At 49.4% G+C, this 57,671-nt stretch carries 46 protein-coding genes (1 of these 46 running past the window's edge); 21 read left to right on the top strand and 25 right to left on the bottom strand.

Annotated elements, in window-relative coordinates; genetic code table 11:
- The 5 genes from metK to ABEB26_RS19870 all read left to right on the top strand — a co-directional run.
- A protein-coding gene (gene metK / locus ABEB26_RS19890) for a methionine adenosyltransferase (RefSeq protein WP_345723807.1) crosses the window boundary here: on the top strand, positions 1 to 719 show its 3' portion. 499 nt of this gene lie to the left of the window's left edge; only the last 719 of its 1,218 coding nucleotides appear in the window; its start codon lies beyond the left edge, outside the window; the stop codon is at positions 717 to 719.
- A 61-nt stretch (positions 720 to 780) separates the two neighbouring features.
- Complete coding sequence (locus tag ABEB26_RS19885) at positions 781 to 1,290, top strand: GNAT family N-acetyltransferase (protein WP_345723806.1); 510 nt, start codon at positions 781 to 783, stop codon at positions 1,288 to 1,290.
- Positions 1,291 to 1,347: 57 nt separating this feature from the next.
- Positions 1,348 to 1,719, top strand: a complete 372-nt coding sequence (locus ABEB26_RS19880; RefSeq protein ID WP_345723805.1) for a hypothetical protein — start codon at positions 1,348 to 1,350, stop codon at positions 1,717 to 1,719.
- A 133-nt stretch (positions 1,720 to 1,852) separates the two neighbouring features.
- Positions 1,853 to 4,057 (top strand): reprolysin-like metallopeptidase, encoded by a 2,205-nt coding sequence (locus ABEB26_RS19875; protein WP_345723804.1) that lies wholly within the window; start codon positions 1,853 to 1,855, stop codon positions 4,055 to 4,057.
- Positions 4,058 to 4,113: 56 nt separating this feature from the next.
- On the top strand, positions 4,114 to 5,574 hold the full coding sequence (locus tag ABEB26_RS19870; RefSeq protein ID WP_345723803.1) for a cryptochrome/photolyase family protein: 1,461 nt from the start codon (positions 4,114 to 4,116) through the stop codon (positions 5,572 to 5,574).
- A 2-nt stretch (positions 5,575 to 5,576) separates the two neighbouring features.
- On the opposite strand, the gene ABEB26_RS19865 is transcribed toward ABEB26_RS19870, so the two are convergent.
- Complete coding sequence (locus ABEB26_RS19865; RefSeq protein WP_345723802.1) at positions 5,577 to 7,058, bottom strand: flavin-containing monooxygenase; 1,482 nt, start codon at positions 7,056 to 7,058, stop codon at positions 5,577 to 5,579.
- Between the two features lie 487 nt (positions 7,059 to 7,545).
- On the opposite strand from ABEB26_RS19865, the gene ABEB26_RS19860 reads away from it, so the two are divergent.
- Together ABEB26_RS19860 and ABEB26_RS19855 are read left to right on the top strand one after the other, a co-directional pair.
- Positions 7,546 to 8,343: an alpha/beta fold hydrolase gene (locus ABEB26_RS19860; protein WP_345723800.1), complete on the top strand. Its 798-nt coding sequence runs from the start codon at positions 7,546 to 7,548 to the stop codon at positions 8,341 to 8,343.
- A gap of 150 nt (positions 8,344 to 8,493) precedes the next feature.
- Positions 8,494 to 8,748, top strand: a complete 255-nt coding sequence (locus ABEB26_RS19855; protein WP_345723799.1) for a hypothetical protein — start codon at positions 8,494 to 8,496, stop codon at positions 8,746 to 8,748.
- Between the two features lie 25 nt (positions 8,749 to 8,773).
- Here ABEB26_RS19855 and ABEB26_RS19850 read toward each other — a convergent pair whose 3' ends face one another.
- The 3 genes from ABEB26_RS19850 to ABEB26_RS19840 all read right to left on the bottom strand — a co-directional run bounded on the left by ABEB26_RS19850 (position 8,774) and on the right by ABEB26_RS19840 (position 11,357).
- Entirely contained in the window at positions 8,774 to 10,009 is a 1,236-nt protein-coding gene (locus ABEB26_RS19850; protein WP_345723798.1) for a cytochrome P450 family protein, read from the bottom strand.
- A complete protein-coding gene (locus ABEB26_RS19845; protein ID WP_345723797.1) occupies positions 10,002 to 10,622 on the bottom strand; it encodes a TetR/AcrR family transcriptional regulator in 621 nt (206 codons plus the stop codon). The genes ABEB26_RS19850 and ABEB26_RS19845 overlap by 8 nt, the downstream gene beginning before the upstream one ends.
- A gap of 276 nt (positions 10,623 to 10,898) precedes the next feature.
- The gene (locus ABEB26_RS19840) at positions 10,899 to 11,357 is read right to left on the bottom strand and encodes a MarR family winged helix-turn-helix transcriptional regulator (RefSeq protein WP_345723796.1); all 459 of its coding nucleotides are present in this window, start codon (positions 11,355 to 11,357) and stop codon (positions 10,899 to 10,901) included.
- Between the two features lie 259 nt (positions 11,358 to 11,616).
- Between ABEB26_RS19840 and ABEB26_RS19835 the strand changes: the two genes are divergently transcribed.
- Positions 11,617 to 13,713: a monovalent cation:proton antiporter family protein gene (locus ABEB26_RS19835; RefSeq protein ID WP_345723795.1), complete on the top strand. Its 2,097-nt coding sequence runs from the start codon at positions 11,617 to 11,619 to the stop codon at positions 13,711 to 13,713.
- Positions 13,714 to 13,755: 42 nt separating this feature from the next.
- Here the strand turns inward: ABEB26_RS19835 and ABEB26_RS19830 are convergent, their stop codons facing one another.
- Together ABEB26_RS19830 and ABEB26_RS19825 are read right to left on the bottom strand one after the other, a co-directional pair.
- Complete coding sequence (locus tag ABEB26_RS19830) at positions 13,756 to 15,960, bottom strand: coagulation factor 5/8 type domain-containing protein (protein WP_345723793.1); 2,205 nt, start codon at positions 15,958 to 15,960, stop codon at positions 13,756 to 13,758.
- A gap of 208 nt (positions 15,961 to 16,168) precedes the next feature.
- On the bottom strand, positions 16,169 to 16,825 hold the full coding sequence (locus ABEB26_RS19825) for a winged helix-turn-helix transcriptional regulator (RefSeq protein WP_345723792.1): 657 nt from the start codon (positions 16,823 to 16,825) through the stop codon (positions 16,169 to 16,171).
- 128 nt (positions 16,826 to 16,953) lie between these two features.
- Between ABEB26_RS19825 and ABEB26_RS19820 the strand changes: the two genes are divergently transcribed.
- Positions 16,954 to 17,490, top strand: coding sequence for a dihydrofolate reductase family protein (locus ABEB26_RS19820; RefSeq protein WP_345723791.1), 537 nt, complete (start codon positions 16,954 to 16,956; stop codon positions 17,488 to 17,490).
- Between the two features lie 6 nt (positions 17,491 to 17,496).
- The gene (locus ABEB26_RS19815) at positions 17,497 to 17,766 is read left to right on the top strand and encodes a DUF2277 domain-containing protein (RefSeq protein WP_345723789.1); all 270 of its coding nucleotides are present in this window, start codon (positions 17,497 to 17,499) and stop codon (positions 17,764 to 17,766) included.
- A gap of 48 nt (positions 17,767 to 17,814) precedes the next feature.
- Here the strand turns inward: ABEB26_RS19815 and ABEB26_RS19810 are convergent, their stop codons facing one another.
- Positions 17,815 to 18,375 carry an SH3 domain-containing protein gene (locus ABEB26_RS19810; RefSeq protein ID WP_345723788.1) on the bottom strand — a complete coding sequence of 187 codons (561 nt, stop codon included), beginning with the start codon at positions 18,373 to 18,375 and terminating at the stop codon, positions 17,815 to 17,817.
- 237 nt (positions 18,376 to 18,612) lie between these two features.
- Here ABEB26_RS19810 and ABEB26_RS19805 point away from each other — a divergent pair, with 237 nt between their 5' ends.
- The 3 genes from ABEB26_RS19805 (at position 18,613) to ruvA (ending at position 21,942) form a co-directional block, all read left to right on the top strand.
- Positions 18,613 to 19,674 carry an LLM class flavin-dependent oxidoreductase gene (locus tag ABEB26_RS19805; protein ID WP_345723786.1) on the top strand — a complete coding sequence of 354 codons (1,062 nt, stop codon included), beginning with the start codon at positions 18,613 to 18,615 and terminating at the stop codon, positions 19,672 to 19,674.
- A gap of 239 nt (positions 19,675 to 19,913) precedes the next feature.
- Positions 19,914 to 21,248 carry a hypothetical protein gene (locus tag ABEB26_RS19800; protein ID WP_345723785.1) on the top strand — a complete coding sequence of 445 codons (1,335 nt, stop codon included), beginning with the start codon at positions 19,914 to 19,916 and terminating at the stop codon, positions 21,246 to 21,248.
- Positions 21,249 to 21,348: 100 nt separating this feature from the next.
- A complete protein-coding gene (ruvA, locus tag ABEB26_RS19795; RefSeq protein ID WP_345723784.1) occupies positions 21,349 to 21,942 on the top strand; it encodes a Holliday junction branch migration protein RuvA in 594 nt (197 codons plus the stop codon).
- 44 nt (positions 21,943 to 21,986) lie between these two features.
- Here ruvA and ABEB26_RS19790 read toward each other — a convergent pair whose 3' ends face one another.
- From ABEB26_RS19790 to ABEB26_RS19765, 6 genes are read right to left on the bottom strand one after another with little or no spacing between them, the layout of a single operon-like run.
- Positions 21,987 to 24,293 (bottom strand): TIGR03986 family type III CRISPR-associated RAMP protein, encoded by a 2,307-nt coding sequence (locus tag ABEB26_RS19790; RefSeq protein ID WP_345723783.1) that lies wholly within the window; start codon positions 24,291 to 24,293, stop codon positions 21,987 to 21,989.
- Complete coding sequence (gene csx19, locus ABEB26_RS19785) at positions 24,277 to 24,912, bottom strand: type III-D CRISPR-associated protein Csx19 (RefSeq protein ID WP_345723782.1); 636 nt, start codon at positions 24,910 to 24,912, stop codon at positions 24,277 to 24,279. Before csx19 ends, ABEB26_RS19790 begins: the two co-directional genes overlap by 17 nt.
- The gene (locus tag ABEB26_RS19780; protein ID WP_345723781.1) at positions 24,905 to 26,449 is read right to left on the bottom strand and encodes an RAMP superfamily CRISPR-associated protein; all 1,545 of its coding nucleotides are present in this window, start codon (positions 26,447 to 26,449) and stop codon (positions 24,905 to 24,907) included. Before ABEB26_RS19780 ends, csx19 begins: the two co-directional genes overlap by 8 nt.
- Before the next feature lies 1 nt (position 26,450).
- Positions 26,451 to 28,022 carry an RAMP superfamily CRISPR-associated protein gene (locus tag ABEB26_RS19775; protein ID WP_345723780.1) on the bottom strand — a complete coding sequence of 524 codons (1,572 nt, stop codon included), beginning with the start codon at positions 28,020 to 28,022 and terminating at the stop codon, positions 26,451 to 26,453.
- A complete protein-coding gene (locus ABEB26_RS19770) occupies positions 28,019 to 28,654 on the bottom strand; it encodes an RAMP superfamily CRISPR-associated protein (RefSeq protein WP_345723779.1) in 636 nt (211 codons plus the stop codon). The genes ABEB26_RS19775 and ABEB26_RS19770 overlap by 4 nt, the downstream gene beginning before the upstream one ends.
- The gene (locus ABEB26_RS19765; RefSeq protein WP_345723778.1) at positions 28,651 to 30,330 is read right to left on the bottom strand and encodes a Cas10/Cmr2 second palm domain-containing protein; all 1,680 of its coding nucleotides are present in this window, start codon (positions 30,328 to 30,330) and stop codon (positions 28,651 to 28,653) included. Before ABEB26_RS19765 ends, ABEB26_RS19770 begins: the two co-directional genes overlap by 4 nt.
- 448 nt (positions 30,331 to 30,778) lie before the next feature.
- Here ABEB26_RS19765 and ABEB26_RS19760 point away from each other — a divergent pair, with 448 nt between their 5' ends.
- The gene (locus tag ABEB26_RS19760; protein WP_345723777.1) at positions 30,779 to 32,086 is read left to right on the top strand and encodes an SAVED domain-containing protein; all 1,308 of its coding nucleotides are present in this window, start codon (positions 30,779 to 30,781) and stop codon (positions 32,084 to 32,086) included.
- A gap of 184 nt (positions 32,087 to 32,270) precedes the next feature.
- Here ABEB26_RS19760 and ABEB26_RS19755 read toward each other — a convergent pair whose 3' ends face one another.
- Both ABEB26_RS19755 and ABEB26_RS19750 read right to left on the bottom strand, forming a co-directional pair.
- Positions 32,271 to 33,200: a TrmH family RNA methyltransferase gene (locus tag ABEB26_RS19755; RefSeq protein WP_345723776.1), complete on the bottom strand. Its 930-nt coding sequence runs from the start codon at positions 33,198 to 33,200 to the stop codon at positions 32,271 to 32,273.
- Between the two features lie 102 nt (positions 33,201 to 33,302).
- A complete protein-coding gene (locus ABEB26_RS19750) occupies positions 33,303 to 34,853 on the bottom strand; it encodes a glycoside hydrolase family 43 protein (RefSeq protein WP_345723775.1) in 1,551 nt (516 codons plus the stop codon).
- A 96-nt stretch (positions 34,854 to 34,949) separates the two neighbouring features.
- On the opposite strand from ABEB26_RS19750, the gene ABEB26_RS19745 reads away from it, so the two are divergent.
- Entirely contained in the window at positions 34,950 to 35,597 is a 648-nt protein-coding gene (locus ABEB26_RS19745) for a class I SAM-dependent methyltransferase (protein WP_345723774.1), read from the top strand.
- 566 nt (positions 35,598 to 36,163) lie between these two features.
- Positions 36,164 to 38,941 (top strand): beta-galactosidase GalA, encoded by a 2,778-nt coding sequence (galA, locus tag ABEB26_RS19740; protein ID WP_345723773.1) that lies wholly within the window; start codon positions 36,164 to 36,166, stop codon positions 38,939 to 38,941.
- Here the strand turns inward: galA and ABEB26_RS19735 are convergent.
- Positions 38,938 to 39,540, bottom strand: coding sequence for a TetR/AcrR family transcriptional regulator (locus ABEB26_RS19735; protein WP_345723772.1), 603 nt, complete (start codon positions 39,538 to 39,540; stop codon positions 38,938 to 38,940). The two genes, galA and ABEB26_RS19735, sit on opposite strands and share 4 nt — an antisense overlap.
- A gap of 176 nt (positions 39,541 to 39,716) precedes the next feature.
- Here ABEB26_RS19735 and ABEB26_RS19730 point away from each other — a divergent pair, with 176 nt between their 5' ends.
- Complete coding sequence (locus tag ABEB26_RS19730; protein ID WP_345723771.1) at positions 39,717 to 42,878, top strand: bifunctional cytochrome P450/NADPH--P450 reductase; 3,162 nt, start codon at positions 39,717 to 39,719, stop codon at positions 42,876 to 42,878.
- A gap of 87 nt (positions 42,879 to 42,965) precedes the next feature.
- Here ABEB26_RS19730 and ABEB26_RS19725 read toward each other — a convergent pair whose 3' ends face one another.
- The 6 genes from ABEB26_RS19725 to ABEB26_RS19700 form a co-directional block, all read right to left on the bottom strand.
- Entirely contained in the window at positions 42,966 to 44,045 is a 1,080-nt protein-coding gene (locus tag ABEB26_RS19725; protein ID WP_345723769.1) for a glycoside hydrolase family 5 protein, read from the bottom strand.
- Between the two features lie 62 nt (positions 44,046 to 44,107).
- Positions 44,108 to 44,962 carry an ATP-binding cassette domain-containing protein gene (locus ABEB26_RS19720; protein ID WP_345723768.1) on the bottom strand — a complete coding sequence of 285 codons (855 nt, stop codon included), beginning with the start codon at positions 44,960 to 44,962 and terminating at the stop codon, positions 44,108 to 44,110.
- Entirely contained in the window at positions 44,937 to 45,980 is a 1,044-nt protein-coding gene (locus ABEB26_RS19715) for an ABC transporter ATP-binding protein (RefSeq protein WP_345723766.1), read from the bottom strand. The genes ABEB26_RS19720 and ABEB26_RS19715 overlap by 26 nt, the downstream gene beginning before the upstream one ends.
- Positions 45,980 to 46,873: an ABC transporter permease gene (locus tag ABEB26_RS19710; protein ID WP_345723765.1), complete on the bottom strand. Its 894-nt coding sequence runs from the start codon at positions 46,871 to 46,873 to the stop codon at positions 45,980 to 45,982. Before ABEB26_RS19710 ends, ABEB26_RS19715 begins: the two co-directional genes overlap by 1 nt.
- Positions 46,874 to 46,913: 40 nt before the next feature.
- Complete coding sequence (locus tag ABEB26_RS19705) at positions 46,914 to 47,900, bottom strand: ABC transporter permease (RefSeq protein ID WP_345723764.1); 987 nt, start codon at positions 47,898 to 47,900, stop codon at positions 46,914 to 46,916.
- Positions 47,901 to 48,050: 150 nt separating this feature from the next.
- Positions 48,051 to 50,126 (bottom strand): peptide ABC transporter substrate-binding protein, encoded by a 2,076-nt coding sequence (locus ABEB26_RS19700; protein WP_345723763.1) that lies wholly within the window; start codon positions 50,124 to 50,126, stop codon positions 48,051 to 48,053.
- Positions 50,127 to 50,901: 775 nt separating this feature from the next.
- Between ABEB26_RS19700 and ABEB26_RS19695 the strand changes: the two genes are divergently transcribed.
- On the top strand, positions 50,902 to 51,177 hold the full coding sequence (locus tag ABEB26_RS19695; RefSeq protein WP_345723762.1) for an Imm32 family immunity protein: 276 nt from the start codon (positions 50,902 to 50,904) through the stop codon (positions 51,175 to 51,177).
- A gap of 395 nt (positions 51,178 to 51,572) precedes the next feature.
- Here the strand turns inward: ABEB26_RS19695 and ABEB26_RS19690 are convergent, their stop codons facing one another.
- From ABEB26_RS19690 to xylA, 3 genes are all read right to left on the bottom strand, one after another.
- Complete coding sequence (locus tag ABEB26_RS19690; protein WP_345723761.1) at positions 51,573 to 52,208, bottom strand: NADPH-dependent F420 reductase; 636 nt, start codon at positions 52,206 to 52,208, stop codon at positions 51,573 to 51,575.
- A 418-nt stretch (positions 52,209 to 52,626) separates the two neighbouring features.
- A complete protein-coding gene (gene xylB / locus ABEB26_RS19685) occupies positions 52,627 to 54,126 on the bottom strand; it encodes a xylulokinase (protein ID WP_345723760.1) in 1,500 nt (499 codons plus the stop codon).
- Between the two features lie 80 nt (positions 54,127 to 54,206).
- Positions 54,207 to 55,367, bottom strand: coding sequence for a xylose isomerase (gene xylA / locus ABEB26_RS19680; protein ID WP_345723759.1), 1,161 nt, complete (start codon positions 55,365 to 55,367; stop codon positions 54,207 to 54,209).
- A 346-nt stretch (positions 55,368 to 55,713) separates the two neighbouring features.
- On the opposite strand from xylA, the gene ABEB26_RS19675 reads away from it, so the two are divergent.
- From ABEB26_RS19675 to ABEB26_RS19665, 3 genes are read left to right on the top strand one after another with little or no spacing between them, the layout of a single operon-like run.
- The gene (locus ABEB26_RS19675) at positions 55,714 to 56,226 is read left to right on the top strand and encodes an RNA polymerase sigma factor (protein WP_345723758.1); all 513 of its coding nucleotides are present in this window, start codon (positions 55,714 to 55,716) and stop codon (positions 56,224 to 56,226) included.
- Positions 56,223 to 57,218 (top strand): anti-sigma factor family protein, encoded by a 996-nt coding sequence (locus ABEB26_RS19670; protein WP_345723757.1) that lies wholly within the window; start codon positions 56,223 to 56,225, stop codon positions 57,216 to 57,218. The genes ABEB26_RS19675 and ABEB26_RS19670 overlap by 4 nt, the downstream gene beginning before the upstream one ends.
- An 18-nt stretch (positions 57,219 to 57,236) precedes the next feature.
- Positions 57,237 to 57,566, top strand: coding sequence for a hypothetical protein (locus ABEB26_RS19665; RefSeq protein ID WP_345723756.1), 330 nt, complete (start codon positions 57,237 to 57,239; stop codon positions 57,564 to 57,566).
- The last annotated feature ends 105 nt before the right edge of the window (positions 57,567 to 57,671 follow it).

The following is a 57,671-nucleotide window of genomic DNA, read 5'->3' as shown; positions in this document are numbered from 1 at the left end:
GTCGCTTGGCCAAAGTGCGCAAAACTGGCGAAGTCGGCTACTTGCGCCCCGACGGCAAGAGCCAAGTAACCGTCGAATATAGCCACGGCAAGCCTGTGCGCGTCGATACCGTGTTGATCTCAACCCAACATGATCCCAACGTCGATAACGAGCGGATTCACAAGGATGTGATCGAATTAGTGATCAAGCCTGTGATTCCTGAAGGCATGCTTGACGAAAACACCAAGATTTTCATCAACCCAACTGGGCGCTTCGTTACTGGCGGCCCAATGGGCGATTCAGGCTTGACTGGCCGCAAGATCATCGTTGATACCTACGGCGGGGTTGCTCGCCACGGTGGCGGCGCATTCTCAGGCAAAGATTCAACCAAGGTTGACCGCTCAGCTGCCTATGCTGCTCGCTATGTTGCCAAAAACATTGTGGCTGCTGGCTTAGCCGAACGCTTTGAATTGCAAGTCAGTTATGCAATCGGCGTTTCAAAGCCACTTTCAATCTCGTTTGAAACCTTTGGCACCGCCAAAGTCAGCGACGAAAAATTGTTGGAATTGATCAACAAGCACTTTGATCTGCGCCCAGGTGCGATCATCCGTGATCTCGATCTGCGCCGCCCAATCTATCGCCAAACCGCTGCCTACGGTCACTTTGGCCGCAGCGATGTCGATTTGCCATGGGAACGCACCGACAAAGCCGAATTGCTTCGCGCTGAAGCTGGCCTGTAAGTTCAATCAATACAATACCGAGAGCTACCTGCAAGATGGTAGCTCTTGGCATTTTAGGAGCATGATGATTCAGATTCGACCTGAAACCAACGCCGATTTGGCCGCCATTACCAGCATCAATCAAGCAGCGTTTGGGCGGATTGATGAAGCAGATTCAGTCAATACATTACGTCAAGCAAGCACCACAATTTCGTTAGTTGCAGAATTAGATGCTCAGATTGTTGGGCATATTCTGTTCAGCCCGGTGCAGTATGATCAAGCGCCAAGCCGCATCAAGATTTGGGGCTTGGGGCCATTGGCGGTGTTACCAAGCCACCAACGTACAGGTATCGGTGCGGCCTTGGTCAAGGCTGGGCTTGAAGCTTGTCGTCAGGCGGCAATTCAGGCCTTAGTTGTCTTGGGTGATCCAGCGTATTACCAACGATTTGGCTTTCGGCCTGCCGCTAGCTGGCATTTGCGCTGCCACTACCCGGTGCCTGCCGAGGTTTTTATGGCAATGGAATTAGTTGTTGGGACATTAGTAGATTTAGATGGTACAATTTCATATCATCCAGCCTTTGATGGGGTATAACTTATAACGTTGAGCCAACAATATCATACCAAATCTAAATCATACGGGAGAATGTTTATGGAGACAGCTTTTTTGGGCATCATGCTGGCAATTATTGGCCTGATCATCGCAAGCCAATTAGCCTATCTATCAAAAAAGGAAGAAGCCAAACAAGCGGCCAAACAACGCTACCAACAAGTTTTACATCAGGCGCGTAAAAATCCTCAAGATCCAAGTTCAGCAAACGCAGCCAGCTTGTATCGAAAGCGTTATATTGAACTGCTTGAAGCCGAACAACGCCAACGATTGCGTAATGAGCAGCCAATTTCTAGCGATATTGAAACTGAAATCGCTCAGGTTAAACAACTCGCGGTGATCGCGAGCCGCAAACCTAAACAAAACCCAACTTCATATGCTGAATGGCAAGAGCAAAATCAGCAACAGCAATAACTGAATCTAACACGCTGAACCATCCGTCGTGGATGGTTTTATCATTTAACCTATAGCACCGCGCCGCAGCTTGCGTTAATACCTATTAATTAATTGTATAATGGGCCATGCTGTTTTGTGGAAAGGAATACCTATGCGTCTTGGTCGTTCATGGATGATCATCGTTGCAGTTATGATCATTGCGCTGCTTAGTGTGATCACTGCAACTGCTATGGTCAGCCCCAGTGTCAGCTCATCGGATGGGCTTTGGCAGAATGTTGATCAACAGGACATTCAACAAAAAGGCTCACGCGAAATCATTCCAGTAGTGTACCTCACGGTCGCCTTAGATCTCGATTTATTGCAACAACACTTACGTCAAGTACCTCAAGAAGCGCAAACCAAAGTGCAACAATCTGGCTTCATTTTGGATTTGCCGCTGCCAGATGGTCAATTTGGCAAATTTCGCGTCGTCGAATCGCCAATTATGGCTCCTGAATTGGCCGCCAAGTTTCCCGAAATTCGCACCTTCTTGGCCCAATCAGTTGATCAACCTTCAACCAGCGCTCGGCTTGATATTACGCCACGTGGCTTTCATGGCATGATCTTGAGCGAATCAGGCCGGATTTTTATCGATCCCTACAGCCGCAACGACACTACCAACTATATTGTCTACGATGCTCGCAATTTTGTGGCCGACCCCAGCAAGTTGGCTGAACGCACAGGCAACGATTATGAGCTAAATCCATTGGGGAATCTATCATCGGTCATCCCTGAACGCTACTCAATTGGCGAAACTTTGCGCACCTATCGCTTGGCTATGGCCGCTACTGGCGAATACACCACCTTCCATGGTGGCACGGTCAGCAGCGCAATGGCAGCCATCGTCACCAGCATGAATCGGGTCAATGGCATCTACGAACGCGATCTCTCAGTGCGCATGCAATTGATCGCCAACAACGATCTAATCGTCTACACCAATGGCAGCACCGACCCCTACACCAACAATAGTGGCGGCACCATGCTTGGCCAAAACCAAACCAACTTGACCAACGTGATTGGCGGGGCCAACTACGATATTGGCCACGTATTTAGCACTGGCGGTGGTGGGGTCGCTACCTTACAATCAGTCTGTTCATCAGGCAGCAAAGCGCGTGGGGTAACCGGCTCAAGCTCACCAGTCGGCGATGCCTTCGATGTCGATTATGTGGCTCACGAAATTGGTCACCAATTTGGTGGCCTTCACACCTTCAACGGCACAACTGGCAGTTGTGGCGGCAGTAATCGCTCCAGTAGCGCTGCCTACGAGCCAGGCAGTGGCTCAACAATTATGGCTTACGCCGGGATTTGTGGCTCGGAAAACTTGCAACCAAACAGCGACTTCGACTTCCACGTCAAGAGTTTAGAAGAAATTTCAGCCTTCATCACAACTGGCGGCGGCGCAACCTGTGGTACAACCCAAGCCACCGGCAATACCCCACCAGTCGCCAATGCCGGCAGCGATTACACCATCCCAGCCAATACGCCATTCGAATTGACTGCTAGCGCCAACGATGCTGAAGACAATAGTTTGACCTACGATTGGGAACAATACGATTTGGGCGCAGCTTCACCACCCAATACCGATAATGGTACACGTCCCATCTTCCGCAGCTTCAATTCAACTGCTAGCAATGTGCGTACCTTGCCCAAGTTGAGCGATATTTTGAACAACACCAGCACAATTGGCGAATCGTTGCCAACCACCAACCGTACCCTGACCTTCCGCTTGACCGTGCGCGATAACCACGCTGGGGCTGGTGGTTATGGCTTGGATACGGCTGTGTTGACTGTCAACAACACTGCTGGACCATTCTTGGTAACTGCACCCAATACGGAGATCGCTTGGACAGGCGGTGCAAACGAGTCGGTCACGTGGAATGTGGCCAACACCACCGCCGCCCCAATTAGCTGTGCCAATGTTGATATTTTGCTCTCAAAAGATGGCGGCAATAGCTTTGAAGCCTTGGTCAGCAATACCCCCAACGATGGCGATGAAACTGTTGTTGCGCCAAATGTTAATGCTGCGGCGGCGCGGATCAAAGTGCGTTGTGCCAACAATATCTTCTTTGATATTTCCAATGCCAACTTTACAATCAACGGGGTTAACATCACGCCAACCCCAGTTACGCCAACCAATACCCCAACCAATACCCCAACTCGCACGCCAACATCAACGCCAACTCAAACATCAACGCCAACCCAAACCGCAACGGCGACACCAACGGCAAGCCCAACCGTCAGTGTGACACCGACGGCAAGCACTACCCCAACCCCTGAGAACTACAGTGTTTATCTGCCTGTAGCTACCAAAAATTAAACCATCCATCTCCCCAGATGTACGTAGTATGCTGCGTACATCTGGGGAGTTTTTTTATGCCTGTGATTTGTTGGTTCCGTCGCGATTTACGCTTAACCGATCATCGCGCCTTGTATGCCGCAGCCGAAGCTAGCGCTGGGGCAGTTATTCCAGTTTTTATTTTGGATGATGCGATACTGCACGATGGCTATGTTGGAGCAGCCCTAACCGCCGTGACCCTCGCCATGCTCGAAGCACTCAATCACGATTTACAGCAACTCGGTAGCCGTTTGATTGTGCGCCATGGCCAGCCACTAGCCGAATTGCAACGGCTCGTTAGCGAAACCCACGCCAGCGGTGTGTATTGGAATCGCGATTATTTGCCCTATGCGATCAAACGCGATACGGCGGTGAAGCAGTGGTTGCGTGAACAAGGCTTGCAAGCCCATTCGTTTCACGATAGCGTTTTAGTCGAGCCAGAGGGGCTAAAAACCAAAACCGAGCAAAAGCCCTATTTGGTCTATGGATCATATGTCAAGCGCTGGAGCGAATTAGCCTATCACCAAGCTGAGCAACTTGTGCCTGCCCCAAGCAAGCTTGTGGCCCCGCCAAGCGATTTGGCGAGTTTGCCAATTCCAGCTTTGGCTGATTTGGGCTTCGATTTGCAGCAAACGATTCCGCAGGTTGGCGAAGCACTTGCCCAACAACGCTTGGCCCAGTTTTTTGATCGGCGGCGGGAGCTTTCGGTGCTCAAGTATGCCGAGGCCCGCGAAGTGCCTGCTGAAGCCGGAACCTCACAGCTTTCAGTTGATTTGCGCATGGGCACGATTTCGATTCGCCAATGCTTGAAACAGGCTGTCGATCTGTTGACCGAGCCATTAACTGCCGAGCAACGTCAAGGAGTCGATACTTGGATCAAGGAATTGGCTTGGCGCGATTACTACACCCAATTGATCTATCACAACCCGCATATGCTCAACGGCTCGCTCGATCCACGCTACGATCAGATTGAATGGCGTAACGATCCTACTGAATTTGCGGCGTGGCAACAAGGTCAAACCGGCTATCCGATTGTTGATGCAGGCCAGCGCCAGCTCAACCAAATGGCATGGATGCATAATCGAGTACGCATGATCAGTGCCTCTTTTTTGATCAAAGACTTGCTGATCGATTGGCGTTGGGGAGAGCGCTATTTTATGCGAAAGCTCTGTGATGCAGACATTACTGCCAATAACGGCGGTTGGCAGTGGGCAGCAGGCTCAAGCGGGCCATCAGCTCAACCCTATTTTCGCATTTTCAACCCGATTGCCCAGAGCAAAAAGCACGATCCGCACGGCCAGTATATTCGGCGATTTGTGCCCGAATTGGCCAACGTGCCCGATCGCTATATTCACGAGCCATGGACGATGCCGCCAGCTTTGCAAGCACATCTTGGCTGTGTGATTGGGCGTGATTATCCTGCGCCAATTGTCGATCATGGCTTGGCCCGCGAACGAGCCTTGAATGCCTATCGCACAGCCCTACAAACGAGTGAGTAAGTTTACTCAACTTGGCGTTGGCTAGGCCAAGCGCGAAAAAACTCCATATTGCCATCATCGAGCGAACCAAGCCGCAACATCAGCAAATCGAGTAGGTAGTTTTGGTAGAGCCGCCATGGGCGTTGGCGACCTTGGCGGGGCAAATGCTTGATCACCCGTTGGACATAGCTTGAGGTAAAACTAAGAGCTGGCTCAGTCGCCATCGTGGGGTTAAAATTCTTGGGCATACAACTGGTATAGCCATGGCGATCCATATAATTCAGCAAGCGGCAGACATACATTGAGGTTAATTCGCATTTGAGCGTCCACGAAGCGTTGGTATAGCCAAACGCCAGGGCCAAATTGGGCACATCGCTGAGCATCATACCTTTGTAATTCAAGCTTGTGCCTAATTCAACTTTGCGGCCATCAACGACGATTTCAATGCCACTGAGCAAGCGCAAATTCAAACCAGTTGCCGTGACAATTAGATCAGCTGCTACATGCTGGCCCGATTGCAGTTGAATACCTGTGGCGGTGAACTGCTCAATCTGGTCTGTCACGACGCTGGCTTGACCCGATTTAAGCGCCTTGAAAAAATCGCCATCGGGCGCTAAACAGAGCCGTTGATCCCACGGGTTATAGTTTGGGCTGAAGTGAATTTTGGCATCATAGCTATCGCCAAGTGCTTGCTGGGCCATGTTAATCAAGGCGCGTTTGGCAACTTTCGGCAATGTTCGCATCAACACATAATAAACTATGCCTTGGATAATCGCTCGCCAGCGGATCACGTGAAAGGCCAATTTGGCAGGCAACCAACGCCGCAACTGCTCGGCGCGGGCATCACTGGCAGGTTGGGCCACGACATAGGTTGGTGAACGTTGCAACATTGTCACATGCTGTGCTTGTGCGGCCATGGCCGGAACCAAGGTAATTGCCGTCGCGCCGCTACCAATCACCACCACCCGCTGATCGCGATAATCGAGATTTTGCGGCCAAGCTTGGGGATGCACCACTCGCCCTTCAAATTGGCTCAAGCTCGGCCATTCAGGCGTGTAGCCTTGGGTGTAATCGTAATAACCGCCGCACATATACAAAAAATTACAGCGATATTGAACCCAATCGCCCGCAGCCAAGCGCTCAACCTCCACCGTCCAGAGCGCCTGCTCCGACGACCACCTGATCCGGCGCACCATATGTTCAAAGTTAATTTGTTGATCGATGCCATAGATTTGGGCCGTTTCGCGAATATACTGCAAAATTGACGCACCATCGGCGATTGCCTGCGAACTATGCCACGGGCGAAAAGCATAGCCCAGCGTGTACATATCCGAATCCGAACGAATGCCGGGGTAACGAAACAAATCCCATGTACCGCCAATCGCCTTGCGCCCTTCGAGAATCGTATAGCGTTTGTGTGGGCAGCGGGTTTGCAGATAATAGGCTGCACTAATGCCCGACAAACCAGCGCCCACAATTAGCACATCAAGATCGATCGCTTGCATCGCTCACCTCATAACCAAGCCAATGGCTCAATTATAGCAAGCTTCAAGCAATGCCTGCGAGGGTTTATTGGCTCCCAGCGCCGTAGAAACGTTTATGCTCATTGATTGGGCAGTGCGACCGTGAGCATCCTGGCCATAAGACTACTTTTTTGCACAATCGACCCATGCTACTCTTAGCGACAATCGCGGCCTTAATTATGAACATATGTACTATAATATATCCCAACGAGGAACTACTGATTGCATGAGGAATCATGAGGATAGGCGCGTTCAGATGCGCTCAATTGGGTGTATCTAGCCGTCTTTGGCAATGGTCGTTGCCGCGACGATGAACCGATCAGCCCAATGTGTATTTCGAGACCGCACAAATGGCGCATCTCGGCGCTGCACCGTACAAGTCGTCCAACCCATGTCCAAGAATTGTGGACTGATTGCCCGACCTAAAGCCACACTCTATGGCTCTGTATGCGTAGAAGAAAGGTGATCCATGGCTCATCACAATACGGCGCAAGGACACTACGCCGAACTCAACGGACTGCGACTCTACTATGAGATTCATGGTAGCGGCACACCACTGTTACTGCTGCACGGCGGTGTCAACCCCAGCGCTACCTTTGGTCCAACATTGACGGAACTCGCAACGACACACCAAGTGATCGCGGTGCATTTGCAGGGCCACGGCTACACGCTCGATATTGACCGACCGCTACGCCGCGAGTTTCTGGCAGACGATATGGCGGCACTACTAGAATTCTTGAAGCTACCGCAAGCCGATGTTATGGGTTATTCGATGGGTGGTGCCGTGGCATTGCAGCTGGCCATCCGTCATCCTGCGCTGGTGCGCCGAGTCGTGCTGGTCTCAACGCCGATGCGCCGTGCTGATGCCTACCCAGAGGTGATTGCTGGCTTTGATGGGATGACTGCCAATGCGCCGCATGTTGCTGCCGCCGTGCAGCAATCGCCGCTTGCCCAACGCTATCCCGATGTCGATTGGGCGCAGCTCTTTGCCAAGCTGGGCGAGATGCTGGCGCATGACTATGACTGGGCGGACGCAGTGGCAACGTTGAAGCTGCCCGTGATGCTGGTCTTTGCCGATGCCGACTGCTGGCGACCCGAAGGGATCGTGGCGTTCTATCGCCAGCTGGGTGGTGGCATGCGTGATGGCGGAATGGATGGCTCTGGTCGCCCCGCTGGCCAGCTGGCAATTGTGCCGGGCACGACCCACCATACGCTGCTCGCAACACCGCTCGTAGCCCAGCTCGTCACGTCCTTTCTACAAGCCTAGATAAAATAATGCACACTCAGGTTACAGAAGAAGCACTTTGGCCGCTGCCAAGCACTTGGCTGAACGATTTCACTCAGCTTGTGTGGACCTGCTACAATGATTATCCGAATTTAGGTCATCCGACAATCCTTAGCGATTATCAGAGATGTTATGAATCAGATTTCAACATCCTTCTATCAGACCCGTTATGCACGAGCACCACATTGGATGTTAATGATCGACGGGCTGCCGATTGATCAGATTATGGCGCAACACTGTCAAAATCCAAAGCTCGACGGATTTTTCCCGACCATCTTGCGGGGATGGAATGAAGATCCTGCCGCCGAACAGCTTGTATGGGATCGTATTCTGCAAATACCAGGTAATCAGACTTGGGTTTCCATTCTGATGTGTCCCGCGGTTTGAGTCTGTTGATTGGTGTGATAAGGGCTTACCACTCCACGGGCAGGGCGGCCAAGCCGCGCACCACTGCGGTCGAGCGCCAGCGCAATTGCTCAGCGGGCACGGCAAGGCGCAAGTTTGGACGCAGATTAGTCAATAATTGCAGGCCAATTTGCGCTTCCATGCGGGCTAAAGGCGCACCCAAGCAGTAGTGAATACCCAAACCAAAGCCAACATGGCGATTCTTTTCGCGGGTTATGTCTAGTTGATCAGGGTTAGTAAATTGGCGTTGATCACGATTGGCTGAGGCCAGCGCAACCAACACCATTTCGCCCTTGGCAATTTTGGTGTCAGCAATCATCACATCTTCAGCAGCGTAACGCTCGGTCGCGGTTTCAACTGGCGCGGTAAAACGCACCAATTCCTCGACTGCCGATTTGATTAGTTCTGGCGAACGCCGCAACAAGGTCAACTGCTCAGGATGCTGCAATAACGCTAAGGTTCCCGACGAAATCAGATTGACCGTAGTTTCATGGCCTGCTAGCATCAGTAAAAAGACCATGGCCACTAATTCAGCTTCACTAAACCGATCGCCATCGGCTTCGGCTTGCACCAATGCTGTTAGCAAATCGTCTTGGGGGTTGCTACGACGTTTGGCAAACAGTTGTTTGAGATATTTCATCTGGGCCATAATCGCGGGAATTGCTAACATTATATTGAGCATGGTTGGGCTGTTCAAGACATATTTGGCCCAACGATGGAATTTTTGGCGATCCTCAGTTGGAATGCCGAGCAATTCGACAATTACGGTTAATGGCAGGGGCAAGGCAAAATCGGCAATTAAATCGCCACGGCGACGCTGTTGGGTGCTAATTAATAACGATTCAGCAATCGCCTGAATGCGTGGCCGCATTTCTTCCATGCGTTGCGGGGTAAACGCTTTATGCACCAGCGAACGTAAGCGCAGATGGTCGGGGTTATCTTGATCGAGCATGTTGCTTTCGAGCGCCCGCAACGATTCAGGCATCCAAGGACGTTTGCGTTGTTGCTCCAACGATTGGGCATTCTTATAGTTTTTGACAAAAACCCGATCGTTTTTCAGAATTTCAACGACATCATCGTAGCGAGTAACAATCCAAGTTGGCATCGAGCCAAGTTTGGCCTTGGCAACTGGATTATCACGGCGTAACTGAGCATAGATGCTGAACGGATCAGCCTTAAACTGGCGATCAGTCAAATTCAAGACTGGTTGGGTGAGCTTTGTTTCACGCGATAAACTACTCATGTGGTGGCTCCTGGAGAATGCCATACAACACCAAATTGATGGTGGTACGGGCTAATTCAGGCCATTGATTGATGGCAACCTCATCGCCCAACATGCGCAAGACCACCAAACCAAGAATGCTGCTTGCCAACGAGCGGGTCAATAATTCAGCTTGGGCTGGCCGCAAAATCCCCTGATCAATCCATAACTGGACAACTGGATTGGCAAGCTCAAAAGTTGGGCCAAAAATTTCGCGAAAATAACGTTCGCGCAGACTTCTATCGCTTAGCACCGCTGGTAGGGCTGCCTGCAAATCAGTCATCTGCTCCATCAGTCGCCCCACCCGTTCTTCGAAATAGCTGGCAATAAAACCACTGGGCCGACTATCGAGGGCTTGGGTAAAATCAATTTCGCGTTGTTCGCGATCGTTCAAACGCTCCAAAATCCCTAGCAGTAACTCGTGTTTGCTGGCAAAATAAAGATAAATTGTGCCATCGGCGATGCCTGCGGCCTTGGCAACTTGACGAATGGTAGTTTGATGAAAGCCTTGCTGGGCAAACACTTGGGCAGCAGCATCAAGAATTTGGCTTCGGCGGCGTTGGTTGAGCGATGCTTCAGGGTTTTGGGTTGCCATACGGGTTCCTATGAAAATGAATGAACATTCATTCATTTCGCTATGAGTATAGAATTAAGTGGATCGATTGTCAATCAGTTCTTGATCCATGTTATTTTTAGCCACGAATTGCACGAATTTGATCCACGAAGGGCACAAAAAGCACGAAGGGGTCTCGTTTCACGCTGTTTGGCTTACACCCTGATCCCTAGTCCCTGTTCCCTAACCTCTCGCATCCTCTGCGTTAAGATCTAAGCTTCTGATCCCTAGTCCCTGAATCCTACCCCCTCGAATCCTCTAAGACCCCTCATCGGCGCGTTTGGCCAAATCGAGCAAGCGTTGCAAGGCAGGTAAGGCCGCCGCGACGATGCTCAATTCAACCTCACTCAGGCCAGCAACATGGGCAGTCAGCTGTTTGTGGGCTTGGGTTTGGGCTTGACGCACCGCATCCAAGCCTGCGTTAGTTAATTGTAAAAGCTGTTGTCGCCGATCTTGGGGGTGGGGAATCCGCTCGATCCAACCGCGCTCAACTAGCGCTGGCAGCAGTTCGCTGATCGCTTGCGGGCTAACATGCTGTTGGCGAGCCAAACTACTCAGCGATTGAGGGCCATGCTGAAGTTCGTTCAACATGCGCAATTGGGCAGCGCTGGTAACACCATCGAGTTGCCGCCGCACCTCAAGATCAACCAAACGATGGAGTTGGGGCGCGAGTGTGAATAAATCTTCGACGAGTCGATCAATATGATGCCGCTGCATAAGCTTTCCTTATTCTTCAAGTTACTTGATAATCTTCATGAATACAGGCTCTATTTTTCGGCATAAAGCTATAATAACAGAAAAATATTTTCAAGCAGATTGAATTTGACAGCGACCATAAAGCTCCTTATTCTACTGATAGAAACAGATTCATCAAGCAGCGCTAGTCTGATCAGCAGCTTCGGCTGTGGCGACACATTGGCCAAATTAGCGCCTATTCTAACATTCTTAACCACAACAACTCATTCAGGAGGTGCCGATGCCCCATGATATATCGTTGATCACCAATATTTCGGTCGCGTTGGTCGTGGCATTTGCTGGCGGTTTGCTGGCTCGCCGCTTAGGTTTACCCACAATTGTCGGCTATCTTTTAGCGGGAATGCTAATCGGGCCATTTACGCCTGGCTTCGTCGGCGATATTGGCGATATTAGCCAGCTTGCAGAAATTGGCGTGATCTTCCTTATGTTTGGGGTTGGTTTACACTTCTCGCTCAAGGATTTATGGTCGGTGCGCAAAGTGGCGATTCCAGGGGCAGCCCTCCAAATGCTCTTGGCGACAGGCTTGGGCTTTGGGCTGACCCGTTTGTGGGGCTGGACTACCGCCGCTGGTTTGGTCGTCGGCTTGGCAATTTCGATCGCCAGTACGGTGGTGTTGCTGCGTGGCTTGATAGATGCAGGCCAACTCAATACGCCCGCTGGCCAAACTGCGGTTGGCTGGTTGGTGTTGGAAGATTTAGCCACCGTGCTAATTTTGGTGTTGTTGCCAGCCTTGTTCGGCAACGAGGGTGGTAATCCGTGGGTTACTGGCGGCTTGGCCTTGCTCAAAACCACCGCCTTTGTCTTGATTATTCTGTTTGTTGGTGGGCGTTTCTTGCCATGGCTGCTGACCTCGATTGCTCATTCACGCTCACGCGAGCTGTTTATTTTAGCAGCCGTAGCCGTGGCGCTTGGCACAGCCTTTGCCGCCACCGCTGCCTTTGGGGTTTCGCTAGCACTGGGCGCGTTTTTGGCTGGCGTAGTGTTGGGCGAATCGGAGATTAGCCATCAAGTTGGCGATGAAGTCTTGCCCTTCCGCGAAATCTTTGCGGTGATCTTTTTCGTTTCGGTAGGCATGTTGGTCAACCCACAATACCTGTGGGATCACATTGGACAAGTTGTGGCATTAACCGCGTTGATCGTGGTTGGTAAGGCAATTTTCACGCTCTTTTTGGGCTTGATTCTGCCTTCAACTGGTCGCACGATGATTGTGGTGGCCGCTGGTTTGAGCCAAATTGGTGAATTCTCGTTTATCGTTGGGCAGGCTGGAGTTGGCTTAGGCGTATTGACTCAAGATCAATATTCGCTGGTGTTGGCCGGAGCAATGTTCTCGATTATGCTCAATCCGGTCATGTTTTGGTCGATTCCCCATGTCGAAACATGGCTCAAGCGTTATCCAAAATTATGGGCACGTTTTGAGCGCCACGCTACGACTGAGCCGCAACCAACCCAATTGCCCCAAGCTGAGCATGTGGTCGTCGTCGGCTATGGGCGAGTTGGTGAGCATATTGGTACGGTCTTAAATCGGCTGCAAATTCCCTTTTTGGTGGTCGAAGCCGACAATCATCGCGCCGACGATTTTATAACCAAGCATATTCCAACCTTGATCGGCGATGCTGCCAACTCCGATGTGCTGACTCACGCCAAGCTTGAGCAAGCTAAAGCCTTGGTGGTGACCTTGCCCAACGAGGCGGCTAGTGAGTTGGTGGTCGCTGCCGCGCGGGATATCGCCCCAAATTTGCCAATTATTGCGCGGGCAGCAACCACTTCAGGGGTACAACGGCTGGCCGATTTGGGGGCGCAAGATGTGATTCACCCAGAGTTAGAGGGTGGACTAGAAATTATTCGACATACCTTGTTGCACTTGGGCTATGCCGCCACCCAAGTTCAAGGCTATACCGATGCAGTTCGGCGCGATCAATATCATACCAATATTACGCCGACTGAGCATCTGATCCTTGAGCAGTTGATCCAAAGTGTGCGCGGCTTTGAGATTGCTTGGCGCAGCATTGCCGCCAGCAGTACCATGATTGGCCAGAGTTTGGCAGCACTCAATATTCGTGCCCAAACTGGTGCTTCAGTTATCGCCGTGATTCGCGATCAGCAACTGATTAGCAATCCTGAATCACAATTAACCCTCGCGCCTGGCGATTTGCTAGGCTTGATCGGCGACAAAAGCCAAATTAGTGCCGCCGATGCGTTGATCAACCGCAGCCAAGCGGGCGATCAAGCAGCCAACTCGCCGCAAGCTGGCAAATTTGCCCCCAGCGCAGCCGAATTACTTGATAAAACGAGCGATCTTTCAACCAGTAATAGTTGAAAGATCGCTCGTTTCGAGTTTAATCGCCTCGTCAAACATCAATTAATTAGGATAATTGGTTACTTTGGGAGTGTAGGTGACATTTGGCTGAGTTGAGCCACCAGTATTATTAATCACATTGCTAATTCCACCATTAGCCCCAATTGCCACCGAAATCATATTGTGGAATCGCACATTGGGGTTGTTTGGCGCTTCGATGGCGCGAGTTAGCCAGATGTTAGGGTTAGTGAAAACGCTGTAAATGCCCAAGCCCCAAGCTTCGTGACTGGTCACGTTATCGGCAACTTTGTAGGATGCCCAACCGTTGACTCCCGCTGCACTGCGCCAGCTATCTTGGGTTGGCGGATCGTAGGGAATTTCCGATTGATAGAAGTAGACCCGACCACCATTGCCCTGCCAAAGCACCTGATATTGTTGATAGTGCTCGACAAAGAGACCATAGATCGTCACGTTGTTGCCATTGACGATCACCCCATTCGCGCCAGTATTGCTATTCCAGGCCACGCCATCGCCGTGGTCGGCCCGCCAAACCCAGGTATGATCAACAATTGTATCGTGGCTATTGATGCGGAAGCTAGTTGAGGCTTTGCCCGCAGCAGCCCCACCAACCCGAAAAATCACATCATGCAGCACAATTGGATTATCAGCGTGGCTAGCATTACTGCCATTTGGCCCAACTTCCAACAAAACTGGCGAGTTAATCAGGCCTGCATCAAACAACAGGCCAGCAATCGTCACGCCATCAACATCGGCGACGGTCATAGCGGCTAGGCCCGTGGTTGGTCGCAAGGTTGCAAAGCCCAAGCCCAACACCACAGTATTGGGGTTATTCACGCGAATCGTATCATTTAAGGCATAGATCCCAGGGGTGAATAACAGATGTTTGCCTGCGGCCAATTGGGCGTTAATCGTTGCAGCACTATCGCTTGGTTTGGCGATGAAGAATTGGCTCATGGCGATGGTTGTGCCTGGCGTTGAGCCACCAGCCCATGTAATGCCCGTGCTGTTGGTGCGCAGCGACGGAACCCGCACGCCCCAATTGCCAGCAGCATCAACGGTTACAAACGGCTTTTCGCGCACAATTGGAGTTTGGGCAACTTTGGTATATGGTGGGTTAGGCCAACTACCTGCTGGTGGGTTGGTCACGCCAACAAAGACCATATTCCAGTTTGAGCCAGTCCAGCTGCCCCATTGGGTATTGCGCGAAATCCATTGTTGCTGGGTGCCAGAGTTGACATTACCATCAACCAACACATCGGCCATCCAGCCGCCGCTCGACCAACCATTATTTTGATTGAGCTTCATATTGCCACGAATGTGCATACGACGGAATGGCACAGCCTGAGAGACAGCCCATTGCATCGTGCCATTCGAAGGAGTAATCGCAAGGCCTTCAGCGCCGCGCCAAAAATTGCAAGTAGCGTTGTCGTTGCCCAAATAGGCGTTCGAGTAGACACTGCCGTTGATGTTGACGCTATCAGGCGATGCGCCAACGCCTAGCAATTGGGTATAGAAACCAACCGGAATGTTCAAGCCATTATAGGTGCCAGGTTTGAACATCAAGGTATAGCGAGCTGAGCCAAATTGGCTATTTTGCTGAATGGCATAAACGTTGTTGATTTGGGTTTGAATCGAAGCAGTTGACATCGACGGATCAAACATCAACACATTCGGACCAAAATCGGGAGTAGTGCCAGGCGGGGTAGTTGGGTTGGGGGTTGGATTTACGCCGACCACGCCCCAATTGAAGGTTTCCCAGCCCGAAGCTGTTGGTCGGTTGGCAACCAACGGCGCGTGCGTGCCCAAATTGAGATCGCTGGAAACAAAATTATTATTGCCAATCGAGCGCAATTGGACTTGGCCCGCCGTCACATCGACCCATTGAAATTGTTCCCAGCCGCTAATCGTGTTACGGTCGGCAACCAAGGGCGTGTTAGCAAAATTTTGGTCAGCTGAAACAAACTTGCCAGTCGCCAAAGCTCGCAGGCCGATGTAGCCATTGCCAGCATCGACTACCTGAAACTGCTCCCAACCATTGGCAGCATCACGATCGGCGACCAAGGGCGAGTTGGCTCCGCGATTAGCATCGGCTGAAACATATTTTCCGCTTGACATTGCCCGCAGCCAAATGGTTTGGCCAAGTGGGGCGGCGGCAAATGCCGCTTGGGGAGCCGCAGTAATAAAGGTAAACAGAATGCTACAGGCTAAGCCAACTGCGGCCAATTTACGCCAAAAATGAGTATCCATTCGATTCGTTCCTCCGTGGATAGAACCCAGTTTCATCCTTGAAAACAGCTATCCGACAATGCGCTCGGGCGAACTTGTGGAACGGTGACCTGTTCACAGGCAAATAAACAATAATAAAAAGTCGGTATCGTTTCCGGAAACGATACCGACTATATTAATGAAATTTAAAGGTTTGTCAAGCCCTTAAATTTGTTAACAATGATCCAATTTAAGCTGGAGCGTTAATGGCACAGCAGGCGAGGAACCGTTCAAGCGCAACCAGCTGGCCTTGGATTTGCAACAAACCCTGATCAACTGCCTGTTGCGGGCTGATTGCACCTTGCAAGAGTTGTAAATAAACCTCAATTGTCGTGTGGATAATCGTATCAGGCTGTTGGCTCAAGCCTTGTTGAATATACAGTTGGCCATGATCAATCGTGATGCTTAGCAATTCACCATCGACATGCCATTGATAGGTTTCACGAAATTGGGCCAACTCAGGGCGAAAAAAGGTTTTAAGGGTCAAGGCATACGAGCCAATCGTCAGAATATGCACATGTTCACTATTGGCGGGCACAAATTGGCTGCCCCATTTGCCCCACTCGATCAACGTTGGCTCAAGCCCACGGCCTAAATCAGTCAGGCCATAGACCGTCGAGCCTGCTGGGGGAGCTAGCACTTGGCGCACAATCAAGCCATGCTGTTCAAGATGTTTAAGCCGTTCAGTCAAGAGATTGGTGCTAATGCCAGGCAAGCCGTTGAGTAAATCTTTAAAGCGGCGCGGCCCAGCCACCAACTCACGAATGATCAGAATTGTCCAACGTTCGCCGAGCAGTTCGAGGGCATAGGCTAGCCCGCAATATTGGTTGTAGCTGCGATTATTCATAAACGTACTGCTAATCTGCTTCAAAAAAAGAATTCTCAATTAAGTATACCTGAAATTCAGGCTTGACTTTTTGAAGTAAGGCACATAAAATAGCAAATGTGTTCTACTATTGTAAAGGGAATGTACGAATGGGTAAGATTGTATTAGCAATGTTTGTCTCGCTCGATGGTGTGGTCGAAAATCCAGGTTGGTCGATGCCCTATTGGTCTGATGATATTTCGGCTTTCAAGGCTGAAGAATCTGCTGAATGCACGGCGCTGCTTTTGGGCCGCGTGACCTACGAGGGTTTTGCCAAGGCTTGGCCTGAATCCAAAGATGAAGGCGCTGAGCACATGAACAATTTGGTAAAATATGTGCCAACCAACACGCTTGATCAACCAGAGTGGAATGCGACTTTTTTGAAGGGCGACGTAATTGAGCAAATTCGCCAATTGCGCGAAGAACAAAACTTGTTGATTTATGGCAGCACGGTTTTGGCCGATAGCCTGATTAAACACAATTTGATCGACGAATATCGCCTGTTAATCTATCCAGTCGTGATCGGCGAAGGTCAACGTTTATTTCACCCTGGTACAACCGCAACCCTCAAACTCGTTGAAACTCGCACAATGAGCACTGGCGTGGCAATGTTAAAATATCAACGGATTGAGCAAGCCGCAGAGTGAGGCCGTATGTGTCGCAATATTCGCCCATTATTTAACTTTGAGCCACCAGCGACCGAGGCCGAAATTGAAGCCGCCGCACTGCAATTTGTGCGTAAAATTAGCGGCTTCAACCAACCTTCGGCAGCGAATCGCGATGCTTTTGAGGCCGCAGTTGCCGCAATTACCGCCAATGCTCAAAGCTTACTTGCAGCCTTGCAAACAACCACTCCCGCCAAAGATCGCGAAACCGAAAAAGCCAAGGCCCAAGCTCGCAATACACAGCGCTTCAGCAAATAATAATCAGACTACACAAGCAACGTTAAGTCCAGTTTTGATCAACTGGGCTTAACGGCGTGGTCGTGGTTTGCTAGTTGTTGGCGGTTTGGGCTGCGTTGGCCGACTCGTCGCCGCTGGCCGCGATGGCCGACTCGGTTTGGCGGTGGCTCTTGGGCGGCTAACTGCTGGCCGCTGCGTTGCATATGGCCGATTGGTTGGCTGGATCGTCGGCGATGGGATGATCATGGCCTGTTCCCAAGGCAATAATGCTTGTTGCTGGGCCGATAGATTGAACAAACTAGCGTGCATCCAGCCTTGATAATCATTAACTCGCACCCGATACCACAATTGATCAGCATTATTCTGTTGGGCCACAATAATGATCGCGGCTTGAGCATCAACTGTGGTGATGATATCGGCAGTCGTGCTTGGCTCGGCACGCAGGTTTGACAAAGCACCAACTGAGCCAACCAGAGGCGTTGCTGCTGGTGGAATTGAGGTTGGGCGTGGAGTATTCTGAATTATCACTGCTTGAGAAACTGAGGTTGAAACTGGCCGCAACGGAGCTTTAGTTTGACCACAACCTACCAAAATTAATAAACCAATCCCCAGGAAAACATGGTGACGCATAAACCCTCTTAGCTCTAAACATGCGATTGCTGGAGGCTGTACGCCTGTTTTGTAAGAATGTTGCTGAGCTTATCGATCCGTTTGGGCTACAGCACTTTGCTGCTCCTGCGCATAATTATTTTTTACCAAAAAATTATCTAGCAATTACTAGATTAATCAATAAAACTGGGGGTACAATATTACTAGAATAATGCTGGCCCAACGAAATCCAACATTTTAGCCATAGATGGAGTATTCATGGAAGCCATGGTTGGTCAAACAAGTCCTGCTCACAGCCAAACAACCCGCGAAATTGCTTTTTCGGTGCTCGATTTAGCCACAATTTTCGAGGGCAGTAGCCCTGCCGAGGCCTTTAAAAATAGCCTTGCGATTGCCCAACATGCCGAGCAACTGAACTTCAAGCGCTTCTGGCTGGCCGAGCATCACAATATGGCCAATGTTGCCAGTGCCGCGACTGCTGTCGTGATTGGCCATGTTGCCGCTGGAACCAAACGAATTCGAGTTGGCTCAGGTGGAGTGATGCTGCCCAATCATTCGCCTTTAGTAATTGCTGAACAATTTGGCACACTCGAATCGCTCTACCCAGGCCGAATTGACTTAGGTTTGGGGCGTGCACCTGGCACTGATGGCCGCACTGCCATGGTCTTGCGCCGCGATTTGATGGCCAGCGCCGAACGCTTCCCCGAAGATGTACGTGAGCTTCAAGCCTATTTTGCCGAGCCAAGCCCAGGCCAATATTTGCGGGCAATTCCTGGGGCTGGCTTGCACGTACCGTTGTGGTTGCTAGGTTCGAGCACATTTAGCTCTCAGTTGGCGGCCAAATTAGGTTTGCCGTTTGCCTTTGCAGCCCACTTTGCCCCAACTCACTTGTTTGATGCGCTGCAACTCTATCATCAGCACTTCCAACCATCAGCCCAACTTGCCAAACCCTATACCATGGTGGCAATTAACGTGATTGGAGCCGAAACTGATGCCGAAGCTCAATATTTATTCACCAGTATTCAGCAAGCCTTTTTAGATATTCAACGTGGCACGCCACGACCAATTCCTGCGCCAACTAATGACCCAGCTAAACGCCAAGCACTAGATTTTGCCTTTGCCCAAAGCCCAATGCTAGCCTACACTGCGATTGGCACAGTTGATACCTTGGAGCAACGCCTAAGTCAAATTATCAAAGAGACTGCTGCTGACGAAATTATGGTCAGCGCTAATATTTACGACCAAGCCGCACGAATCCGCTCACTTGAAATTATCGCCGCCGCTCGCGACCGAATTAATGCCAAACGCCTCGCCCAATAACCCCCCAAAGCCTCAATCTTCGATTATCCACAGAAGATTGAGGCTTTTTCAGCATTTCCATAGTAATAATCCACACGTTGTTATTACAACAATCACTACCCAGCGATCCAACCGATAATCCATCAAACGAATGATTAACCCGCTGAGCCGATAGCTCTATAATTAGGGTAGCAGTTTGGCAAGCGTGGGCTTGCTAGGCTGATGATCGCAGCACATGAAGGAATGAGAAAGGGAAGTCAATGAACAACTGGTGGAAAATCCGCAGTTTCGGCGTGCTCGTACTTTTGGGTTTGATTTTTGGCTTGGCTCCGCAACCTTCGCAGGCAGGTGGGATAGTTTATGTCGTGCCAGGTGGCGCTGGTAGCCAAACTGGCAACGATTGGGCCAACGCCAAAGATCTTCAAGCAGCCATCCAAACCGCAGCAACCGGCACAGAAGTTTGGGTCAAGCAGGGCATTTATCACCCAACCACTAGCACAGATCGGACAGTCGCCTTTACACTTACCAATGGCATTCGACTTTTTGGTGGCTTTGCTGGTGATGAAACCTCGCGCCAAGCCCGTAATCCCAGCCAAAATCCCACAATCCTCAGTGGCGATTTGCTTGGCAACGATACCGGAGCAGCCAATCAAACCAACCCAACCCGCAGCGATAATAGCTACCACGTTATGTATTGTGTATCAAAGTCTGAGCCAATGTTAATTGATGGTTTTACGATTCGTGGTGGCCAAGCTACAAACCAAATATTTCCACGAAATATGGGTGGTGGTGGCTTATTTGATCAGTGCAACTTAACGATTTTAAATAGTCGTTTTATCAGCAACGCAGCATTATTTGGCGGTGGGATACTAAATTTCAATAATAGCTTAACGATCAATCAAAGTATCTTCGCTGGCAATTGGGCACTGAGCACTGGTGGTGGGCTTGAAAACCAACAAAATGGGGTTGTTAGCTTACAATCAACCACATTTGTTGGCAATATTTCCCAGCAGAATACTGTGAGTGCGATTGCTAACGCTGCTGGTACGCTTAATCTGCATAACAGCATCGTTTGGGGCAACAATGGTATTGCGCCCGTCAATGGTTCCAATAATAATCTCAACCTCAGCGTGAGTTATTCAATTGTTCAAGGCGGCTTTACTGGCACTGGCAACAGCACCCGTGATCCGCAGTTTGTTGATGCTGATGGTGCTGATAATCTTGTTGGCACGCTCGATGATAATTTGAATTTGCAAGCCAACTCAGCCGCACGGAATACTGGCAATCCGAGTTTACTGCCAAGCGATCAAACTGATCTCGACGGCGATAACGATGTTAGCGAAGCACTTCCATTGACGATTGATTACCTGCCACGGATCAATGAAGGCTTGATTGATATGGGGCCATACGAATATCAAGGCAATGAGCCAACCATAACCCCGACGGCGACGGTTACGCCAAGCCCAACTGTTACAGCAACCGCTACAGCGACCGCAACCGTTATGCCTAGCGAAACCCCAACCCCAACCGCAACAACTGCAACGCCAGTGCTGCCCCAAACAACCACCATCTATCTACCAGCGGTCATGCGCTAACGAATTAACGGCTGCTTTGGCTCAAACCAAGGCAGCCATTTTTAGCACGACTCCCTGCAACCCTGTATAATAGGCTCAAGCTTAGCTAGGGAGATCAGGCATGATCGCATCGGTACGGGGTGTTGTGCAATTGATTGGTCAAGATCAAGTGGTGATTGATGTGCATGGGGTAGGTTTGGCCATCGCCGTACCGCGCACAGTTTTAGCAACGATTGGCGCGATTGGCGATACCGCCCAGTTGTATACCCATTTGCACGTGCGTGAAGATATGCTGGCCTTATTCGGATTCAGTTCGCCAGCCCAACGTGCGTTGTTTGAGCTATTACTTGGAGTTAGTGGAATTGGGCCCAAAGTTGCTTTAGCGCTGCTCTCGGCGGCTACCCCCGAAGAATTGCAACATGCGATTGCCCGCGAAGATATCACCATGCTCTCCAAAGTGCCAGGTATTGGCAAAAAAACCGCTGCCCGTTTGGTACTCGAACTCAAAGGCAAATTTGGAGTAGCCACAATTAGCCCGCAACTCAGCACCAACCCAGGCCTACTGGCACTCAACACCGAACTGATCGATATTTTGACCAGCCTTGGTTATAGTTCGACCGAAGCCCAAGCAGCCCTGAATGCGCTCCCTGCCGATGCTCCCGCCGACACTGAAGAACGCCTACGTTTGGCCTTGCAATATTTTGGTGGGGTATAATAAATGGCGGTGGAATGGCCAATAACATCCACCGCCAAACCCAATTATTGAATTTTACGAATTTCCTGCACTCCGTTAGCATCAAGTGACTTAATGCGAATTAAAACGCGCTTACCAATCCGCATATCTCTTGAATTAACTGAGCCCAGGGGCATCGCTTTAAATTCTGTATCACGATTATCAAGCTGCACAATCCAATAACGCCCAACTTGGTCTACCAACTTACCCCAAACATCATTACCAACTTTAAGTGGCTTTTCGGGCTTTTTTGGCTTAATCAGGGGCCGATTGATTACGCGCAATGGGGTGGGCAGCACTGGACGCAACCGATACTCATTGACTGTTTCGTCGTAAGCTCGCACAGGATCACCAATCACCCATTCTTCAGTGACCTTACGCTCAATCTCTAAATAACGCACAACTTCAGACCATGGCCGTGGCTCAGTTTGGCCAAAACGAGTCGTATCCCATTCGAGCATGGCGAGCAATTGTTGAATGCGTGGGATTTGGTTAAATTCACTAAAGCCGCGCTCTTGCTCACCGCTGTGCTGCAAAATATAGGCACAAAAGGCTTGCTGCTTAGCCAGCAACTGCTCATCAAGCCAATCGCGTTCAGCTCGCAGCCAATTATGCTGGCTTGGGTTAAACAACTGGCTATAACGGGCTTGACGGTTGGTTGTAGCAATCTGATAGTTAATCGCAATTGAACCAAAACCAAACGGCTTGCCCATGCCCAGTTTCAGGCGATAGTTGGGGCTAGCCGCTAGTTCAAGCACATAGATCAAGGCTCCTAGCTCAACATCGCTCAGATTTTCAAAAGCTATCTGGAATTGAAATTCAACCCCCGATTTAACTGGCCGCATGCGAGTGCTCTGGGTTGAATCAGCACTAACATCAGGTTTATGCCGATCTTGGGCAGCAAATTGGCCATGATGCCAGTATTGTTTATAGCCACGAATGGTTGTGTCATTGCGATCATCGCCATAATGGCGCAACGATTTAAGCTCAGTCGCATCTTGGGTCAAGTAGTGTTGGAAGGTTGTAGGTTTGGGCGAGGCTAAAACTGGCGGGGTAATCTCTGCATCCCATAGTTCTGCATCAGGAAGTTGTTGATTAACCAGTTTGGCATCACTAAAGCGTAAGCGGCTGGCATAACTCGTAATCTGGGTAGGCGCATCATTGGCTTCGCGATGCACAAAACCAAACATGGCCTCTGCTAGATCAACTGGCGGCGCATCAGCACCACCAGTATGCAAATGGTCTGGAATCAAATCGTAAGGGCTATGGGTGTAGGGCAAGCGAAACATCCCCGCTCGCCCGAAAAAGCTAACCTGCTGTGGTTTATAGGGATCAACAATAAAGAATACAGGATCTCCATTGGCAAGTTGGCCCTTACGCTCACGCAGGCCAGGCTGGCGCGGAAATGCTTGCGTTTGCCATTGGCTCAACTGATCTTCATCATGAAAACGTTGGAGTTGCTCATTCTCCAAGGGAAATACCTGTGATGGTACTTGCTGAATTAAAACATATTCATGCTTTTTACTAGGTACATCGCCAGTAATTACTAAGGTTGCTGGCAACCAACCATCACCTTGACGTTGGTTCAGGCTCATTTCGGCAATTTTGTGATTATTGCGCGGCTTGACCCAAATTGTTTGAGATTGATAACGCTCGTTGGGAAGTTTGGTACGGCGATAGTTGGTATAGCGTTGTCGAATATGCTGTTCTAAAACAGTAATTGGGATTTTATAAAATTTGGTTTCTTCAATCACCCCACCATCACGCTGCAACCGCAAAAAACCCGCCCGAATTTGGTTGGTCATACGCTTGCGGTAATGTTCCCCAAGGTTGGTTTTATCAACGCTTCGAAAAAATAAATACTTGCGGGTGACCAAATCGATTTTGCTATGGCTCACAATTTCGACCAAGCTGCGCATTAAACCGCGTAAACTACTGCCAGGAATGACTGCGCGTTGACCAGGCGAGGCAAAGAAATCGGGTTTATTTTTGGTCGGAGCCGTGCGTGCTTCATTCGATTGCTGTTGCTGCTCAACTTCTAGTAGCGAACGTTTGAATTCTTCAGCAGTTAGCCCACAACGCACATATAACGGGGTTTCAGTTTTGAGGGTACAAGTAATTGTGCCGGTATGCCGATCGGTAAAATATTGATCGTGGCGCACTAAATATTGAGCCTCTTTTGGTTGTAGATTAACATTCTCTACTACAACGCGCTGTTGTTCTGAAACCACTTCAGCAGGCACAGCTTTTTCGGGCAGTGGAATAAAATTATAGGGCGCAAAAGCCTCACGTTGGGCAGGAATATCATGCAAATGTTCAGGAACGGTTGCCATGCTCAATCTCCTTAGCACTTAATTCGACTAAACGGCTGGCTCGAATATAGGCGGCTCCAGTATTGGGATCAAAATCTAAAATATGGCGTACCAGCAAACGAGCTGGTCGATGGTTGGGCTGTTGGGTAGCATTTTTAACAATAATCGGGCCAAAATACCGTTCCTGCGGCTCAAATACCAAGGGCAAGGTATGTTGCATGCCTTGAATCCCATCGGCCAAGGTAGTAAACCCTGGTGGAGGCGCGAATTCTTGCTCGGCAGGATCGGGGATTTTCGTTCCCCATAGCATTTGATATTCATCGATATAGTTGTCTGATTCAGCAGGATCAGTCGGATCAGTCGGATCAGTCGGATCTTTAATCACAGTTGCTTGCCAGTTGCTCCCATTATGCCAAAGCGATACTTCGGCTGCGAGGCCAAAGATGCGGCATTGTTGTAAGGTTTCAAAGTTGAGTTTTGCAGAATCACAGCCTAACAGGAGTTTCGATTGCTCAAATTTGCCCCAGATGACACAATCAAGGCTATGCGCCAGCAACCATTGGCAGTTGTAACGTTCGGCTTGAGTTTTCAACCATTCGATCAAATTACTATGTTGATCAATTGACAGTGTTTCAAACATAGCGTACCCCTACTTTATCCAAGAACGCATTCACATAGGCTTGTAATTTTTCAGCAGTTTTTGGCTCAAGCGTTAATTGGTCGCCAGCTTGGCGAAACTGATAATCCTCACCGTTGATCCACAGTGTGAATGAGCGCCCAGCCAATACACCGCGCCCGATACTTTGTTCGCCACCCACGGTCAAATCACCCAACCACAAATCTTTTATCACCAATACGAGCAAGCCAAGATCATAAGCTTCAAACTTTTCGATCGTAAGATCGAGTACAATCTGCGTTTCAGATAAGCCCCAAACAGGTTGTTCAGCCAATAAAGCGCTGGGATATGGCCCGCCCGTAAAGCGATCAACCGCGATCCGCGTTTGAATATAATCGATGTCTGCTTGGTGAATTAAACTATCATGAAAACGCACCCGACTTTTTTGAGCCTTACTGGTTCGGGCCTTAGCATCAGTTGCCACATAGCCAAATAATGCTTTGATCAATTCATCAGGCTCGAGCAGAGTTTGAGCGTTGTTTTTGAACGTCGCCAAAATCTTCTCAGCTCGATGGCGCATAATGCCAGCCCAACTTGTGCCAGGGATCACCGGACACGCGGTATCATCAGCCCAACGAGTTTCGAGGTAGCGATCATCAGGTGCATAGGGATCACTGCTCGCCGAACGAATGAGCAATGATTGATCAAGTCCAAATTCAACCCGAATCTGGCATTGACTTCGAGGCAACTGAGCGAGTGGCAAATTTAAGCCTGCCGCGATACTTGGGCCACTATAGAATGGTTGTAATGGATGATCACGATCAAGCTCCAGCCACGGTTTTGATAGATCATCTCGCTTAAGCTCCAACCATTTCAGCATTTGCGCAGGATCAGTCAAGCGATAATGCCAAATTTGCCAATTGGTGACTTTGCACAAGCCTAGACCTCGCTGTTTGCGCATGCCTAAGGCAATCTGTTCAGTTTCTAAGCCATACAATGCCTGAGCCAATAGTTCAAGTCGCTGTTGATTATGATTAATCGAATCATCCCACATTGGGCATTTCTTTTCAGCATCGAACGGCACTTCATGCAGTAGCTCAAAATACAAGTCGAAGCATGTGCCAGCAGGCAACAGCTCTAGATCGTATTTGGCTCCGGCGCTAGCAGTACGGGTGGCTCCATCAATTCGCACTCCATCGCGTACCATCGATAAAACAATCGTGGTACTCAGCGCATCGCTTACCAAGAGGGCACTTTGATCCCCCTCACTAGCTTCATGCGATAATTCTGCCCCAAATAAAGCAGCAGCATCGTAACCAAATTTCTTCAAATAGGCTCGCAGTGCCCCAGCAATCGAGCTACCTGGAATTAACGCCCGAGCCTCAACCAAATCGCGCAACAAAGCCATATCGGTTGGTAAATCGCTTGCTCCATTGCTAACCAAGGTGGGCGATTGCAATTCGAGCCGTCCATGAATCAACGTTCGTGCAAAAATATAGCGGGTTTCACGGTCTTGATAAAGTAATTGGGCATTGGTAGGCACTATAAAATCAAACGCCATCTCAACCTCGCTTTTTCAGTAAAGGCTGTTTGCGAGCCATTGTTACAATTGCAATAATCAAGCGGGCATGGTATTCCAAAGCAAGTTGGGGGGTGAGTTGGGCCAGATGATCACCAAGTTGTAAGCGCTCAACCTGCCAAAGCTCAAGTAGCTCAGCAATGTCAAGTTTCAGTAGCGTTTCCAACGATTGCCCATTAGCCAAGCTGGTTGCGTGTAAATGCTGACGAGCAATTTGAGCAGTTTGATCAATTGTTTCTCGAAATGTCGCAAAAACCGAATCAACCGAGGTATTCGCTGTTTGATGCAGCGCCACAGTTTGAATGTTGGTTAGTAAGGCTCGGCACCATAACTCAACTCGCCCAAATAAACTATTGCGTGAATCCGCTTGACGCTTGATTTGGTAATCCCCAATCAACTCGATTAACCGTTGATCCAGCCGTTGGCGAATCAAGCGTTGACCCATCAGGTGCAACAGTTTGCTCGATTCATCAACGAAGAAGCCGGTTTGGGTAGATTTTATCGGCAAAAGCCCACCGTTCGAGTTAATGCTCGGCTGGTTGTTTTGCAGATTAATTACATGCCCTTGCAGCGCTGCATCAAGGCTAATGCGGCCAAAACCTTCGTTGCGCCGTTCGCCAATGCCTTGTTCGACGAGGGCTGGCCAATCGGCACGTGCCTGCTGCCAAACCAACACACTGCCAGCAGCTACGGCTGGAGTTTGTGGCAAGGGCAAGCCCCACGTGCGATTAAAACCACCAAGCACGGTATAGCGTAATTTTGAGGCTTTGAGATCAAGTTGGCCTGCTTGTAAGCCAAAACTAGCTGCCAAACCAGTTGGGTCAGCCCCAATCCGACCATATTGGCCATATTGATCGCGAATAATTGCATCACTCAGTAAGGTCATTGTCACGGTTTCAGTCGTTGGAAGTGAATTGGTTGGAGCATACGGTAATTCATGCCACGTTTGATTATGCTCTAGCTTGATAATCTGACTCTCGCCATAGCCAGCACTACGCGCTTTGCCCATATATAAACGTGGTTGATCACGCAATAATGCTTCCAGCACCTGCAGATCAATAGAATCACCAAGGATAACTGCCCGAAAAACCTGATTCGGAGCAATTGCCACATAGCGATACACCGCACCACTGCCACGTAAGCTGCGCCCCTTAGCCCGATTACGGGTGGTGTGAATATTCAAATGGCGCACGGTATCGAAGGTATAGTGCTCGCCAAACCATTCATATTTTGGCTCTTTGGCTTTTTTAGTTTCAGATTCAGCAACTGCTTGATCCTGTAAATCGAGCTTCTGAATCATTGGGAGCATGCGCTTGTTCGTAGTTGATTCAAGCGGGTAGGCATGTAAAAAGCGCACCTGGTTACTAAAAAACAACTGGTTACCTAGATCAAGTTGATACTCAGCACCTTTTGATTGTAGATAACGGCTAATTAATGCTCCACGCAAAACACTGCCTGGAATATAGCTAAAACTGGTGGCACTATTGGGGTCGCCTTCAAGCGCACTGACCAAGACTGGCTGCTTTGTAACTAAATCAACAATCAATGCATTCATGCAGATTTCTCCGTAAACTGACGCAACCTTGTTGAATCCAGTGGGTTACCTCGTTGATCAAACAGGCGACATTCAACCTCGCCACGGCCACGATTGCGACTTGTACCAAGATGACGTAGGGCATAACAACCAGCCAGCAAGATTGCTTCTTGCGCTTGAGACAGAGATGGACAGGTAATCGGGCTAATAAATGTGGTAGTCCGCAGAATCACCCGCATTGCCCGTAAGGTATAGTCATCGGCAATACCTTCGTCATCAATCTTGGTTTGGCGGCGCACGCCAGTTAGACTGGTTAAAACCTCATGGGGCTTAAGTTGCGCCTGTTGGACTGCCACACGCACTGGATCGGGGAGACATGCATCGCCAACTTGTAATAGGCCTGTGGCTTTAGTTGTACTGCCACCAATTCCAAAAAGCGTATTGCATGCTCGCTGCAACGCCTCACCATTGGGATGCACGGCGATTAAGTTTTCGCACTCCTCACGCCATAATCCCTTCAAGGTGCGACCACGTAAATAGGGCAACCCAAAGCTATCCTGTTCAACTTCCACATCAACCAAGCCCGCAATGCCATCGCCACGGCCAAAGGTGGCATCACTTTTCAACTCAATTTTTAGATAATAGCTCGTCATTCTGCTACCTCCCATGATTCAGCCAATGGCGGATAATGCTCCATAAGTTCAATTACATCAAAATAGAGCGCAATCTGCTTAGCAGGTGATCTCGATTTATCCAGATCATCAACGGCCCACGCATCCTGATGATCTAAACCAGCGAACTGGGGTAAAGTCAAAGGAGCGCGTAAATTAGTTTGCCACTGCTTAGTAGCCTGAGAACCTTGACGGTTGATATCTTGAAAGGCAATTAATTTATTCCGTCGTTCTTGCCAAATCGGGCTAAAACCTTGGACTGACTGTTTAACATTCGCCCATGTTCGCCATGTTTGAGTAGTCTGATCAAGCATCACTGGCCGCAGCGTCAACGATTCAACAGTGCTTAGGCTGTATTCTGTATACCGCAATGCTTCGAGCTTATCAATGCGGCCACTTGGCGCAATTTGCCAATCCATAGCACTAGCTTGTTTCTGCGACACAGCCTCGCTTAGTTGCTTAGCCGAGGCACATAGTTCATCAGCCAAATCATAGGCACGAGCAAATGGATAATGGGTGCGAAAAATCGTAATTCCAGCACAGGCACTAAGCTCATGTGGAAACGAACTGGCTTCTTCAGGAAAAGCTTGCTTCAATTTGGAAAGTAATTCCTTGCTCTGCCGCGTAAATTCGTCTAATAATCGTGGAGTCACATGAAAAGCTACACGAGCATCGCACACAAACGTAATATCATCGCCGCCATAGACCAGCGGGCGCAGTGGAAAAAATGGATTGTCGGTATCACGATCAATCTCTAAGTGATGAGTTAATTCTTTGAAGGTATCATTTGTAATAATGTTGCTAAGAAACTCCACTGATTTATTCATCGCCAAAGCACCCAAACGATTAATTAGCTGCGAAAGAGCACGATAAAAGTCAATATAGCGCTGATTTATCGTTTCGATCTCGGCCAAGCTACGAATCAGATTGCCAATCCCATTACCATCAGCATGAACAACTGCCAAATAGCTATATTTACCAGTTGTTCGACCAAAATCATCAAAATCACGAGGAATACTATATTTTTTATTAATTTCCTCAAATGCATTTATTCGCTGAAGCAAGTCATTCATCGCTGGGTCACCGTGATCATCAGCCTGTGAGGCAAACTGGATTTTAGCCATGATCTCGCGGGACATAGGATAATCACCTGGATCTTGCGGAACCCCAGCAACCTGATTCCCTTGTTGAGTTGCCACCAATCCAGTTGATCGACAGGCAACTGTCACACCTAAGCCAAGCGTAGCGGGTGTGGTGTTATAGGCATTTTGCGCCCGATTAACATCAGCCTGGGCTTGTTTGATATAACATTTAATATCATTGTTATCAAATTTATAGTCAAACTCAGCAGACATGCCAACCGCAAAGCGCAAGCCAGCTGCCTTTTTGAGCATATCGAGGCTATACTGGCGTACCCATTGTTGAGCATGAGCTTTAGCATAAAATAAAATACAAGCATGCCCACCACCAGCAAAAATCACCTGCGCCTCAGTTGCTGGTGGATCAATCCAACCTTTAATAATCCCATCTGGTTCGCTCGTAGCCAGTTTGATGCTATAGGAAGCGCCAATATTCTCACGGAGACGGTTACTACTAAAAATATACTCTTGAATTCCACTCGTCTTGATATATACAACCACTGCGTTTGTTTGGGTCATACCAATACCCTTTCTACTATCGACAAACTATTGATAACCGCCGGATACATCTGATAATAGCAAACACCACCTTAGCTAATTAATTAGCTTTTGTGGCTGACACAATCTTACAGTTATAATGGTACGGTTGTAAAGGTTAATTTTATACCAATACCCCATCAGTCAGGCTCAATCTAGGTCATTGGGCTATACCAAACATAGGAGTATCACGAATGATTCTCGTTAGGATGGCCGTAAGCTAGCGCTGGCATACTACAAACAAATCCTTCCTCCTCACACACACTCTTCTCTCCTACAAGCGGCCCAACTGGGCCGTTTGTAGTTTTAAAAGCTTATAGAGCTTGTCAGGAATGATAAAATATCCATAGCAAGTTCTATCACTATGTAAAAAGGAATTTTAGATACTCTTGTTCGAACTTTATCTTAGCTAGCATGAGGAGCCTTATCGATGCAAAATGAAGCAGAATCGCAACCATCATCGCTTCCCCAAAACAGTGACGATCCAAATCAACCGTCTTCAGTCATTAATATAGATAATTCTCCAGTTGGGGTTGTCGCTGGTATCAATTATGGAACTATAACAACCAACAATTTCTATAACTCTGAAAAGAAGCTTCTTGAAAAATCTCCACCAAGAGTTTGGTTACCAACCAATAAGAGCGAGTTATGTCAATATTTTGAAATTGAGCTAAATTTACGTGGCATTGTTACACGCAGCGAATATGCCACAGATTATGATTATTATGTCGTTTGGTTCAATGAATGCGAACCTGCTCAGCATGATCATATCCAATTACCATGGATTCAAAACAATATCGCGCAACAAAAAGTCGTTTTTACCGAAAATCTAGCCTCGATTCATCCAGCTTACCAATATATATGCAAAAGTCTCGTTAATTCAGATCAGGGTAAATCAATCGATAGTAAAAATACTGCCCAAGCTCATGCCAAAGCGCTTGCCAAGCAGCTTATAGCTGATAAATTTAAGCACAATTCCAATGCTCTAGCGCTTGAATTTCAATCAGAACGGCCTTTTAACCCACCAATTGAGGCCGATTTAGCCCTTGATTGGTATGCTTATCAACAAAATGTTAATCCGAAGGCTGATACTTGGGAACGAGGACAAGAAGCATTATATGATCTCAGAGAATGGATTGGTGATGTCCATCCATTAACCCTAAGTACAAAGTGTTTAGGCTATTTTCCTGCCTTACTCTTCGGTTCAATTTTCTATCGAACATCAGCATATAAGCTCAAAGTATTAAATTATGATAATGAGTGGCAACTTTCAATCCATGCAAATCCATCAGATCGTTTAGAGTATAGTATGCATACTTTTGATGAAAACTTAACAAATTGCATATTAAACATATGCATCGTAAACTCACAGCCAAGCAATTTAGTAATCCAAGAAATGAATATCTATAGCAGTAAATATATCAAAGATATCGGGATTATTATCAGTATTTACCCAAAAGATCATCATATTTTAGAAATTACCGACTCAAATCAAGCTTCAGAAATTGTTAGTTTTATTATCTCTACAATTAGCAAATTGCCAAAACGCTATCAGACCTATCAATTACTTATTTCAGCACCAGTCGCCTTAATCGTTTTATTAGGACAACGCCTCAATGGCTATCGGTCGTGGCTCTTTCATGAGCATATAAAAGCAGCAACGGAACCAACAGAACCCGATTGTACTTATCAACTAATCAATTTCCCAATCATCGCGCAGGCTAATCCAAATCGCTAGATCAGCTATGGCACTCGTTAATTTAACTGTAAGCTAGTGCTGGCATACTACAAACAAATCCTTCCTCCTCACACACACTCTTCTCTCCTACAAGCGGCCCAACTGGGACGTTTGTAGTTTTAGCCATAAAAAATCCGACTAGCTTAATTCAGCCAGTCGGATGCCAAACTTGAGTATGCTTCGATTAGGCTAGGCGTTGTTGGCGAAACATCTCATACAACACAATGCTGGTCGCCACCCCTAAATTCAGTGAATCGCAGGTGCCAGCCATTGGAATACGCACCAAGGTATCGCAGACGCTTTGCTCGCCAACCGATAAACCCAAGCGCTCGCTGCCCATCAGCAAAATGGCGGGGCTTGGGTAGCTAATCGTTTGGTATTCTTGCTCAACATCGGGAGTCGTGCCAATCACATGATAGCCATTGGTTTGTTTCCATTGGGCAAATTCATCGAAGGTCGTGCGCACCATGCGTAAGGCAAACAACGAACCCATGCTGGCGCGAATCGCCGCTGGATGATAGGGATCGGTCGTGTCGCCAATCAGAATCAGGCCTTCGCAACCAACTGCATCACAGGTACGCATAATTGCGCCCAAGTTGCCAGGATTACCAACTCCGTTCAAAGCGACCCAAGGTCGATCAACCAATTGAACATTGCTCAACGGCTCTTGCTGCAATTTGACCACGGCCCCGATGCCTTGCAGATTTTCTTTGAATGAAATGCCTGCAAAGGCACTCGCCGAGAGTTCAACCATCTGTTTGGCAGCTTTGCGCAAAGCGCTGACAGTGCCAGCAGAATGCTCGGTGCGCGAAAGCAATTCTAGAGAGATTGCCCCAATTTCCAGTGGCAAACCAGCATTAATCGCTTGGGCAACGATTCGCGCACCTTCGATATAGTAGGTTCCCGTCCGATCGCGAGCATCGCGCGAGCGCAATTGACGAATTTCTTTGACAATATCGGGCAAAACGGTTTGCTCCAGCTCCATGGTTGGTTTTTGCCCTTGCGGCGCAGGTTTATGCGCTTGATGCGAGCGTTCTGGGCGTTTGGCAGGTGGTCGCGTAGGGCGTTGTGGGCTTGTTGGCGGGCGTTTAGGTTTATTCGATTTACGGGTCATGAGCGCTACTTTCTCCCACAGTAGCAGCATAATCGCCCACTGGGGAATGTATTTTAACCGAAAAAACCAACACCCGCCAAACATTCAGCCTAGAGCAACCAATTACTCGGCGATTTCGCGGTATTCAAACCAATCGAAATCGGCCACAGTTTGGCTAGTTTGGCCTTGACTACTGGCATACAAGCCAATCACTGTGCCCACGAAACCACCAGCAACCGGAGTGCTCAAGAAGCGGCCATCAAGATTTTCGAAGACTGGTTGCCAGGCATCGGGCTGCTCAGCCACAAAAAAGCTATAGTCTTGACCATAGGCCACAATCCGCAAATAGCTGCGCTGGCTGGCAATTGGCACTTGCGCCAAATATTCTTGCTCGCCATTGCGACAAACAATCAGGCTTGCCTGCTGCTCACCAGTAATCACAAATTGCACTTGATAGTTATGATTTTGAATCAGCACCATGCCTGCTACTTCTTGCGGTTGTTGTGGCTGAAACTCCAGCACAGTTTGTGCTAAGAAGTTCATATGTTGCTGCCGTCGCCCAACAAAGCTGGGGTTGACCATTTGATTGATTTGCTCAGGTCGCAGCTGCATGCGCAACCAACCAGCCCGTTCGCTCAAGCTCCACCATTGCGAACGCGGCGTGCGCAAAAACATCCAGTACATGGCCAAACTATCGCCATCAAAATGGTCGCAGGCAGCTTGAACTGGCCAGCGTTGCAGCGGCAAATCAGGCGCAGGGTAGCTCAATTCAACCTTACCAGTACCCGGGCTAATCAACGGCCAACCTTGTTCCCACTGAACCGGAGCTAAAAAGGTTTCACGCCCAAGATTATAGAAACCGCCACCATATGGGCGCATCGCTAGCAGCACTAGCCACCATTCGCCATTTTGGGTTTGCACCAGATCAGAATGGCCCGTGCCCATCACCGGATAATCGCGGCCAAGTTGGCGATGGGTCAAAATTGGATTGGCTGGATAACCTACATAGCCTTGGGTCAATTCGCTGCTGCGGGCAATCGTTACCGCATGATTGTATTCCGTGCCAGCCTCGGCAATCACCAAATAATACCAATCATGAATTTTGTAAAGATGTGGCCCTTCCGTCCAAATCACACCGTTGAGCGCTCCCCGCCACAGCACCGATTGTTCACCAATCAATTGCATTGTCGTCAAATCAAGCTCTTGCAGCCAAATTTCGCACTGACCTTCGTATTCGGGGTTGGCTTTGCCACGATTGCCCACATACCAAGCCCGACCATCTTCAAAGAAGAGCGAGGGATCGATTCCATCAGCATCAAGCCAATAGGGGTCTGACCATGGCCCAGCTGGTGATTGAGCGGTCACGATAAAATTGCCATGACGCTCTTTACCAGCAATCAAGGTGGTAATCATGTAAAATGTGCCAGCGTGATAGCTGATAGTTGGGGCAAAAATTCCTGCTGATGGATGAATTTCGTCGAGGTTGAGTTGCGAGGGACGATCTAAAATATGGCCAATTTGCTGCCAATGTACCAAATCGCGGCTATGGTGAATCGGCACGCCTGGAAAATATTCAAAGGTCGAGTGAATCAGATAATAATCTTCGCCTACCCGACAAATTGCTGGATCTGGATAGAAGCCCGGCATAATTGGATTGTGAAAGTGGCGTTGCATAGTGTTCCTCACACATGGAAACGTTTTTATTAGTTATTTTTTAGCAGAAATTTGTTAAGATGCAATTGAAAGTTTTAGGTGTTTTGGGAGCAATTAATGAGCGATTTACCAGCTAGTGCGCGTATCTACAACAACAACCTTTTAAAGTTCTACGATTTTCTAGTTCATGGCATCTCAGATAGTTTTATTTGGCGTTGCCCCAAGCCCAATTTAGTTACATGGTATCGCCAACATCTCGGCAACCAGCACTTGGATATTGGGCCAGGCAGCGGTTTGTTATTGCGCGAAACCCTGAATCAACAGCAATTAAGCAAATTGGTGCTGCTCGATGTTAATCCTGAGTGCTTAATCCAAGCGTCAGCCAATCTCAGCGAGTGGCAACCGCAGGCCGTTCGTGCTTCGATTATGCAAGCATTGCCACTAACTGAATGTTTTGATTCGATTGGTTTGGGCTATATTTTGCATTGCATCGCTGGCACGCCTGCGATCAAAGGCGCGGTGCTGCAACGGCTGGCCGAGCTATTAACTCCCAATGGCGTGCTGTTTGGGGCAACGATTTTAAGCGCCATTGAGCCATTTCATAGCGCTGCGGCCCGGCGGTTGATGGGTATTTACAATCAGCGCCAAATTTTCGCCAACCAAACTGATACCCTCGCCAAGCTTGAAACAATGCTGCAACAAGCTTTTCAACGCTATGAAATTAAGCGCATCGGCAGCGTAGCGCTCTTTGCAGGCTGGCGTTGATCGTTGCGCCAACTCAGAAAAACCCATCAAATCAAAAAGCCCCTTGCCCGCTCCTTGGGTGACAGGTTCTTATATTCCCGCCAATGATCTCATAGTTCATCAATGAATCCATACTATCCAATAATTGTCCTTGAGGGGGTACAGGGGAATTAAACCCCCCTGTGTCTCCCGCCTCGATGCGGGACGGAAGGGTGGTGCTCAGAAATAATTACAAAAAAAACACCTTTATTAAGCGTAAGGAGATCTCTCAACAATCTTAGCTGATCTTGAAACATAGGCTATTTTTTAGAAGAATTTTAGTAAAATAGCCTGTAGACTTGCTGGTTAAAGTATTGCGTTAGCGTAAGCTTTGAACAACACAGTGTAGTAGTTTATTAGGCTAGCAATCTATTTCGTTCCCTCACCCCCTAACCCCCTCTCCCGCACGCGAGGCGAGGGGGAATCAATTCAGTCGGCTCCCCTCGCCCGCCGCAGTGGGAGAGGGGCTGGGGGTGAGGGGGGTATAAACTATTACAACTAAGCGCTGCTTGGCAAACAACGATGTACAGCAGCATGGAGCATCAGCGATGATTAGCAACCCACCCCGCGAACGGATTCTGTTTGATTACGGCTGGCGTTTTGCCCTCGGCCATGCCTTCGACCCCGCCCAAGATTTTCAGCTTGATACAAGTCATTTTTCGTTTCTGGCCAAGGCTGGCTATGGCGATGGCGCGGCCTCTGCCAAGTTCGATGATCGGGCTTGGCGTTTGCTCGATCTGCCTCACGATTGGTGTGTTGAATTACCATTCGATCAACGGGCGAGCCATAGCCATGGCTACAAAGCGATTGGCCGCAAGTTTCCCGCCAATAGCATTGGCTGGTATCGCAAAAGCTTTACAATTCCCGCCGACGATCTTGGGCGACGCATCAGCCTCGAATTCGATGGGGTGCATCGCGATTCCAAAGTTTGGGTCAACGGCTTTTATCTAGGCAACGAGCCAAGCGGCTACACCAGTTTTAGCTACGATATCAGCGATTATCTGAATTATGGCGGCCAAAATGTGGTGGTAGTACGCGCCGATGCCACAACTGAAGAAGGTTGGTTTTATGAAGGCGCTGGACTTTACCGCCATGTGTGGTTGAGCAAAACCGCTCAAGTGCATGTCGCTCGCTATGGCACCTTCGTCACCAGCGAAATTCATGAAGCTAGCGCCACGCTCACCATCCAAACAACCGTTGTCAACGAAAGCCAACATCCAATCGAATTTAGCTTGCTGGAAACAATCAGCGATCCTGCTGTTAGCGCTGTGCTGCAAGCCCAAAGTGCCAATTATCAACTGGCTGCAGGCCAAAGCGCTGAATTTAGCCACAAGCACACCCTCAATAATCCACAACTCTGGGATCTCGCCAGCCCACATTTGTATCAATTAACTACCACCGTGCTGCTCGGCGAACAGGCGATCGATAGCTATCAGACAATCTTTGGCATTCGCAGCATTCGCTTTGATCCTGATCAGGGCTTTTTCTTGAATGGGCGTTCGGTCAAGTTGGTTGGCAGCAATCAGCACCAAGATCACGCGGGAGTTGGCACGGCGATTCCCGATAGCTTGCAAGAATATCGAATCAAACGCTTGCAGGAATTTAATCATAACGCGATTCGTACCTCGCACAATCCGCCAACGCCCGAATTCCTCGCTGCCTGCGATCGTTTGGGCATGTTGGTGCTGAACGAAAATCGCTTGATGGGCACGAATCCTGAGCATTTGCGCCATGTTGAGCAGCTAATCAAGCGTTATCGCAATCATCCTTCAGTCATTTTGTGGTCGTTGGGCAACGAAGAATGGGCGATCGAGGGCACGATTATCGGTGCACGCATCGCCAGCACCATGCAAAATTTTGCCCGTCAATTCGACCATACCCGCCTTTTCACAATCGCTTCTAGCGGCGGCTGGGATACAGGCATCGGCATGGTGACCGATGTGGTTGGCTACAATTATATTTTACACGGCGATATTGATGCCCATCATGCCAAATTCCCATGGCAGGCGAGCGTTGGCACCGAGGAAAGTAACACCTACGGTACCCGCGGGATCTACCAAACCGATGCCAGTCGTGGTCATTTAGCGCCTTGTCCCAGCGGCGATGGCTACGCCGATACGGAGTTTGGCTGGCAATTTTATGTCAAACGACCATTCTTGGCTGGGCTATTCTATTGGACAGGCTTTGATTATCGAGGTGAGCCAACGCCCTTTGAATGGCCAGCAGTTGCCAGTCAATTTGGCTTTTTTGATCTATGTGGTTTCCCCAAAGATATTGCCTACTACACCAAGGCTTGGTGGGGCCAGCAACCAGTTTTACACATTGGCTATCACTGGGATTGGCCGAACGATCTCGGTCACGTGAAAAGCATGCCAATTTATAGCAATTGCCAAGAAGTGGAGTTATGGCTGAATGGCGAAAGTCTTGGCCGCCGCCCAATGCCCGAAAACGGCCACCAACAATGGGAAGTTGCCTATCAACCAGGCGAATTGTTAGCGCGTGGCTATAACAACGGGGTGGAAGTGCTCAGTGCTAGCCTGCGCACCAGCCAAGCAGCCAGCCAAATTCAACTATTGCTCGATTATGGTCAACTCCAACAAGCAGGCGATCTAGCGGTTGTCACCTTGCAAGTGTGCGATGATCATGGCCAGATTGTGCCAACCGCCAATCAGCTGCTCGATCTACAATTAATGGGTTCGGCCAAGCTTTTAGGGGTTGGCAACGGCGATCCGGCTAGCCACGAGCCTGAGCAATATCATGCCAGCTACCAACTTTGCCCAATCCAGATTAATGCCGAGCAAACCGTGGCCGAGTTGCCTGCAGGCTTGGAGCGAGCGCTAGGAGCCGAAGCCCAAACGTGGCAGCCAGCCTTTTTCCATCACAACAACGATCAACAGACTAATCCTCAGGCCTATATTCTGTTGCGTGGCAGCTTCGAGCTACCACAGTACAGCGCAGCCAGCAGCATTCGCTTGTTCAGCAAAAGCATAGCCCACGACTACAGCATCTATATCAACGGCCAACTAATCGCCAGCGACATTGCGCTTGAACAGGGCGATCAAGCGCTTGAATTAAGCCATGAACTGGTGCATCCAGGCCAAAACGACTATCTGGTGACTGGACGCTGGATCAAAAAAGCTACTATCTGGGATTTCCCCAATCGTGAGCCTGGCGTTGTGCAGGTGATCGAGCCAGCCGCCACTTGGCAACGCCGCGTCTTCAACGGCCTAGCCCAAGTCATCGTACAACATACTGGCGGCGATCAGCCAATTAGCCTCAGTGCGAGCAACCCCGAGTTAGGCACAACAACACTTAAGTTCGATTAATCGTCAACAATTGGGTGAGCCAGCACTGCTTCTAACAAGGCGGTAGCTGGCTCTTCGATTTCCAACAATTGCTCAATTTGATCGCTCTCCATCGCCTGCAAAATTAATTCGTTAATTCCCCCAACAATTGCCATCGCCAAGGCTGGGGTAATGTGGCGTTTTTGCGGCGAATCATAGTGTTGATCGGCTCCGGTGGCCCGCAATAAATCGGCAAAGCGTTGATTGGCCGCCCGCCGCACTTGCAAGCCTCGCGTTCCCGCCGCCAAAATCTCAATAAACAAGGTACGCATCAACAATGGATGCTCTTTGATCCGTTGTAAATAAGCGCGATGAGCACAGCGCACCCGCGAATGCATATCGTGCGCACCCTCGATTGCCCGTCGAATCACATCGATTAATTGATCGGTAGCAGCCGTATAAAGTGCCAATAAACAATCCTCTTTGCTGGCAAAATGTTGGTAAAAGGTGCGCTTGGAAACTCGCGCCAAACGCACAATATCGGCAATCGTTGTTTCGGCATAGCCTTTTTCAGCCACCGCCGCCGCCATTCCATCCATCAGGCGGCTACGATATTCGGCCTCTGTTACTTGTTCGGTCATAGCAACCTCGTCGTTGAACCACTCGCTACTCATACTAGCTTAATTTCTTGGTACTTGACAGTACCAGAAGCTGATGATAGCATAAAACCAGCTGGTACTTAACAGTACCAAGAAAGATAGTTGATAGTTCGCGGCGACCTGTACAGGCCAGCATTGCAGCAAGGGAGGCTCGTTTAATGAGTATTTCCAGCCCAATTCGTTCTATTCCCCAACCACCAACCCGCCCAATCGTCGGCAATGTGCCTGATATTGGAATGGAAACGCCTGTCCAGAATTTGATGAAACTGGCTCAGCATTACGGGCCAATTTTCCGCGTGAGTTTTCCCAATCGCACGGTATTGGTCGTTTCTTCAGCTGAACTTGTGGCTGAAATTAGCGATCAACAACGCTTCGATAAATTATTGCATGGGCCATTGATTCAAATTCGCGATTTTGCTGGTGATGGCTTGTTTACGGCCTATACCGAGGAAGCCAATTGGAGCAAAGCCCATCGTTTATTGATGCCAGCCTTTGGACCAGCCAGCATGCGCAATTATTTCGATGACATGCTCGATATTGCCGACCAATTATTTACCAAATGGGAGCGTCAAGGGCCAGAAACTGATTTTGATGTGGCCGATAATATGACGCGCCTGACGCTTGATACAATTGCCTTATGTGGGTTTGGCTATCGTTTTAATTCGTTTTATCAACGCGAAATGCATCCATTTGTAGAAGCGATGGTGAGAGCTTTGGCCGAGGCTGGAGCACGCGCCCGCCGTTTATCAATTCAAACAAAATTAATGCGCTCAACCCAGCGCCAATATGCAGCCGATATGCAGTATATGCACGGAATCACCGATGAATTAATTGCTAAACGGCGCAGTTTGCCAAGCAACGAAGTTCCCAACGATTTATTGGGATTAATGCTCAATGCCAAAGATTCGATCACAGGTGAAGGCTTAGATGATGCCAATATTCGCAATCAACTGGTAACATTTTTGATTGCTGGTCACGAAACCACCAGCGGCCTGCTCTCGTTTGCAACCTACTTTTTGCTCCAACAACCCGAAATTTTGCAACGTGCTCAAGCCATCGTCGATCAAGTGCTCGGTGATCGATTGCCACGCTACGAAGATTTGGCCAAACTTGGCTATCTTGACCAAATTTTGCGCGAAACCTTGCGGCTCTGGCCAACCGCACCAGTATTTGGGGTTTATGCCAAGCACGATACCAGCATTGGCGGCTTTCCAGTTAAGCAGGGCGAAAAATTCCTCGCCTTGTTGCCAACCTTGCACCGCGACCCCAAAGTTTGGCACAACCCCAACCAATTTGACCCCGATCGCTTTGCGCCCGAAGTGCGGGAACAAATCCCTGAGCACGCTTGGAAGCCGTTTGGCAATGGCCAACGCGCCTGTATTGGACGTTCATTCGCCATGCAAGAGGCCACCTTGGTTTTAGCAATGATGCTGCAACGCTTTGAGTTATCGCAACCGAAACCCTATCATTTACATGTCAAAGAAACTCTGACGCTCAAACCTGAAGGCTTGACGGTTCGCGCCCGTGTTCACAAAATCATCGTGCGTAGCAACAAGCCAACTCAGCCAGATCTAGCAATTCAATCAAGCCCAAATCAAGCCCAACACAACACGCCATTGCTGGTGCTCTATGGCTCCAACTCTGGCTCCTCCGAAGCCTTCGCCCGCCGCATTGCCAGGGATGGTGAGGCCCGTGGTTATCAAACAACCGTGGCCGCACTCAATGATTATGTCAATAAATTACCAACGACTGGGGCAGTCAGTATCGTAGCAGCTTCGTACAACGGCCAGCCTGCCGATAATGCCCTAGCCTTCTGTCAATGGTTGGCTAGGGTTGCGCCAAACTCGCTCAAAGGTGTGCGCTACAGTGTTTTTGGCTGTGGCAACCGCGATTGGCAGAGCACCTACCAAGCTGTGCCCAGCCAAATTAATCAGCACTTGCAGGCCGCTGGAGCCGAACGTTTGCTTGAACGTGGTGCAGCTGATGCCCGCAGCGATTTCTTTGGCGATTTTGAGCGTTGGTATGCGTCGTTTTGGCAAACTCACAACCAAACATTTGCAATCGCAAGCGCAGAAATTAGCAGCAAGCCACTGTACGAGGTTGAATTACTGCCATTAAGCAGCGCTCAATTGGCCCAACAAACGGGCTTCGGGTTTGCTAGCGTGCTCGAAAATCGCGAATTAGTTGATCTCAATTCGCCCTTAGGTCGCTCAAAACGTCACATCGAAGTGAGTTTGCCAAGCGAATTACAATACCAAGCTGGAGATTATTTGGCGATCTTGCCGCAAAATCACCCCAGCCTGATCGAGCGGGCGTGCAAACATTTTGGCTTAAAACCTGAGCAAACTGTGATTTTGCGTGCAAATCGTGGAGCCGCCAACTTGCCAATTGATCGACCAATCAGCCTAGGCGAATTGCTAAGCAGCCATGTTGAATTAGCCACTCCGGCCACCCAGCGCGATTTGGAGTTATTGGCGCAAAAGAATATTTGTCCACCGCACCAAATTCATTTAGCGACATTGGCCGCTGATCACGAAGGCTATGCCAATGAGATTTTGCAAAAACGCCGCAGCTTGTTGGATTTGCTTGAGCAATATCCATCATCAGTGCTTGATTTTGGCGAATTTTTAGAGCTATTGCCAGCAATGCGAGTGCGCCAATACTCAATTTCATCGTCACCGTTGGTCAATCCAAATCAAGCCAGCCTAACCGTGGCGGTGGTCGATGCCCCAGCGTGGTCGGGGAAGGGCCAGTTCTATGGCACAGGTTCAAGTTATTTGGCCCGTTTGCAGGTTGGCGATCACATTGCGGTAAGCTTGCGTCAGCCGCATATTCCATTCCGCCCACCAAGCGACAACAGCACACCATTACTAATGATTTGTGCAGGCACTGGTTTAGCACCATTTCGTGGTTTTATCCAAGAGCGAATCGCTCGCCAAGCCCAAGGCGAAGCACTTGGCCCGAATACACTCTTCTTTGGCTGCGACCATCCTGAGGTTGATCTACTTTATCATGAGCAGATTCAGGCTTGGCAGCAAGCTGGAGTCTTGGAATTCTTCCCTGCATTCTATCGCCAGCCAGTTGATGAAGTCAGCTTTGTGCAACATCGAATCTGGCAAGAACGCCAGTATGTTTGGAGCTTAATTGAACAGGGCGCAGTTATTGCGGTGTGTGGCGATGGCCGTTATATGGCTCCAGCAGTGCGCGAAACCTTGGCACAAATTTACGCCGAAGCGACTGGTAGTGAGCAAGCAGCAGGCCTGGCCTGGCTTGCCGAACTTGAGCAAGTAGGTCGCTATGTTGCTGACGTTTTTGGCTAGAAAGCTTAATTAATCATAGCCAAAAGCCGCTGGATTAATTTCCAACGGCTTTGGCTAAACCTATGCAACGCCAAACTATTGCGATAATTATTGATTTAATCCCAAGGCTTCAACTGTCAATTGATCGATCTCACGCTGACCACTCAGTTGATTGACCACGCTAAATCCACCTGCATAATCCCACATCGTCCAGCCAATGTTGAATTCTTCGAGGATAATCCGCATATCACGGAGCCATGCCGCACGATCTTCGGGCTTACTCTTGAAGCGATAGACCCCAAATTCGTTGCAGGTCAAACGCACCTGATGCTGCTCAGCCCACGCTGTCGCTTGGCCAATCCACTCGCGCAGCGTATCAATATTCCAACGTTCGTTGCCATAGATAGTGGCAGCATCACGCGCAACTTCATTATCAATCGTAGCCACAATTGGCGCTAAAGCTGCGGGGCTAGATGGATAGGGCAAATATTCGAGATACTGCCAGTAGGGTGCGCCCCAGGTTGCGGCCTGATGGGTAAAGGTATGTGGATCGTAGCAGTGAAAATTGTAGATAATATTGGGATCGGCCAATGGCTCAAGTTCCAGCAACTCGGCAATACTCGACCACTTATGGCCAGTTGCAATTAGGGTGTGGTTGGGTGCACCAGCCCGCATCGCCGCCAATAATTCGGCTTGCACCAAAGCCCATTGCTGAGCATCGGTCACAACTGGCTCGTTCAACACTTCTAAAAAGAGCATCTCTGGATCACGCTGGGCTAGATGGGCAGCTAGGCTTTGCCAAAAGCTGGCAAAGGTTTTGACCAAACTGGGCGAGCTAAACAAGCGCTGCTTAAAATCGTCCTCAGGATGCAAATCGACAATTACCGCCAAATCATGGGCCAACATCAAATCGATTGCTCGATCAACTTCGGCCAGATAGGTAGGATTCAATTCGGTTGGATTGCGCTCATTCAGCAGCACAACCGGATTGAGCGTAAAGCGCAAATGGCTACAACCAAGCTTGGCCAGCAGCGCAATATCGGCCTCGGTGTTGTACGTGCGCAAATGCTCCAAACTATATTGATTGGTATAATCTTGAGCAAACCAGTGGCTTAAATTAATGCCACGGGCCAGTTTGGCAAACCGCGTATCGCTAATCGCCGTTTTTGGGTTCGACAACGTTGTCATGATCATTCCTCACACACAAAAACACGAAGCGGCTAAGGCTTCGTGTTTGCTCAATTAATCAATTAGGCTCCTGCTGCGTCTTCATTCAGGCGCGGGCGTTTGAAACGCATCGTATCCGAGCGCGGAATTTTCGGCACACTATCGATCAAATTGCGGGTATATTCCTGCTTGGGTGCACGGAATATTTCCTCAACCGTATCGTATTCGACGACTTTGCCATGATACATCACGGCAATTTGGTCGCTCATATGCTCGACTACCGCCAAATTATGCGAAATAAACAAATAGGCCAAGCCCAATTGTTTTTGTAAATCTTGCAGCAAGCGCAAAATCTGGGCCTGAATCGACACATCAAGCGCACTGACGGCTTCATCGCAAATCAACAATTTGGGATTCAAGGCCAAGGCCCGGGCGATGCCAATCCGTTGTTGCTGACCACCCGAAAATTCAAATGGAAAGGCATTGGCAGCCCCAACATCAAGCCCGACCAACTCCAATAATTCATGGACGCGCTTGGTGCGTTCGCGGGCAGTACCAACATTGTGAATCAACATTGGGTCTTCAATCGCGCTATGCACAGTCATCATCGGGTTGAGGCTAGCCAGCGGATCTTGGAAAATCATCTGGATGTCGCGGCGTTTGAGCCGTAAGGCCTTAGTCGATAAACCCGTAAAATCAACCCCATCGAAGAAAATTCGGCCTTTTTCAGGGTCGTATAGACGGATAATACAGCGCGAAAGCGTCGATTTGCCCGAACCCGATTCGCCGACGATCCCCAAGGTTTCGCCAGCATTGAGGGTAACCGAAACATCTTCGACGGCGGCAAAGCGGCTTTTGTCGCGCATAAAATATTTGGAAACACCCTCGACTTTGAGCAAGGGCTGGCCTGAGTTAGGCGTGGATTGGTTGGGCGACATTGAGCATTACCTCCGCTGCTGCATCATCACCTTGTTGCGCGGCCTTGACCACGGTATCAGCGTGGAAACAAGCTACGAGGTGATTGGGTTCAACTGTGGCTAATTCGGGCTTGCGTTCTTGGCAAACACTGCTTTTGAAGCGGCAGCGTGGCGCAAATGGGCAAGCTTTATGCACTTTCAAGGCACTTGGCGGATTACCAGGAATTGGCTGGATGGCAGTTTTGCCGTGGCCAATTTCCATCGTGCTGTTGAGCAAACCCAAAGCATAGGGATGCGATGTGTGCTCAACCAAGCGATCAACGCTGGTCATTTCGACAATTTCGCCAGCATACATCACCGCCAAATTATCGCAGTAGTTGGTGGCCACGCCCAAATCGTGGGTAATAATAATCATGGCCATCCCAGTTTCGTCTTGCAACGATTCGAGCAAATCGAGCACTTGGGCTTGCACCGTTACATCAAGGGCTGTGGTTGGCTCATCGGCAATCAGCAATTTGGGCTTGAGCGCTAGTGCCAGCGCAATCATCACCCGTTGGCGCATGCCACCAGAGAATTGATAGGGATAATCGTTGAGCCGCTTGGCAGGCTGGGGAATCCCGACCCGATCGAGCAGTTCAATCGCTCGTTCTTTGGCTTCGGCTGCCGAGTAAATTTTGCGCATGCGCATACTTTCGGTGATCTGCGCCCCAATCTTCATAATTGGGTTGAGGCTGGTCATGGGGTCTTGGAAGATCACCGCAATATCACGACCGCGCACATCTTGCAGCTCACGTGGAGCCATTTTGACCAAATCAACCCCGTTGAACATCGCTGAGCCACCAACGACACGGCCCGTGCGGCCAATCAAACCAAGCAACGAAAGCATCGTCACCGATTTGCCCGACCCCGATTCACCGACGATCCCGAGGCTTTGACCAGCTTCAAGCACAAAATTGACCCCGTTGACCGCATGCACCACGCCACCAGGTCGCTTGAACTCGACTTTGAGATCCTTGACTTCCAATAATGGCGCACCCATTAGCGTTCCCCTTTCGTGTTGAAGATTTCTTGCAAGCCATCGCCAAACCACGTAAAGGCTAATAGCGTGATGCTAAACAAAAGGGTTGGCCAAACGGCTAAGTGCGGGAAGCCGCGCATTTTGCTAATCCCCAAGTTAATCAAGTTGCCCCACGATGGCTCTGGTGGTCGAATCCCAACTCCAATCACTGAAAGCCCTGCCTCAGCAACCATGGCATAGGGAATCCCAAAGCTCAGCGCCACTGCGATTGGGCCAAGAATGTTGGGCAGCACATATTTAGTAATAATGTGCCATTCGCTTGCCCCCAGCGTGCGGGCAGCCTGCACATATTCCTGATTTTTCAACGAAAGCACTTGACCACGAATCAACCGCGCATAACCCGCCCAGTTAGTAATCGCCAAAGCAATCACAATGGTGGTTACTTTTTGACCAAGCGTGGTTGCCAAAATAATTGCTAACAAGGTCGAAGGGAACGAATTGAAAATCTCAACTAAGCGCATCAAAAAAGTGTCGGTTAAGCCACCGCGCATACCTGAGACTGAGCCAATCGCCGCTCCGATAATTAAGGATAGAATCGATGTGCCTAAGCCAACGATCGCCGCAGTCCGCACCGCATAAATAATCCGGCTCAACTGATCACGGCCAACATCATCAGTTCCAAACCAATAGGTACTGGAAGGCTTTTGCCACGTTGCAGCCAGATTCTGATCGTTATAGTGATATGGGGCAATCCAAGGGGCAAAAATGGCTAGGATGACAAAGATAATGACCAAAACTAAGCCAACCAGAGCCATAGCATTGCGGCGATAGCGCCGCCAAAACACCTTGAGCAGCGACTCCGCTACCGGAAGCTCCTCTTGGGTTGTGGGTTGTGAAAGCTGATTAACTGCCATGATACAAGCTCTCCTTTGAGACTAGCGTGGAACAACCAAATTAGGCTTCGAGCTTAATCCGCGGATCAAGGATGCTATAGAGGATGTCGGCTAACAAATTGGCCAACATAACCCCAAGCGCCAAAATAACCGTACTGGTGATTACCAAGGGGTAATCGCGTGCGCCCAGCGCGGTGGCAAACAATTGGCCGATCCCTGGAATCCGAAAAATATTTTCAATCCACACTGAGCCAACCAAGGCATAGGCAATTTGTGGCGCAGTGGTTGTTACCACAGGAATCAAGGAGTTACGAAGGGCATGGCGCATAATCACCAAGCGCTCGGAAATGCCTTTTGAGCGAGCGGTACGAATAAATTCTTGGCTCATCGTTTCAGCAACTTGGTTGCGGGTAAAGCGGGCAATCCCAGCAATTGGCCCAAGCGCCAAGGTCAGCACTGGCAAAATCAATTGCTTGAAGGTTGGAACAGGCGTGGCCCAGCCACCATTTGGTAGCACATTCCAAACTTGGCCAGCAAAGATCAGAATCAGCACAATTGCCAAAACATAGACTGGTACGACTTGGCCAACCATCGAAAAACCCGTCACAATATAATCAACCCAAGTGTTGCGGCGAAAACCAGCAATCACCCCGAGCGGAATCCCCACGATCAGCGCGAGGCCAATCCCGAGAAAGACGATCAACAAGGTTCGCGGCAACCGTTCACGTACCATATCCTGAATTAAAATACTTGGGCTTTGAAAGGAGGGACCAAAATCAAAGGTCACAGCATTTTTGGTGTAAGTCCAAATTTGCATATAGAGTGGTTTATCGAGGCCATAGCGTTCGTCAAAAAGTGCCTTTTGAATTTTGAAGGTTTCGCTGTTGCTATTTGCCAGCGTGGTCATTGCAGCCACTGCTCGCTGCACATCCATAAAGTTGCCGGGGGCTTTGGCAAGCAGCGTGTATGAAATGGCAATAATCACCACCAGCGAAATTGCCATCATCGCCAAGCGTTTGATTAAGAAGAAGATAAAATTGACTCGCATAACGACCCTACCATTACTAAATGACAAGTATCAACAGTGCATTCCATCATGGCAGAGCCGGCGATCAAAGCGTGCAGCCGTATGTCAGTCAGAATGCGTGCAGTGGGGCAACTGGCGGGTGTTATTGCACACCCGCCAGTCTGGCCAAACTTATTCAGTCCACTGTAAGTATTGATATTGGAAGATCCCGCCCCACGAGAGTTTGTTGATCACAATGCCTGAGAGTCGTGGATCGGTTGCGTAGTACAACTTGTCGTAGTAGATGGGGATCATCCAAGCTGAGTCGATTGCCAATTGTTGAATTTCGGGCAAGGTTTGCCAAGCGTCGTCGAGCGTTTGGCCAGCCAGTTTCAACATCAAGCGTTGAGCTTGTTTGTTTTCGTCGGTACGATTATCATACCACGTTGCGTCTTGTTCTTCTTTCAAGACCAACAACAAGCCATCTTTGTAGGCAGTCAGCTTTTCAGCATCATCAGCGGCAGCGGTAAAGCGTTCGTTGATTGCATCCCATTGTTCTTTGAAGCTTGGGGCTTCGGCAGCTTTAGCCGAGATTTTGGCCATTTCTGGCTCTTCGATGGCGTTGATTGCTTGGCGCTTGGTCCAAGCTGCTTCAGCGCGAGCGGTCAAATCAGCCCAATCGCCAACGGCTTCGGTGCTGCTGACAGCATCGATTTGGGTTTGATATTCAGCGAACTTGGCCATGCCACCTTCTTTGTAATCCATGAAGTACCAAATATGGTTGGTAGCCAAAGTCAAGTCAAGTGGTTGGAACCAGTTCATTGGGCCGCCAAGGGTCGCAAAGCCTGGTTGAATATCTTTGTTGTAGTTCGACCATTGGATGTTTGAGTAAACTGGGCCTTCGTTGTTTTGGATGACGACCTTCACGCCCAAGTTATCTTGCCACATCTTAGCGACGGCTTCGATCCAAGGCATTTGTGGGTCGTTTGATGGTGGTGCATAGAAGGTCAATTCAGGGAAGCCAGCACCATCGGGATAGCCAGCTTCGGCCAGCAATTGTTTGGCTTTGGCGACATCGTAGGTCAAGCTCTTAACTTTATCCTTCACCCGCACGTCGCTGTTGAAGGTATCGGTTGGCACTGCCAAGCCCTTCAAAATTTGGTCGGTGATAGCTTTTTTGTCGATTGACAAAGCGAAGGCTTGACGCACCCGCACATCTTGCAATGGGCCAGCATTCAATGAACGATTGTATTGAATACCCTTCCAAACGATTGGGTTTTCTTCGCTCTTGATGTTGTCTTTGATATCGGGGTTGCCTTGAGCATAAGCCAATTGGCTGGCATCTTCAAGGAAGGTGAATTGAATTTCTTGGTTTTCGAAGGCTTGCAAGCGGGCATTAGCATCGGCATATGGGCGCAACACGATTGTGCCAACGTTGCCAGTGCCTTCGCCAACATAATTGGGATTGCGCTTGAGCACAATATCGCCGCCGCTGACCCACGATTCAACAACGTATGGGCCGTTGTAAACCGCATTCTTGGGGTCGAACCAATCGCTAGGGTTGGCTTCCAAGCTCTTGGCATTGATTGGCATGGCGTTCATAACTGGTAAGAAGTTGATAAACGCTGCGTTTGGTTGGCTCAAGGTTACTTCGATGGTGTAGTCATCGATCAATTTGAAGCCAACTTCATCGACACCAACTGCGCCCGCCTTGAAGGCGTAACCATTTTTGACATAGCCCATCATCCCTGCCCACATTGGAGCATCTTTTAATTCTGGGCCAGCTGCCCGAACCCAAGCAGCATAGAAATCTTTAGCGGTAACTGGGTCGCCGTTCGACCATTTTTTATCTTTGCGCAGCTTGATTGTCCAAACCAGGTTATCGGCTGAAGGAGTAGCGCTTTCGGCAATTTTTGGCACGATGTTCAATTGTTGATCGTAGCCATACAAGCCTTCAAACACAACGCCTTGCGAGACAAACAATTGAGCTGACCAGTAGGCATGGTCAAGACTGGTAATGCCACCTTGTTGGAATGGCAAGGTTACCGTCACATCCTTAACATCTGTACTGGCAGTAGTAGGTTGGACATCAGTGCCGGCGGTTGGTGCAGTAGTTGTGGCTGAAGAATCGCTAGCAGCCGTGGTTGGTTGGGTTGAGTCGGTCGCGGTGGTAGCAGTTGAGGCGGCATCGCCACAGGCTGCTAAGAGTGGCAAAACGAGAATCAGGAGCGCAATCAAGCTCCACAGGGTTTTTGGCTTCTTTACCATGGGAATTTCCTCTTCTTTGAGCAAATTGAATCCAAAACGACGTACTACAATGTCAAGCGTTTGGGTTACGATTTGATCGTCGATGAGCCTCCTTAGCTAGAGACAATCAAGCTTGATCATCCTCACAAGCCTGCCCAACCGAGAAGCTAGCTAGATAGTTGCTTCTGATGCCGTTGTCGAAGCAAGCCGGTGCATGCTGGGTGTTACACGCCGGACATTTGGGAGATTAATTACTTTTTTTAGTAAAGAAAATAAGTTCCCTGGAGGCTATTGCAGTTCTATTTACAGCGATAGACCGGTCTCTCACTCCGATAAACGCCAATTTAGCACTGCCATAGTCGCTAAATGTCCCGCAAACTTGAAATTCACTGAAGAATTATTGAAATTTGTGCTTATTATAGAAGAATCTCTCTAAATGTCAAGTATGTTTTTTACTAAAAATTTTAGAAAAATATTTGAAGCTGATTCTTTAGTTTTAGGTCAAAGTATCCCTGATCATTAAGCAGTATTAAAAAACCCTATGCATTACTACACGGGCTTAACTGTAAATTCCTACACAGGGTCAATTCAAGCTCTAAAAATGTTAGCCAACGCTAACCAATTAATGCTGCGTTAGAAACTCAGCAACAACATAGTATCCCTCTGTCTGTCGTTTGGATGGCACACAAAATCGCACATGGGCTGGTCTCGTACAAGGCCACAAGGCTATTGACGGACGGTGAAGAATCGCCTACAGTGTCACCATTCCTCACGGTTTCGTTTCTTAGGAGGTCGCATGGACAAGCATATCAGCATCGTCCCCTACGATCCGACGCAGGGCATCCGACTTCTCTGGGACGATGGCTTCATCATCAGCGTGCAGGGTGACCACGATACGGTCGTGATTCAGGCCAATCAGGCCGGTCTGCTCACGCTCGCACGCCATTGTCTCACCCTCGCCCAAGCCACGGTTCCCCCAGGCACGCACCTCCATCTCGATCCAGCAACCGACTTGGAGGATGATTCGATCCCGCTGATTCTCGCCAAGATCGCGGATGAAAGGAGCGCCTGATGCCGCTGAAGAAATATCTCGTGGATCTGACCGCCGATGAACGCACCATCCGTGATCGGGTGATTATCAGTGCCAGCAGGATCTATCCGCTGAATGCCACCCTGTCAGTCGCCTGATCGCCAAAAAGAACACGCGCTTTCACGGCTAATCGTTGGGAATGGGGATGCCGATGAATACGCATTGATCCCATTCCAGCGCCCTGTTTCATTAACCGCACTGAGGGTGATACGATCAAACACGATGGAACGCACCCCGTATGAGAACGCGTGATCCGTCTTGGCAAACACGGGACAATCTTCTTGGCGATGCCATGATTAAGACGGGGAAGGTTATGAGGACACCGCCGCATAAGCGCATTCTTCTGCCATCCAAACGACAGCCATAGCGATACTATGTTATTGCTGAGTTTCCTGCGTTAAAATCGCCTGCGCTTCAGCCACCGTCAATACTCGCCCATGACCAGCTAATGGCCCGATTCCGGTCGAGAATAAACGACCACCATCGATCAAACCACCCAAATCCATGGCGGTCGCCCCCAAAACTTGAATTAATCCAATCACAACCTGCTTAGCTGCTTGATCGTCGCCCGCCACAAATAAGGCTTTGGGCGTTGGCAGCTCATTCAAATGGGCCAAATCAGCAAATGGCTGATGATTGAAGGCCTTAACTAAACGCGCTTGCGGCAAGATTTCAGCCACAATCTCGCTTGAACCACGCCCAGCTAAATCATGAAAATCGCCGGGATTCGGCCCAAAGCGATTGTTGATTACGTCAACTACAATCCCATTGTAATGCGCTAATGGCTCCAATGCGGCGGGAATATGCTGCCAACGCACCACCAAAAGAATCATTTCGGCCTGTTGTAACTCGGCTGCTTCAACCGCCGTGACTTGCGGTCCAAGTTGCCCAACCAGCGTTTGCAACGAGGCTGGGCCACGCGAGTTGGCTAGCAACACCTGATGCCCACGGGCTGTCAATAATTCACACAACATTTGCCCAACCCGACCAGCCCCTAAAACACCAATTAACATCGTTATCTCCAGCCAAACATAAATTGCTAGTCAAACTATAGCGTGGTGTGCGGCGCAATCGATCACTATTCAGATGGAGGATTAGCCAGTCCATTAGCACAGGTTTGGTTTTAAAAGTAGGGGTTAGGTGTAATGGTTCATTGGATTAACAACCAGTGCTCGTTCCCTCACCCCTCGCCCCCTCGCCCACTGCGGCGGGAAAGGGGCGCACTGCTGGAGTGGTTCCCCCTCGCCTCGCGTGCGGGCGAGGGGCCGTACATTGGCAACTACCTGCTGCCAAACCCATATTTTGATTCTCCTTCGTGTGTTTCGTGCTCTTCGTGGTTAAAAAACTTTGTTATCGCCCAATCGTAACAAGCGAAAATATTAAAAAGGTGCGCTGCTTGAAATTCAGGCAGCGCATTCATTTTAGTTAAATTTAGGCCTCAGCCGCCGCCAATGCTGGATACAATGGTTGTAAGGCAGGATAAATCGCGCGATAGGTTGCATATAATTCGGCATAGCGGGATTGATCAGCGCTTGGCTCAGTGGGGTCGCTCAAGCGCACAGTTGCCGCAACCGCCTGATCAACATCGCGATACCAGCCAGCCCCAACTGCTGCTAGCAATGCTGCGCCGTAGGCCGCGCCCTCAGTTGTGCTCACGCCAACCAATGGCGCTCCCAACACATCGGCCAAAATTTGCCGCCATAACCGATTGCGTGTGCCACCACCTGAAGCCCGAATCGCGCCAATGGTACCGATTCCAGCTTGGCTCATTAATTCAAGGCTATCGCGTAAACCAAAGGCCACACCTTCGAGCACCGAGCGCGTAAGATGGGCTTGAGTATGGCGCACGGTCAGGCCAATAAAGCCGCCACGAGCCAATGGATCAGGGTGCGGTGTGCGTTCGCCAGTCAGATAAGGCGCAAAGAATAAGCCAGCACTGCCAACCACTACACCCTCAGCAGGCTCAAGTAATTGATCATAGCTCAGTTGCGGGGCAAAGGTGTCGTGATACCAGCGCAAACTTCCCGCCGCACTCAACATCACGCCCATCAAATGCCAACGCCCAGGTACGGCATGGCAAAAAGCGTGCAAGCGACCTTGTGGCTCGATAATTGGGCTAGCCGTTGCCCCAAAAACCACGCCCGATGTGCCAAGGCTTAGGGCAATACTACCAGCCTCAACCACCCCAGTTCCTACAGCATTGGCAGCTTGATCACCGCCGCCGCCAACCACTGGGATGCCTGTTACTAAGCCTAAAGCCGCAGCGGCTTCAGCATGTAATTGGCCTGTGATGGCTGGGCCTTCAAATAATTGCGGCAGCCATGCCAGATCAATCTCAAGCGCCTGCGCCACTTCCGCCGACCATTGACGACTGCGCACATCCAACAAGAGCGTGCCAGCACTATCAGAAACATCGCTGGCAAACTCGCCAGTCAGACAATAGCGCACATAATCTTTGGGCAGCAAAATATGGGCAATTTGGGCATAAACTTCAGGCTCGTGCTGTTGCACCCACAAAATTTTCGGGGCCGTAAAGCCCGTCAATGCCCGATTACCAGTTAATTCGATTAGGCGTTGCTCACCAAGTCGGGTGGTAATTTGCTCACATTGTTCAGCAGTCCGCTGATCGTTCCAAAGCAAGGCTGGGCGCAACACTTCACCCGCTTGATCAAGCAAAACTAAGCCATGCATCTGGCCAGCCAAGCCAATTGCCACAATCTCGTTGGCGGCTACACCTGCTTTTGCCAACACTTCTTGGGTGCTTTCGCGGCAAGCCTGCCACCACAAATGCGGCGATTGCTCGCTCCACAACGGGTAGGGCGTAGCATAATCGTAGCTCGCTTGACCAATCGCCACCACCGTCCCTTGTTGATCGATCAACAGTGCCTTGGTTGCCGTGGTCGAAATATCATAACCAAGTACATATGCCATGATGGTGCTCCAATAAAATAAACCACGAAGAAATCAATGTAGGCAACTTCGTGCCCTTCGTGTTCTTCGTGGTTAAAAGCTTAACGAACACCCATCAATAATTCAAATGTCAATTGATCAAGCTTTTCGTAGCCCAAACCGCGTGCTCCCAGCGCATCCCGATCAAATTGATGAGCCTTGAGCGCGGCAACGCGTTCTGCTGAATAGCTGCCAGCCAAAGCTGCTACCGCTGGCTCAACCGTTTTCAATTCAGCCAATAGGCCTTGAATTTCGGCATCAGCGTTGAAGCGGCGGGCTTTTTCAGCCAAAATCAAATAGCTGCGAATACAGCCACGGGCAAAATCTTTGACCCCTTGCAAATCTTCTGAGCGGTAGGCATGCGCATCGAAGTGGCGTGGGCCGTCATAACCAACATCTTCGAGCAATTTGACCAAGAAGAAATTTTGTTTGTAGTTATGCGCTGCAAAGCGAAAATCTTGATCATAGCGTCCGCTGGCTTGGTCGTTGAGGTCAATGTGGAAGAGCTTGCCAGCATCTAAGGCTTGAGCCACAGCATGAGCGAAATTCAGGCCTGCCATAGTTTCGTGGGCAACTTCAGGGTTAACCCCAACCATATCTGAGTGATCGAGGGTTTCGATAAATCCCAACATGGCTCCGGTTGTGGGCAAAAAGATGTCGCCGCGTGGTTCATTAGGCTTAGCTTCCAAAGCAAAACGATAGTTATAACCCTGCGCTAAGCTATATTCACACAAAAAGTTGAGCGCCTCACGGAACCACTTCAAGCCTTCAAGCGGATTTTTGGCAGCATCGCTTTCGCTGCCTTCGCGACCACCCCAAAATACATAGGTCGTGGCCCCAAATTCGGCTCCCAAATCCATAGCAGCCATGGTTTTTTGCAGTGCATAGGCCCGTACTGCCGGATCATTGCTGGTAAACGCACCATCTTTAAAAGCTGGATGGCTGAATAAATTAGTAGTCGCCATTGGCACAACGAGACCGGTTTCAGCTAAAGCACCACGAAAAGCCTTGATAATTGAGTCGCGTTCGCTGGGAGTTGCATCAATTGGAATCAAATCGTTATCGTGGAAATTTACACCCCAAGCGCCAACCTCTGCCAGCAAATGCACAATCTCAGGGGGACTCAGCGGCTTACGAACTGGCTCGCCAAAGGGATCACGGCCAACATTGCCGACCGTCCAAAGACCAAAGGTAAATTTGTGGGCAGGCTGTGCGTCGTACATCGATGGTACCTCCTTGTACTACGGAGTTGATCGTTACACTGATCAGATTTTTATGTAAGCGCTTGCAGAAAATTTACCTAAATTTTTATATTTTTCGAGCTAATTTGGCATAAAACAACTAACTGAGGTTGTAATTATGAGCAAAAATTGTGTAAACGCTTACAAAGCATAATCTAGATCAAGCCTTGTGGTTTGTCAAGCGAATCGAACCCGCTCCAATGCCCACTACCAGCTCAAAACATCACGCAGCGCAACAATTGACCCAATATTTCGCTATGATGAAATGATAGCCTTAGTTTATTCGTCTTTAAAGGCAGTTTTTTCGACGTGGATGGAAGGACTGTCTATGGTGGTTGACGCAGTACCACTGGCCGAGGCTGCCGTAAGGGAATATTTGGCCGAGTGGTTTGATCACTATCATCTCGCGCTATTTCGCTATTTTGTGCGATTGCTCGGCGATGAGGAACAGGCAGCTGATATTCTGCAGGAAACATTTGCACGGACACAGGTTGCCTTACGCACCCAAGCCTTACCCTCATATCCCTATGCATGGCTCTGTCGGATTGGTGGAAATTTGGTTATTGATATGTTGCGGCGCAACCGCCGCTGGCGCTGGCTGCCCTTTCAAACCAGCACTCCATCCCATGATCATGCAGTTGCAACCGCCCAAGATGTGCGAGATTGCCTCGTGCGCATCAACCGACGCGAGGCCGAATTGCTCATCCTAGCACACTGTGTTGGCCTCAGTCCCAGCGAAATTGCTGCGATTCTCGGCGAAAACGTCTCAACCGTTCGGGTACGCCTACATCGTGCCCGTCATCACTTCCGCGATCAGTATACCAAGGAGGATGGCTCGTGAACTGCGGTGATATTAAGCTTAAGTTGTCACAACATGCGGAGGTGTCACCAACAGATGCTGCGGCAATTGAGGCACATTTGATGAACTGCGGCCCATGTCGAGCACTGGTGCTTGATTTGGAGACCCAAACCGAGCGTTGGTTTACCCTGCTTGGTCAGACCGAAGCCCGCCCGCCAGTGGCACTCCTAACAATGATCCGTTCGAATACGATCAACCCATCATGGAAACCTAGCCAATTTTGGCAAACTCGCCGCCCAATCTATGTGGGGCTAGCTGCGCTTGTTATGGCATTGATATGGATTGGGATCACGCGTCAGTCACCGCAAGCTGATCAAGATTTCCGTTTGGCTCACAACCCGCCAATCTCGGCCACCGCCTCTTTGGTAATAGCGCAAGACCACCCTTCGCTAACACCAATAGCAACGGTTAATCGAGATAATCCAACAAATCTACCCTTAACCTTTACGGTTATACCAACTAGCGATTTAGTTCCATTGGCCACTCAAACGATCGCGCCACCGATGTTAGCTAATCCACTGCCTACGAGTATTCGCCCGAGTTTGCCACCTACAGAAGTGCCGATAACCTTACCAACCGAGGTTCCTATTGTGACGCAGGAACCATTGCCGACTGAGGTTCCGTTGCCACCAACTGAGGTTCCGTTGCCAACCAATAAGCCAGAACCAATAACAGCATTGCCAACTGAGATCCAGCAATCGCCTGAAATTCCGACAAGGATACCACCAAGCAGTCAACCGATGGTTCCAACCGCACCACCAACGGCGATTGGCACACCAGCACCACCAACTGCGATTGGCACGCCAGCACCACCAACTGCGATTGGCACGCCAGCACCACCAACTGCGATTGGCACACTAATCCCAACGGCTACTCCAAGCCCGACCAGCATGGTGATTCCAGCTACGCCGTCATCAACTGCGAAACCATTAGACCCGACACCAACGCCGAACGATCAAAGTACCAAGCGATAAATTTGTAAAGGAGCCATTATGCAGATCAATCCATCTACAGGAATCGCCTATCCATGGCTACGCTTGTGTTTGTTGAGCATTCTAATAAGCCTGATCATTGGAATATCAACCACTTATGCAACCAATACCAATAGCCTTATCAATCAGCAAGAGCAGGCGAATTGCCCGCCTAATGAGACCGAAGTAATAATTTGGCCGACCATGCAAAGCGTTATCCCATCAGCTCCCTACGCAGGTGACGGGATTGTGATCCGTGGGTTTGGCGGATACATTCAATGTAGTGGAGGGTTGTATAATGAATCAGCTCGTTCGTTTGGAGTAACCTATGATGTGGTCCTGAACGTATAGACATGTATGCTATCATACCTATACGGGAAAGGAATCCACCAATGACACGGCAAAACCCTCGCACCTTTACGGCGGAATTTCGCCAAATGGCCATCGATCTCGCGT

Origin of the sequence: Herpetosiphon gulosus, from assembly GCF_039545135.1 — a bacterium.
Lineage (GTDB): Bacteria > Chloroflexota > Chloroflexia > Chloroflexales > Herpetosiphonaceae > Herpetosiphon > Herpetosiphon gulosus.
Note: the sequence above shows the minus strand (reverse complement) of the source record. Positions and strands in the feature narration are given on the sequence as shown.

What these genes read in the sequence shown, in the direction of transcription:
- ABEB26_RS19700 (WP_345723763.1), bottom strand. Translation starts at nt 50,126, where the DNA reads ATGGTAAAGAAGCCAAAAACCCTGTGGAGCTTGATTGCGCTCCTGATT.
- ABEB26_RS19840 (WP_345723796.1), bottom strand. Translation starts at nt 11,357, where the DNA reads ATGCAGCGGCATCATATTGATCGACTCGTCGAAGATTTATTCACACTC.
- xylA (WP_345723759.1), bottom strand. Translation starts at nt 55,367, where the DNA reads ATGTACGACGCACAGCCTGCCCACAAATTTACCTTTGGTCTTTGGACG.
- ABEB26_RS19825 (WP_345723792.1), bottom strand. Translation starts at nt 16,825, where the DNA reads ATGAATAATCGCAGCTACAACCAATATTGCGGGCTAGCCTATGCCCTC.
- ABEB26_RS19775 (WP_345723780.1), bottom strand. Translation starts at nt 28,022, where the DNA reads ATGAATGCATTGATTGTTGATTTAGTTACAAAGCAGCCAGTCTTGGTC.
- ABEB26_RS19735 (WP_345723772.1), bottom strand. Translation starts at nt 39,540, where the DNA reads ATGACCGAACAAGTAACAGAGGCCGAATATCGTAGCCGCCTGATGGAT.
- ABEB26_RS19885 (WP_345723806.1), top strand. Translation starts at nt 781, where the DNA reads ATGATGATTCAGATTCGACCTGAAACCAACGCCGATTTGGCCGCCATT.
- ABEB26_RS19755 (WP_345723776.1), bottom strand. Translation starts at nt 33,200, where the DNA reads ATGACCCGTAAATCGAATAAACCTAAACGCCCGCCAACAAGCCCACAA.
- ABEB26_RS19835 (WP_345723795.1), top strand. Translation starts at nt 11,617, where the DNA reads ATGCCCCATGATATATCGTTGATCACCAATATTTCGGTCGCGTTGGTC.
- ABEB26_RS19710 (WP_345723765.1), bottom strand. Translation starts at nt 46,873, where the DNA reads ATGGCAGTTAATCAGCTTTCACAACCCACAACCCAAGAGGAGCTTCCG.
- ABEB26_RS19790 (WP_345723783.1), bottom strand. Translation starts at nt 24,293, where the DNA reads ATGGCAACCGTTCCTGAACATTTGCATGATATTCCTGCCCAACGTGAG.
- ABEB26_RS19745 (WP_345723774.1), top strand. Translation starts at nt 34,950, where the DNA reads ATGAGCGATTTACCAGCTAGTGCGCGTATCTACAACAACAACCTTTTA.
- ABEB26_RS19875 (WP_345723804.1), top strand. Translation starts at nt 1,853, where the DNA reads ATGCGTCTTGGTCGTTCATGGATGATCATCGTTGCAGTTATGATCATT.
- ABEB26_RS19845 (WP_345723797.1), bottom strand. Translation starts at nt 10,622, where the DNA reads ATGGCAACCCAAAACCCTGAAGCATCGCTCAACCAACGCCGCCGAAGC.
- ABEB26_RS19830 (WP_345723793.1), bottom strand. Translation starts at nt 15,960, where the DNA reads ATGGATACTCATTTTTGGCGTAAATTGGCCGCAGTTGGCTTAGCCTGT.
- ABEB26_RS19865 (WP_345723802.1), bottom strand. Translation starts at nt 7,058, where the DNA reads ATGCAAGCGATCGATCTTGATGTGCTAATTGTGGGCGCTGGTTTGTCG.
- ABEB26_RS19860 (WP_345723800.1), top strand. Translation starts at nt 7,546, where the DNA reads ATGGCTCATCACAATACGGCGCAAGGACACTACGCCGAACTCAACGGA.
- ABEB26_RS19690 (WP_345723761.1), bottom strand. Translation starts at nt 52,208, where the DNA reads ATGTTAATTGGTGTTTTAGGGGCTGGTCGGGTTGGGCAAATGTTGTGT.
- ABEB26_RS19675 (WP_345723758.1), top strand. Translation starts at nt 55,714, where the DNA reads ATGGTGGTTGACGCAGTACCACTGGCCGAGGCTGCCGTAAGGGAATAT.
- ABEB26_RS19800 (WP_345723785.1), top strand. Translation starts at nt 19,914, where the DNA reads ATGAACAACTGGTGGAAAATCCGCAGTTTCGGCGTGCTCGTACTTTTG.
- ABEB26_RS19770 (WP_345723779.1), bottom strand. Translation starts at nt 28,654, where the DNA reads ATGACGAGCTATTATCTAAAAATTGAGTTGAAAAGTGATGCCACCTTT.
- ABEB26_RS19730 (WP_345723771.1), top strand. Translation starts at nt 39,717, where the DNA reads ATGAGTATTTCCAGCCCAATTCGTTCTATTCCCCAACCACCAACCCGC.
- xylB (WP_345723760.1), bottom strand. Translation starts at nt 54,126, where the DNA reads ATGGCATATGTACTTGGTTATGATATTTCGACCACGGCAACCAAGGCA.
- ABEB26_RS19850 (WP_345723798.1), bottom strand. Translation starts at nt 10,009, where the DNA reads ATGAGTAGTTTATCGCGTGAAACAAAGCTCACCCAACCAGTCTTGAAT.
- ABEB26_RS19815 (WP_345723789.1), top strand. Translation starts at nt 17,497, where the DNA reads ATGTGTCGCAATATTCGCCCATTATTTAACTTTGAGCCACCAGCGACC.
- ABEB26_RS19880 (WP_345723805.1), top strand. Translation starts at nt 1,348, where the DNA reads ATGGAGACAGCTTTTTTGGGCATCATGCTGGCAATTATTGGCCTGATC.
- ABEB26_RS19750 (WP_345723775.1), bottom strand. Translation starts at nt 34,853, where the DNA reads ATGCAACGCCACTTTCACAATCCAATTATGCCGGGCTTCTATCCAGAT.
- ABEB26_RS19725 (WP_345723769.1), bottom strand. Translation starts at nt 44,045, where the DNA reads ATGACAACGTTGTCGAACCCAAAAACGGCGATTAGCGATACGCGGTTT.
- ABEB26_RS19810 (WP_345723788.1), bottom strand. Translation starts at nt 18,375, where the DNA reads ATGCGTCACCATGTTTTCCTGGGGATTGGTTTATTAATTTTGGTAGGT.
- ruvA (WP_345723784.1), top strand. Translation starts at nt 21,349, where the DNA reads ATGATCGCATCGGTACGGGGTGTTGTGCAATTGATTGGTCAAGATCAA.
- ABEB26_RS19695 (WP_345723762.1), top strand. Translation starts at nt 50,902, where the DNA reads ATGGACAAGCATATCAGCATCGTCCCCTACGATCCGACGCAGGGCATC.
- ABEB26_RS19805 (WP_345723786.1), top strand. Translation starts at nt 18,613, where the DNA reads ATGGAAGCCATGGTTGGTCAAACAAGTCCTGCTCACAGCCAAACAACC.
- ABEB26_RS19765 (WP_345723778.1), bottom strand. Translation starts at nt 30,330, where the DNA reads ATGACCCAAACAAACGCAGTGGTTGTATATATCAAGACGAGTGGAATT.
- csx19 (WP_345723782.1), bottom strand. Translation starts at nt 24,912, where the DNA reads ATGTTTGAAACACTGTCAATTGATCAACATAGTAATTTGATCGAATGG.
- ABEB26_RS19760 (WP_345723777.1), top strand. Translation starts at nt 30,779, where the DNA reads ATGCAAAATGAAGCAGAATCGCAACCATCATCGCTTCCCCAAAACAGT.
- ABEB26_RS19855 (WP_345723799.1), top strand. Translation starts at nt 8,494, where the DNA reads ATGAATCAGATTTCAACATCCTTCTATCAGACCCGTTATGCACGAGCA.
- ABEB26_RS19720 (WP_345723768.1), bottom strand. Translation starts at nt 44,962, where the DNA reads ATGTCGCCCAACCAATCCACGCCTAACTCAGGCCAGCCCTTGCTCAAA.
- ABEB26_RS19705 (WP_345723764.1), bottom strand. Translation starts at nt 47,900, where the DNA reads ATGCGAGTCAATTTTATCTTCTTCTTAATCAAACGCTTGGCGATGATG.
- ABEB26_RS19780 (WP_345723781.1), bottom strand. Translation starts at nt 26,449, where the DNA reads ATGGCGTTTGATTTTATAGTGCCTACCAATGCCCAATTACTTTATCAA.
- ABEB26_RS19665 (WP_345723756.1), top strand. Translation starts at nt 57,237, where the DNA reads ATGCAGATCAATCCATCTACAGGAATCGCCTATCCATGGCTACGCTTG.
- ABEB26_RS19870 (WP_345723803.1), top strand. Translation starts at nt 4,114, where the DNA reads ATGCCTGTGATTTGTTGGTTCCGTCGCGATTTACGCTTAACCGATCAT.
- galA (WP_345723773.1), top strand. Translation starts at nt 36,164, where the DNA reads ATGATTAGCAACCCACCCCGCGAACGGATTCTGTTTGATTACGGCTGG.
- ABEB26_RS19820 (WP_345723791.1), top strand. Translation starts at nt 16,954, where the DNA reads ATGGGTAAGATTGTATTAGCAATGTTTGTCTCGCTCGATGGTGTGGTC.
- ABEB26_RS19715 (WP_345723766.1), bottom strand. Translation starts at nt 45,980, where the DNA reads ATGGGTGCGCCATTATTGGAAGTCAAGGATCTCAAAGTCGAGTTCAAG.